Annotated in this window: 37 protein-coding genes and 1 pseudogene (1 of these 38 only partly in view); 22 read left to right on the plus strand and 16 right to left on the minus strand. The window is 60.5% G+C overall.

The features are described 5' to 3' along the window. From AAGW05_RS03905 to AAGW05_RS03955, 11 genes are all read left to right on the plus strand, one after another. Positions 1 to 1,093, plus strand: the 3' portion of a protein-coding gene (locus AAGW05_RS03905) for a Gfo/Idh/MocA family protein (RefSeq protein WP_411803149.1). It extends 17 nt beyond the left edge of the window; only the last 1,093 of its 1,110 coding nucleotides appear in the window; the start codon falls outside the window, past its left edge; its stop codon occupies positions 1,091 to 1,093. Then, positions 1,090 to 2,091, plus strand: coding sequence for an NAD-dependent epimerase/dehydratase family protein (locus AAGW05_RS03910; protein WP_411803150.1), 1,002 nt, complete (start codon positions 1,090 to 1,092; stop codon positions 2,089 to 2,091). The genes AAGW05_RS03905 and AAGW05_RS03910 overlap by 4 nt, the downstream gene beginning before the upstream one ends. Next, entirely contained in the window at positions 2,088 to 3,275 is a 1,188-nt protein-coding gene (locus AAGW05_RS03915; protein WP_411803151.1) for a DegT/DnrJ/EryC1/StrS family aminotransferase, read from the plus strand. The genes AAGW05_RS03910 and AAGW05_RS03915 overlap by 4 nt, the downstream gene beginning before the upstream one ends. A 2-nt stretch (positions 3,276 to 3,277) precedes the next feature. Next, positions 3,278 to 3,955 carry an acetyltransferase gene (locus AAGW05_RS03920; protein WP_411803152.1) on the plus strand — a complete coding sequence of 226 codons (678 nt, stop codon included), beginning with the start codon at positions 3,278 to 3,280 and terminating at the stop codon, positions 3,953 to 3,955. 1 nt (position 3,956) lies between these two features. Next, positions 3,957 to 5,069: a DegT/DnrJ/EryC1/StrS family aminotransferase gene (locus AAGW05_RS03925; RefSeq protein ID WP_411803153.1), complete on the plus strand. Its 1,113-nt coding sequence runs from the start codon at positions 3,957 to 3,959 to the stop codon at positions 5,067 to 5,069. 7 nt (positions 5,070 to 5,076) lie between these two features. After that, complete coding sequence (locus AAGW05_RS03930) at positions 5,077 to 6,540, plus strand: oligosaccharide flippase family protein (protein WP_411803154.1); 1,464 nt, start codon at positions 5,077 to 5,079, stop codon at positions 6,538 to 6,540. Beyond that, a complete protein-coding gene (locus AAGW05_RS03935) occupies positions 6,537 to 7,790 on the plus strand; it encodes a glycosyltransferase family 4 protein (RefSeq protein WP_411803155.1) in 1,254 nt (417 codons plus the stop codon). Before AAGW05_RS03930 ends, AAGW05_RS03935 begins: the two co-directional genes overlap by 4 nt. 182 nt (positions 7,791 to 7,972) lie before the next feature. Next, entirely contained in the window at positions 7,973 to 8,947 is a 975-nt protein-coding gene (locus AAGW05_RS03940; protein ID WP_411803156.1) for a glycosyltransferase, read from the plus strand. Further along, positions 8,937 to 9,806: a glycosyltransferase gene (locus AAGW05_RS03945; RefSeq protein ID WP_411803157.1), complete on the plus strand. Its 870-nt coding sequence runs from the start codon at positions 8,937 to 8,939 to the stop codon at positions 9,804 to 9,806. Before AAGW05_RS03940 ends, AAGW05_RS03945 begins: the two co-directional genes overlap by 11 nt. A 170-nt stretch (positions 9,807 to 9,976) precedes the next feature. Beyond that, complete coding sequence (locus AAGW05_RS03950; RefSeq protein WP_411803158.1) at positions 9,977 to 10,660, plus strand: hypothetical protein; 684 nt, start codon at positions 9,977 to 9,979, stop codon at positions 10,658 to 10,660. Next, positions 10,647 to 12,677 carry an O-antigen ligase family protein gene (locus AAGW05_RS03955; RefSeq protein WP_411803159.1) on the plus strand — a complete coding sequence of 677 codons (2,031 nt, stop codon included), beginning with the start codon at positions 10,647 to 10,649 and terminating at the stop codon, positions 12,675 to 12,677. Before AAGW05_RS03950 ends, AAGW05_RS03955 begins: the two co-directional genes overlap by 14 nt. 70 nt (positions 12,678 to 12,747) lie before the next feature. Here AAGW05_RS03955 and AAGW05_RS03960 read toward each other — a convergent pair whose 3' ends face one another. The 5 genes and pseudogenes from AAGW05_RS03960 to AAGW05_RS03980 form a co-directional block, all read right to left on the minus strand. After that, the gene (locus AAGW05_RS03960) at positions 12,748 to 14,724 is read right to left on the minus strand and encodes a DUF4082 domain-containing protein (RefSeq protein WP_411803160.1); all 1,977 of its coding nucleotides are present in this window, start codon (positions 14,722 to 14,724) and stop codon (positions 12,748 to 12,750) included. A gap of 117 nt (positions 14,725 to 14,841) precedes the next feature. After that, positions 14,842 to 17,373 carry a WecB/TagA/CpsF family glycosyltransferase gene (locus AAGW05_RS03965; RefSeq protein WP_411803161.1) on the minus strand — a complete coding sequence of 844 codons (2,532 nt, stop codon included), beginning with the start codon at positions 17,371 to 17,373 and terminating at the stop codon, positions 14,842 to 14,844. A 452-nt stretch (positions 17,374 to 17,825) separates the two neighbouring features. Continuing rightward, on the minus strand, positions 17,826 to 19,019 hold the full coding sequence (gene lhgO, locus AAGW05_RS03970; RefSeq protein WP_411803162.1) for an L-2-hydroxyglutarate oxidase: 1,194 nt from the start codon (positions 19,017 to 19,019) through the stop codon (positions 17,826 to 17,828). 86 nt (positions 19,020 to 19,105) lie between these two features. Continuing rightward, positions 19,106 to 19,705 (minus strand): annotated as a pseudogene (locus AAGW05_RS03975) (sugar nucleotide-binding protein); the annotation flags it as partial. Positions 19,706 to 19,719: 14 nt separating this feature from the next. Then, on the minus strand, positions 19,720 to 19,851 hold the full coding sequence (locus AAGW05_RS03980) for a hypothetical protein (protein WP_411803163.1): 132 nt from the start codon (positions 19,849 to 19,851) through the stop codon (positions 19,720 to 19,722). Positions 19,852 to 20,601: 750 nt separating this feature from the next. Here AAGW05_RS03980 and AAGW05_RS03985 point away from each other — a divergent pair. Genes AAGW05_RS03985 through AAGW05_RS04005 form a run of 5 tightly spaced genes read left to right on the plus strand, consistent with a single transcriptional unit; the run spans position 20,602 to position 27,634 of the window. Beyond that, a complete protein-coding gene (locus AAGW05_RS03985) occupies positions 20,602 to 21,063 on the plus strand; it encodes an adenylyltransferase/cytidyltransferase family protein (protein WP_411803164.1) in 462 nt (153 codons plus the stop codon). Between the two features lie 17 nt (positions 21,064 to 21,080). Then, positions 21,081 to 22,235 (plus strand): DUF1972 domain-containing protein, encoded by a 1,155-nt coding sequence (locus AAGW05_RS03990; RefSeq protein WP_411803203.1) that lies wholly within the window; start codon positions 21,081 to 21,083, stop codon positions 22,233 to 22,235. Next, a complete protein-coding gene (locus tag AAGW05_RS03995; protein ID WP_411803165.1) occupies positions 22,235 to 23,053 on the plus strand; it encodes a CDP-alcohol phosphatidyltransferase family protein in 819 nt (272 codons plus the stop codon). The genes AAGW05_RS03990 and AAGW05_RS03995 overlap by 1 nt, the downstream gene beginning before the upstream one ends. After that, the gene (locus AAGW05_RS04000) at positions 23,046 to 23,792 is read left to right on the plus strand and encodes a hypothetical protein (RefSeq protein ID WP_411803166.1); all 747 of its coding nucleotides are present in this window, start codon (positions 23,046 to 23,048) and stop codon (positions 23,790 to 23,792) included. Before AAGW05_RS03995 ends, AAGW05_RS04000 begins: the two co-directional genes overlap by 8 nt. Before the next feature lie 2 nt (positions 23,793 to 23,794). Continuing rightward, positions 23,795 to 27,634, plus strand: coding sequence for a PKD domain-containing protein (locus AAGW05_RS04005; protein WP_411803167.1), 3,840 nt, complete (start codon positions 23,795 to 23,797; stop codon positions 27,632 to 27,634). Between the two features lie 8 nt (positions 27,635 to 27,642). Here AAGW05_RS04005 and AAGW05_RS04010 read toward each other — a convergent pair whose 3' ends face one another. Genes AAGW05_RS04010 through AAGW05_RS04025 form a run of 4 tightly spaced genes read right to left on the minus strand, consistent with a single transcriptional unit; the run spans position 27,643 to position 31,291 of the window. Then, a complete protein-coding gene (locus tag AAGW05_RS04010; RefSeq protein ID WP_411803168.1) occupies positions 27,643 to 28,377 on the minus strand; it encodes a polysaccharide deacetylase family protein in 735 nt (244 codons plus the stop codon). Continuing rightward, entirely contained in the window at positions 28,370 to 29,335 is a 966-nt protein-coding gene (locus AAGW05_RS04015) for a glycosyltransferase family 2 protein (protein ID WP_411803169.1), read from the minus strand. Before AAGW05_RS04015 ends, AAGW05_RS04010 begins: the two co-directional genes overlap by 8 nt. Further along, positions 29,332 to 30,360 carry a glycosyl transferase gene (locus tag AAGW05_RS04020; protein ID WP_411803170.1) on the minus strand — a complete coding sequence of 343 codons (1,029 nt, stop codon included), beginning with the start codon at positions 30,358 to 30,360 and terminating at the stop codon, positions 29,332 to 29,334. The genes AAGW05_RS04015 and AAGW05_RS04020 overlap by 4 nt, the downstream gene beginning before the upstream one ends. Positions 30,361 to 30,415: 55 nt before the next feature. Next, positions 30,416 to 31,291 carry a hypothetical protein gene (locus tag AAGW05_RS04025; RefSeq protein WP_411803171.1) on the minus strand — a complete coding sequence of 292 codons (876 nt, stop codon included), beginning with the start codon at positions 31,289 to 31,291 and terminating at the stop codon, positions 30,416 to 30,418. Between the two features lie 164 nt (positions 31,292 to 31,455). Here AAGW05_RS04025 and AAGW05_RS04030 point away from each other — a divergent pair, with 164 nt between their 5' ends. Further along, positions 31,456 to 32,922, plus strand: a complete 1,467-nt coding sequence (locus AAGW05_RS04030; protein WP_411803172.1) for a lipopolysaccharide biosynthesis protein — start codon at positions 31,456 to 31,458, stop codon at positions 32,920 to 32,922. Positions 32,923 to 32,929: 7 nt separating this feature from the next. Here the strand turns inward: AAGW05_RS04030 and AAGW05_RS04035 are convergent, their stop codons facing one another. Continuing rightward, positions 32,930 to 34,078 (minus strand): glycosyltransferase, encoded by a 1,149-nt coding sequence (locus AAGW05_RS04035; RefSeq protein ID WP_411803173.1) that lies wholly within the window; start codon positions 34,076 to 34,078, stop codon positions 32,930 to 32,932. 25 nt (positions 34,079 to 34,103) lie between these two features. Between AAGW05_RS04035 and AAGW05_RS04040 the strand changes: the two genes are divergently transcribed. The 3 genes from AAGW05_RS04040 to AAGW05_RS04050 all read left to right on the plus strand — a co-directional run bounded on the left by AAGW05_RS04040 (position 34,104) and on the right by AAGW05_RS04050 (position 37,872). Next, positions 34,104 to 35,036: a glycosyltransferase gene (locus AAGW05_RS04040; protein WP_411803174.1), complete on the plus strand. Its 933-nt coding sequence runs from the start codon at positions 34,104 to 34,106 to the stop codon at positions 35,034 to 35,036. A 131-nt stretch (positions 35,037 to 35,167) separates the two neighbouring features. Further along, complete coding sequence (locus AAGW05_RS04045) at positions 35,168 to 36,583, plus strand: AAA family ATPase (RefSeq protein ID WP_411803175.1); 1,416 nt, start codon at positions 35,168 to 35,170, stop codon at positions 36,581 to 36,583. Continuing rightward, positions 36,580 to 37,872, plus strand: coding sequence for a hypothetical protein (locus AAGW05_RS04050; RefSeq protein WP_411803176.1), 1,293 nt, complete (start codon positions 36,580 to 36,582; stop codon positions 37,870 to 37,872). The genes AAGW05_RS04045 and AAGW05_RS04050 overlap by 4 nt, the downstream gene beginning before the upstream one ends. Before the next feature lie 20 nt (positions 37,873 to 37,892). Here AAGW05_RS04050 and AAGW05_RS04055 read toward each other — a convergent pair whose 3' ends face one another. Both AAGW05_RS04055 and AAGW05_RS04060 read right to left on the minus strand, forming a co-directional pair. Continuing rightward, entirely contained in the window at positions 37,893 to 38,150 is a 258-nt protein-coding gene (locus tag AAGW05_RS04055) for a DapH/DapD/GlmU-related protein (RefSeq protein WP_411803177.1), read from the minus strand. Between the two features lie 262 nt (positions 38,151 to 38,412). Continuing rightward, the gene (locus AAGW05_RS04060) at positions 38,413 to 40,089 is read right to left on the minus strand and encodes a hypothetical protein (RefSeq protein ID WP_411803178.1); all 1,677 of its coding nucleotides are present in this window, start codon (positions 40,087 to 40,089) and stop codon (positions 38,413 to 38,415) included. 644 nt (positions 40,090 to 40,733) lie between these two features. Between AAGW05_RS04060 and AAGW05_RS04065 the strand changes: the two genes are divergently transcribed. After that, positions 40,734 to 42,047 carry a SufS family cysteine desulfurase gene (locus tag AAGW05_RS04065; RefSeq protein ID WP_411803179.1) on the plus strand — a complete coding sequence of 438 codons (1,314 nt, stop codon included), beginning with the start codon at positions 40,734 to 40,736 and terminating at the stop codon, positions 42,045 to 42,047. Positions 42,048 to 42,052: 5 nt separating this feature from the next. After that, positions 42,053 to 42,514 (plus strand): Fe-S cluster assembly sulfur transfer protein SufU, encoded by a 462-nt coding sequence (gene sufU, locus AAGW05_RS04070; protein WP_411803180.1) that lies wholly within the window; start codon positions 42,053 to 42,055, stop codon positions 42,512 to 42,514. 78 nt (positions 42,515 to 42,592) lie between these two features. Here the strand turns inward: sufU and AAGW05_RS04075 are convergent, their stop codons facing one another. From AAGW05_RS04075 to AAGW05_RS04090, 4 genes are all read right to left on the minus strand, one after another. Beyond that, positions 42,593 to 43,234, minus strand: coding sequence for an LPXTG cell wall anchor domain-containing protein (locus tag AAGW05_RS04075; protein ID WP_411803181.1), 642 nt, complete (start codon positions 43,232 to 43,234; stop codon positions 42,593 to 42,595). A 173-nt stretch (positions 43,235 to 43,407) separates the two neighbouring features. Next, positions 43,408 to 45,159, minus strand: coding sequence for a DUF4012 domain-containing protein (locus AAGW05_RS04080; RefSeq protein WP_411803182.1), 1,752 nt, complete (start codon positions 45,157 to 45,159; stop codon positions 43,408 to 43,410). A 306-nt stretch (positions 45,160 to 45,465) separates the two neighbouring features. Then, the gene (locus AAGW05_RS04085; protein WP_411803204.1) at positions 45,466 to 46,803 is read right to left on the minus strand and encodes a sugar transferase; all 1,338 of its coding nucleotides are present in this window, start codon (positions 46,801 to 46,803) and stop codon (positions 45,466 to 45,468) included. Between the two features lie 224 nt (positions 46,804 to 47,027). Further along, positions 47,028 to 48,515, minus strand: coding sequence for a polysaccharide biosynthesis tyrosine autokinase (locus AAGW05_RS04090; protein ID WP_411803183.1), 1,488 nt, complete (start codon positions 48,513 to 48,515; stop codon positions 47,028 to 47,030). Positions 48,516 to 48,945: the final 430 nt, after the last annotated feature.

Here is a 48,945-nt window from a genome sequence, read left to right on the forward strand (position 1 = left end):
TCCCCTCCATCAGGAATCGTCGGTTGACCCTGGCGCCCTGTTGAAGGTTGCAGTCATAGGTGCGGGCTATTGGGGCCCCAACCTAGCCCGAAATTTCAAGGCAAGCCAGGCCTGGGAGTTGTCCGCCATTGTGGACCAAGACCGAGGTCGGGCACTGAAGGTTGCCGGCCCCTTGGGGGACGTCCCCGTCTTTGAATCGTTGGATGCCCTGTTGTCCTCCATCGAGGTTGACGCAGTAGCCATAGCAACCCCGGCGCGTACTCACCACTTGATCGCTCTGGCGGCACTTGAGGCTGGCAAACACGTCCTGGTGGAAAAGCCTTTGGCTGGTAGTCGTGAGCTGGGGATGGCGATGGTCGACGCCGCGGCAGAGCGTGGCCTGGTCCTGATGGCGGACCACACTTACTGCTACACGCCCGCTGTAATGAAGATCCGGGAACTAATTGAGCAAGGCGAACTCGGAGACATCCTGTTCATCGACTCCGTGAGGATCAATCTGGGCCTGGTCCAGCCGGACGTTGACGTCTTTTGGGACCTTGCACCCCACGACCTTTCAATCATTGACTTCATTATGCCGGGCGGGCTGCGGCCCGATTCCGTCGCCGCCCACGGGGCCGATCCACTGGGCACGGGTAAAGCGTGCGTGGGCCACCTGACGTTTGCGCTGCCAAACAACGCCATGGCACACATCAACGTCAATTGGCTCAGTCCCACAAAAATCCGGCAGATGATCATTGGCGGGACGAAGCGCACCCTGGTGTGGGACGACCTTGTCCCACAGCAGCGAATCAGCGTCTACGACAGGGGCATCAATTTTGAGAAGGCGTCCACCTCGGCCGCCCAGCGCCAGGCCCAAGCCATTTCCTACCGCATGGGCGACACCTGGTCCCCGGCACTTCCGGAAAAGGAACCACTGGGACTGATGGTTGCAGAATTCGCAGCCAGCATCCGGGAAGGTAGGTCAGCGCGCACCAGCGGACTGGCAGGGATGCGGGTCCTGAATGTCCTGGAGGCAGCCAGCCGAAGCCTGGAACAAGGCGGGGAGAGAAGTTTCGTGGCAAGTATCGACGTTCAACTGGAGGGAACACGATGAGCACGCTACAGGGTGCAAATATTCTGGTGACGGGTGGGGCCGGCACCATCGGGTCCACGATTGTCGATCAGCTTTTGAGGGCAGGTGCCGGGCACATTGACGTGCTTGACAACTTGGTGCGCGGACGCAGTTCGAACCTTGCTGATGCGCTGGCCACGGGCAAGGTCGACCTCCACGAGACTGACCTGCGCAACCGCGACGCCGTCCACGACCTGACACGGGGCAAGGACATTGTTTTCCACCAGGCGGCCATCCGCATCACCCAATGTGCCGAGGAACCCCGGCTGGCGCTGGAAGTGCTCGTCGACGGCACCTTCAACGTGATCGAGGCAGCCGCGGAACACAAGGTTGGGAAGCTTGTGGCGGCTTCCAGTGCCTCCGTCTACGGGATGGCGGAAGACTTCCCCACGACCGAACGCCATCATCATCACAATAACGACACGTTCTACGGTGCGGCCAAGTCCTTCAACGAAGGCATGGTCAGAAGTTTCAGGGCCATGTCAGGTTTGAACTACGTGCTCCTGAGATACTTCAACGTCTACGGCCCCCGAATGGACGTCCATGGCCTGTACACGGAGGTGTTGGTGCGCTGGATGGAACGGATTGCCGACGGCCTGCCCCCGTTGATTTTCGGCGACGGTCTCCAGACCATGGATTTCGCCTACACGGTGGACATCGCACGCTCCAACATTTTGGCCGCGGCAAGCGGCATCAACGAGGGCGTCTACAACATTGCCAGCGGGCAGGAGACGTCGCTGTTGGAACTTGCCCAGGCGCTTCTGCGGGCCATGGATTCAACCCTCGAGGTCGAACACGGACCGGAGCGTGCCGTCAACGGCGTTGTGCGGCGGCTTGCAGATGTTTCCGCAGCCCGGCAAGACCTTGGTTTTACCGCTGGCGTGCAGTTGGAAGACGGGCTGCGCGAACTGGTTGCGTGGTGGCGGCCGTTGCGTGAGGAAATCGCTGCCGGCCGCACCGTGGGCGCGGGCATCCGATGACGGCCTCACCTGCACAAGACATGGCCGGGCTGGAAATGGCGGCCCGGCCCCGCATCAATGTTATGAAGCCCTGGCTTGGCGCCGAGGAGGCCGAGGCTGTTGCGGCAGTCATCGCCTCCGGCTGGGTTGCCCAGGGGCCCAAAGTTGCACAGTTTGAAGCAGAATTCGCTGCGGCGCAAAACGCGGGATTTGCCGTTGCCACCTCCAACTGCACGACGGCGCTTCATCTGGCCCTGGTGGTGGCCGGGATCAAGGCCGGGGACGACGTCGTCGTTCCGTCGTTCTCCTTCATCGCCACAGCCAACGCCCCCACGTACGTGGGGGCCAGACCGGTCTTCGCGGACGTCGAACTGCAGACGGGCAACGTCACAGCCGGCACCATTGCGGCTGCGCTGACGCCCAGGACCCGGGCAGTGATCGTTGTTGACCAGGGCGGCATGCCTGTCGACTTGGCGCCGATCCGGGAGTTGTGCGACCCCTTGGGGATTGCTGTGATTGAGGATGCTGCGTGCGGTGCCGGATCCACTTATCGGTCTCTGCCCGTGGGCGCAGGCGCCGAAATCACCGCATGGTCGTTCCACCCGCGCAAAATTCTGACCACGGGGGAGGGCGGCATGCTCACCACCTCCCGCGGCGATTGGGCGCAACGGGCGGCCAAGCTGCGCGAGCACGCCATGAGCGCCTCGGCCGCCAGTAGGCATTCGGCCGTGTTGGCACCGCCGGAGGAATACACGGAAATTGGCTACAACTTCCGTATGACCGACATGCAGGCAGCCGTAGGTATTGTTCAGTTGGGGCGGCTGGCAGAGGCAGTTGCCCAGAGACGCCGGATCGTGGCACGCTATGCTGCAGCGCTGGACGGCACTCCCGGGCTGCGGCTGTCCCATGACCCGGTCTATGGGACGAGCAACTTCCAATCATTTTGGTTGGAGGTGCTGCCCGAATTCGGAACCACCCGCGAAGGGCTTCTGGAACATTTGGCGGCGAGAGGTATTTCCGCCCGCCGCGGCATCATGGCCTCCCACCGCCAACCTGCCTACACAGGGTGGGACACCGGTGTAGCGGACCTTTCCGTGACGGACAGGCTCACCGACAACACGCTCATACTTCCGGTATTCCACCAGCTCACCGGCTCTGAACAGGAGCGCGTCATCGGCGCCGTCATGACTGCAGGGAAGAACTGATCATGCCGGCACTCATACTCGTAGCAGCCAGCGGGCTGGCCCGTGAAGTCATCGTGTCAACGCGTTCTACAGGAACACACGTCGTTGTCGGTTTCCTCGATGACGACCCGGCGCTCAGAGGCACCATCATCAGCGGCGTCCCGGTGCTGGGGCCCATAGCCGACGCAGTGAGGTACCCGGGCGCGCAGTTTGTCCTGTGCGCCGGCAAAGGTTCGGTCCGGGAGCGCATTGCCCTGCAACTGGAAGATCTCGGAGTGCATGACTCTAGCTATGCCACAGTCATTGACCCGACAGCGGTGGTCCCGCCCGGCTCGGCGGTGGGTGAGGGCAGCATCCTGCTGGCCCATGTGGTGCTGACGGCGGACGTTCGCGTGGGTCGGCACGTTGTGGCCATGCCGCATGTGACCCTGACGCACGACGACGTCCTGGCGGACTTTGCAACACTGGCCGCCGGAGTGTCTCTCGGTGGCGGAGTGCGGATCGGCCGGGGCGCCTATCTGGGCATGAACGCCAGCGTGCGCGAACGGTGCACGATTGGCGCCGGCACCACCGTGGGTATGGGGGCCGCCGTCGTCCATAACGTGCCCGACGGCGAAACCTGGGTTGGGGTGCCGGCCCGGAGCTTGGAGCGGCATGAGGAAATTGACGTTGCAAACCTTGAAGTGGGGAGGATGGTCTGAGATGGAACATATTCCATTGGTCGACCTGCAGGCGCAGCAGGCTGAAATTATTGACGATATTCGCGAAGAAATTGACGAGGTGTTGACCACCGCGGCGTTCATTGGCGGACCTGCCGTCGGCCGCTTCGAAAAGGCCTATGCGCAGTTTACGGGGACAGCACACTGTATTGGCGTGGGCAATGGTACGGATGCCCTGGAGTTGGCACTGCGCGCCTGCGGTGTGACCGCGGGTTCGGAAGTGATCCTGCCGGCGAATTCTTTTATTGCCACGGCCGAGGCCGTGGCGCGCATGGGAGCCACACCGGTGCTGGTGGATGTGGAACCTGTGCATTTGCTGATTGATCCGCAGCGGGTGGCTGATGCTGTCACAGCCAAGACACGGGCAGTCCTTCCTGTTCACCTATTTGGGCAGTTGGCTTCCATGGAGGAAATACTTTCCATCGCCGCTTCCTGCAATGCGGTTGTCATTGAGGACGCGGCCCAGTCTCAGGGTGCCAGCCACAACGGCAAGGTCGCAGGTTCATTCGGCCTCGCCGGCGCCACCAGCTTCTACCCCGGAAAAAACCTGGGGGCGGCGGGGGATGCCGGCGCCGTAACCACTGATGACCCCGAGGTGGCCGAGCAAATCCGTATGCTTGGCGCACATGGCAGTCCTAGCAAGTATGTCCACGATGTTGTGGGCATGAACTCCCGGCTCGACACGATCCAGGCAGTGGTGCTGGACGCCAAACTCAATCGCCTGCCGCGCTGGAACGGCATGCGGCGGGACGCAGCCGCCATCTACGGCGGTCTGTTGGCTGATGTGGACGGTGTTAGGATTCCGGTGGGCCGGTCCGGATATCAGGACGCATGGCACCTGTATGTCGTAGAGGTGCAGGACCGGGACGCTGTCCTAGCCCATCTGAATGAGGCAGGCATCGGTGCCGGCATCCACTATCCGACCCCCATCCATCTGACCAAGGCATTTTCCTACCTCGGCAAGGGTGAAGGTGACTTCCCCGTCACTGAAGTGGCGGCCGGTCGGATCCTCTCACTTCCATTGTTCCCGCACATTTCTCCGGAGCAGCAGGAACGGGTTGTTGACACTCTGCGCCAGGTGCTGCGGGTAGGGTGAAATGCTAATGGCGACTCCACTGCAGGAATCAGCGAGGGCAACGCCCACGGCCGCCCGGGCCTTTGCGCTGAGCTTGCTGAACACACTCATTTCCAAGTTCGGCACCATCGGGATTGGTATTGCCCTGGCCCGGCTGTTGGGGCCGGAACAATTTGGCACCTATGCCATTGCCTTTGTCGCTCTCATTGCCATTTTGAGTTTCAACGAACTTGGAGTCAGCCTTGCCATAGTGCGGTGGGTAGGTGATCCCAAGGAAATAGCGGGAACCGTCACAACCATTTCCGTGGTCAGCAGTACCCTCATTTTTATTGGCGCATATCTGGGCGCGCCGTACTTCGCCACGGCCATGGGGGATCCGGATGCCACGGCCGTTGTGAGGGTCATCGCTAGCTGTGTCGTCATCAATGGTGCGGTGGCGACTCCTGCGGCACTCATGCAAAGGGACTTCCTGCAGGGGCGGAGGATGGTCATTGACCAGGTCAATGTCTGGCTCGGGGCCATTGTTTCCGTGGTTTTGGTTGTTATGGGGTTGGGTGCCATGAGTCTAGCCATCGGGCGGGTAGCGGCCAGTCTCGTTGCAGCAATCATGTTCATCAAATATTCGCCGTTGCCAGTCAGATTTGGGTTCAATAGGTACAAAATACGGCCATTGCTCCTTTTTGGCCTGCCTTTGGCGGGTTCTAGCATCGTCGTTTTTGCTGTGGGGTATGCGGATCAGATTATTGCCGGCAAAGTACTTGGCGCAGTGGTGTTGGGCTTTTATGTACTGGCGTTCAACCTTTCAAGCTGGCCCACAAGCATCTTTTCCCAGCCATTGCGAGGCGTGGCGCCGCCGGTATTTGCAAAGCTGCAGCACGACCCCCCTGCCATGCGCTCGGCCATGTTGTCCCTGACAGGGGTCGTCACAGCTGCCGTCCTGCCCGTGGTTGCCGTCATGGCCGGTGTGGCCGTCCCGTTGGTGACGTTTGTATACGGGAATGAATGGGCTGCCGCGGCTGTGCCCTTGGTCTGGTTGGCCGCCTTTGCCGTGTTCCGTATCCTCTTTGAACTTGTGTATGACTACTTGGTTGTTTTGGGCAGTTCCGGAGCAATATTCAAGGTTCAGATCGTTTGGTTGCTCGTTTTGGTCCCTGCCCTCCTGGCTGGTGCCCACTGGGGAGGCCTGGCTGGTCTGGCGGCGGCACCTGTCGCTGTTGCTGCGCTCGTGGTCCTGCCGATTTATCTCAAGATGCTCGCCGCCAGGGGCTTTCGGCTCATGGATTTTCTGGGCAAGATGTGGCTGTCAATCCTTGTGGCCGTTCCCGTGGCGGGTGGAAGTTATGTGCTGGCCTCGGCCATTGACGCGGATTGGTTGGCTGTTCTGGCCGCTGCCGCCTTGGGAACGTTGACCATGTCAGTATTACTCATCGCCCGCCGCACGGACCTGGCTGTTATTCGCAGCTGGGGCAGAGAAAAGGAAACTGTGGCATGAAGATTCTTGTCTATCCGCACGATATGGCCATTGGCGGTAGTCAGCTGAACGCCATTGAGCTGGCTGCGGCTGTGCAGAAGCTTGGCCACGACGTGGTGGTTTATGGTCAGCCGGGTCCACTCGTGGAACGGGTTAAGGATCTGGGCCTGGATTTCATTTCCTCCCCTGCCGTGCACCGCCGGCCAACTCCGGGTGTTGCCACCCACCTGCGCCGCACCGTGAAGGAACTCGGCATCGATGTGGTCCACGCGTACGAATGGCCACCAGCACTGGAAGCCGTCCTGGCTTGTTCGGGCCGGTCTGGTGCCGTCGCGACGGCTACCGTCATGTCCATGGCGGTTGCGCCCTTCATCCCAGCCAATATCCCCATGCTGGTAGGTACTGAGCAGATCCTTGCGGCTGAAAAGGATTTCGGGCGGACCCACGCGGGATTGCTCGAGCCACCTGTAGACACGGCGCTCAATGGCAGGCATGGAGAGTTCCATACTGCAGCGTTCCTTGACACATTTGATGCGCCGGCTGACATCTTCACTGTCTCGATCGTTTCCCGGCTGGCCCATGAAATGAAGTTGGAAGGCATCCTGTGTGCCATCACTGCCATCGAAAGGCTCAACTCCCGCTATCCCGTCCAGCTCATCATTGCCGGTGACGGGCCGGCCATGGCAGAAGTTGCGCAAGCAGCCCAGGGCGCCAACGCGGCATTGGGCGCCACACGGATTTTCCTGACAGGTGAGCTCACGGATCCGCGCCCTGCCTACGCGTGTGCGGATGTCAGCATTGGCATGGGCGGTTCGGCGCTGCGGGCCATGGCGTTTGGGCTGCCCCTGATCGTCCAGGGTGAGAAGGGTTTCTGGGAGCTTCTCGAGGAGGAGTCGCTGGCGACTTTTCTGTGGCAGGGCTGGTACGGTGTGGGTTCTGGCAGCGACGATGCGGTGGAGAGGCTCATGATCATTCTTGAACGGTTGGCGAAGGCACCGGCGCTGCGTGCTGAATTGGGACAATTTGCTAGGACACTTGTGTGCGAGCGCTTTTCCTTGGACGTCGCTGCGCTCAAGCAGCTGGCATTCTATGAGGAGGCACTCGAGGCGGCCCCGGCCCGTCCACTCATTGAACTACGCCATGCCGGTATAGCCGCGGGACGTTTCCTCGACTACAAGGCAAAGCAATTCACGGCGAAGCTTGGTCGGAGGTATTCGCTCGATGACTTCAATGCAACGCCCGTCGCTGCGAACGCGCAGGTAAAGCGATGAGCGGCGACTCCCAAAGGTTGATCGTCGTGATCGCCGGGAGCCGGTGGGAAAACACTCGTGGCACCGACCACCGTTTGGCCGGGGCTCTAGCCAAACGTGCTGCCGTGTTGTGGGTGGATCCGCCGTCGCCGATTTTTGGCCCGGCATCCGAAGGACGGCCACCGTTGTGGCCAGGCTATGCAGTGGACGAGATCAAGCCCGGCATGCTCCGTCTGCGTATTTCTGCTCCGCCCGGGTTTACCCGGCCGGTTTTGCGTGATGTCGTCAAGGCCCTTGTGGGTCGAGCCATCAGGGCGACGGTGCGGGAACTGCCCTTTGAGCACTGCGCCACCATTCTTCTCTCACCCCGGGAAGTGTTTCCTGCTGGCATTGGCGGGCGGAAAATTCTCCATGTTACGGATGACTGGGTGGCGGGTTCGTCCATGATGGGGCTCTCGCAGCAGGCAGTCTCGACCAACCTGCGTAGCAACATCAACGCAGCCGATACCGTCTGCATCGTGTCGCCGTCACTCGGTGGGTTGATCACCGAACGGAATCCTGACTGTGTCCCTGTCGTGCTCCCCAATGGATGCCTTAGTAGCCACCATCTTAATAACGACGGCGTCCGAATGCACCAGCGCCGTGCTGTGGCCGCCCTTGTGGGGCAGCTCAATGAACGTCTAGATTTGGATCTGTTGGACCAGCTGGTGGCCAGCGGTGTGGAAATAGAAGTCATCGGCCCACGGAGGGAACGGGACCTGCAGGTCCGCAGGCGTCTCGACAAATTTCTGGCTTCAGAGGGTGTCTCGTGGTTGGGTGAGATTCCCGAAGGAGACGCCTTTGCGCGGATGCAGACAGCGGCGGTGGGAATCACGCCCTATGCCGACACGGTCTTCAACCGAGCTAGTTTTCCCATCAAGACTCTGGATTACCTCGCAGCTGGCATGCAAGTGGTGAGTACCGATCTGCCATCAGCCAGATGGCTCGACAGCGAATGGGTGAACATTGCGGACTCGACCACGAACTTCGTGTCCATGGTCCGGCACATATTGGGCGGTCAAGAAGCTGAGCAGAATGTCGCTGCCCGACGCTCTTTTGCCAGCCAACATACTTGGGATGCTCGGGCCAGCCAGCTGATGGCAATGATTGATGAGGGGGAACTGCCTGATGCGAATTGACCATGTTCTGCTGACACGATTCAATCTTCCAACTCCAGGGGTTGAGAGCTTGGTGCGCGCCCAGGAAGGATGGCTTATTGACCGTATGGCGCTCTTTGAGCGATACTGCTTTCGCTCCGTCGAGCAGCAATCCGAACAGGGATTCCAATGGATCATCTATCTTGACACGCAAAGTCCGCAATGGTTGCGGGACAGGATCGGCGAGCTCGGCAGCGGTGGCCTCTTCACGGCCATCTACCGCGATGAGGTGCCACAAGATGTTCTGATTGCCGATATCCGACGCGTGAGTGGTGCCGCCGGTGACGTCCTATTGACCACAAACCTGGACAACGACGACGGACTGGCTGTGGACTTTGTGCACCGCGTGCAATCGGCCGTCAAGGACCAAAGGCGGGTTGCCTTGTATCTGGGTAATGGTCTGATTCAGCAAGGCGGGCGACTGTATTTGCGTAGAGACCCGAAGAATGCTTTTTGTTCGGTCTCGGATAGTTGGCAGGATCCCAGCACCTGCTGGGTTGACTGGCACACGAAACTTGGAGAGTTGATGCCAGTCGTTGAAATTCTCGGCTCGCCGGGGTGGCTGCAAATGATCCACACGGGCAATGTCAGCAACCGGGTCAGGGGTTACCGCGTTGCCCCCGGCAGGTACAAGGAGATTTTCAAGGTGGGACTCGATGAGGTGGGGGAGCCTGCCGCCTTGAAATTATTGCTTGACGGCTGTGTGCTTGCTCCGGGGCGGGCGGCCAGGGATGCGCTTCGAAGAGCAGGCAAGGCGCTGATCTTGGGCGTCGCTGGGAAAAGTGGGTTGGATGCCTTCAAGTCCTTCATCGCTGGAGATGCGTCAACACGTGCGCATTGAAAAAACCATTGATACAGATAACGGGTATATGGTTGGCCTCACACGTCAAATCGAGCTAGGGGGCGCTTTCCTTGTTTGTTAGGGACATACTGGTTAGCTGCCTAAGACGCTGGTATTTTGTGGTCGCTGGTCTCCTCATTACTGGTGTCGTAACTTATTTGGCGTTCACCATGGTCTCGCCAAGTTATGAGGCTAAGGCAAGCATTGTTTTGCTTCCACCGTCCGTTGCCGTCACGGTTGGTGACAACCCCTACCTTTATCTGGGTGGATTGGACCAGGCGCTCGGCGTCTTGCAGGTCAAGGCGGCGTCCCCGGAAGTGTCTGGACCGCTGCTTGAAAAATTTCCGGGGTCCACTATTGCCATGTCCAAGGATGGAACCACCTCGGGCCCCATCATGGCCGTGACAGTTGCCGGGCCCAACGCGACAGAAACCATGGCACTCCTGCAGGCTTCGATGGACCTCATCCCAGCCACTTTGGCATCTCTGCAGAAGGAAGCGAAGGTGCCCGCATCGTCGGTGATTACGGCCTTGCCTCTGTCATTGGACACAAAACCTACCAAGATTGCAAAGAAACAGATCCAGATGACTGCCATGGCGGCACTGGGGGGGCTAGCGGGGACACTGCTTGCCACCGGATTCATTGATCGGCTTATGTCCAGGGAAAAGGGTGTACGGGCGAAGAAGAAGCAAGCCTCGGTCCCTCAAAAGCCACTGGGTCCACGGGGTATCGCCGCGGACAAGAGCGAGGAATCGGTCGTGCCTGAGGCAGTCGCCGACCCTCGACGAAAGTACCAACGCAGGACAGGGAAGGGCTTGGCGGAGAGTAACGAGTCAGTAGATGTTGGTACCTGAGGCGCGAGTGTCAGAATCCCATCCGGCTAAGCACGAACGTAGGTGGAAGTTACCGCCGCCACGCAAACTGCACTCCCCCGATGCGGTGACAGTACTCTCAATCTATTTGTTTTTGCTGGTGGCTGTACCATCCGACCGCGGCATTGCGCCACTCGGTGGAGCCGGGTCCCTCTCCACCATCTTTGGTCTTGGAATTCTCCTATGGTGGATATGGCATCAGGTTCGCCATCGTCGACCAGATGAGTTCCGGCGGGTCCAACCGGTGCGAATATCGTTCGTGATATTTGTTCTGAGTATTTTAGCCAGCTACACAGTAGCGTCTCTGACGTCGATGCCGTTGGTTGACCAGAACGCCTCCAATCTAGTCTTGGTGAATGTCGGCTCCTATGCGGGAGTTGTACTGCTGGCCAACGACGGCATCGACAGCCGCGAGCGATTCCTCGTCCTCCTGCGGCGCACCTCCCTAGCGGGAGGCCTATACGCCGCACTGGGCCTCATGCAGTTCTTTACCGGACTGAACATAGTCGATTCCATCCAAATCCCGGGCTTAGCCTCTGGAGGGACAGGCGGCGTGGACACGCGTGGCGACTTCGTCCGTCCGGAGTCAACGGCCCGGCATGCCTTGGAATACGCCGCGGTGCTGTCGATGGTCCTTCCCATAGCTTTGACAATGGCCATAGGGGAATCCCGAAAACGCATGATCATTCGCTGGTTTCCCACGGCTGCGATCTTGATGGCGGCCTTCCTATCAGTCACAAGGTCGGCACTGTTGGGAATTGTCGCTGTGCTCTTGGTTCTCATTCCAACTTGGGAACCTGCAGTCAAGAAGATGGCACTTTGGGCGGCCTGCGGGGGTGCTGTCGTCATGTACGCCCTGGTGCCTGGCCTCAGCGGGACCATTCTTGGCATGTTTTCGGGCAACGACCCCAGTGTTGATTCGCGCACAGATAGCTATTCTGTCATTGGCGGCTACCTGCGTGTTTCACCCTTGTTTGGCCGCGGTTTGGGCACCATGGGACCCCAGTACCGCATCTTTGACAATCAGTACATTGGCTTCCTCATTGAGACCGGTGTCATTGGTACGGCAGCATTCGCCATGCTCGTGCTTACGGCCATGGTTACTACCTTTCTGCGGCGCCGTGCACCCGATCCGCTCATTGGAGCCCTTGGGCCGGCACTCAGCGCAGCTGTCCTGGCCGGGGCGCTGCTGAGCGCATTTTTTGATTCATTCCATTTTCCGCAGGCAGTCGGCATGTTGTTCCTCATGATCGGCCTGAGTGGGGGTCATTGGAACCTTAGGCAAACTGTGCCGGCTGAGTTGGATTCACCAGACGCCCATGGTGCGGATCCCCATGAGAACACCGGAGCCAGACGCCTGAGCGGCTCTCTGCGTCGACGCTGGTATGTGGGACTAGCAGTACTGTTGATGTTTATCCCTATGGCAATGTCGGCGTGGAGTGAGACCGGCGTCTACTATGCAAAGTTCAACATTGAGCTTCAGGCGCCGCCTGGGGCAACGAAGGGCAATCCCTTGCGTACAGAAGCATCTTCGGTAGTGCATTTTGCGGCGATGGTGCAGAGATTGTACGAGGGGGGCCATGCAAACGCTTCTGTGCTTCCGACATCCGCCCCGCTCTATGGGTCGGGGCTGCGAGACGCCGTGGCGGTATACCTACCCAGTGCCGGTGGACAATGGCAGACCAACTTCAACAGTCCTTCGATAGCTGTCGAAATTGTGAAGGCTCACCCTGACGATGTCATCGCGGCGGCCGAGGCAGTCACAGCCGACATTGAGAAACTCACCGTGCAGCCGCAGGAGCAGATGGGAATCTGGGAAAAGTCACGGATCACCGGCGAAAGACAGCCAGCACAGGTCACGGTGGAATATATGGCCGTCCGCCCAAAGTATGCACTTGTGGCCATTGCTGCGCTCGCCGTTGCTTCGGCGATGAGTTCGGCCATCGTGGTGGATCGCGGAATCCGTCAGCTTCGACGGATCAGGAAGACAAAGCACTAACCGGACATGTCTGCGGGGTGCCGCCCGGACGAATGGTTCGGACAGCACCCCGCAGAAAAGGCTATGAAATTTAGCCGATCTTGTAGATGTGGTAACTGTATTCATTGGCAAAATTGTCAGTGAACTTACCGTCAGCGCCAACGGAAATGCTGCGGTTCTCATCGACAACCTCAACGGAACTGGCCTTGATGTCCTTGGGGAGTTGGAAGTCCCGGCTGCCAGGCTTGGAGCTACCGTCGATCATGGCAAAGACGTAGGCGGAGCCGTTTGAGGTTTTCAGCATGGTGTCCAGTCCTGTGCCGAACGAGTACTGGTAGGACTGGGTGTTCAGGACCGAGGCCAGCTTGTGGATCTGGTTGTTAACCTTGGCGGCGGCGTCAATCTGGGGCTGGCCACAGAAATTGCTTGTAACCTGTGACTGGCGCAGCAGACTGCCACCTTGGCAAGGACCAGACAGGCTCTGGTTGAAGTACACCAATCCGCGCGCCTCATTGATGATCGAGCTCATCACTGCCCCCTGCAGCTGGCCGGCGGTGATATTGGCCGTGAACGGGCCCTCACCCGGGCCGCCATTGACCAGTTCGAAGAACTGCCACGGCGCTTGCAGCTTGCCGTCGGCGGCATCCTGCTGGCGAAGGGACTTCATGGTCTTGCCGTAGCTGGAGGCTGTGCGGCAGTTTTCCTGGCCGACGGGAGTGATGTAGTTCTGGCGGTAGGGGGTCCAACTGCAGAACGGAACCGTGTACCAGTACATATCCAAGGAGACCGCGTCGGTGTAGTTATTGACATAGGCCTGAGCGTCAGAGGCCTTCATATCATTGCTCATGACCATCTGGGTGAAATTGGAGTAGTTGAAGCGGCCGTTGCCGGCATTCTCATCCTTTAGCGACTGCAGCCACTTGCGGCCCGCTTCAGGGGTGAAACGGCCGTCGACCTCGTCGTCAAGGAAGTTGCCCACCCAGTTGGTGCTGCTATCTGTGAACGTAGCGTTGAGTTTCCCGCCGATCCAGTAAACATTATTGTCTTTGAAGAGGCTGTAGGGCGTACTGGCGTCCATACCGATGTAGGTGTTGAAACCCATCTTCTTGTCATACTGAGCTTCGGCGTTGCTGCTGATTCCGTTGTACCAAGCAGTGATCGGGAAGAACGAAGGGTCAGACCATCCAGCATCGTTGGCGTGCTTGAATTGCTTCCAGTAGCTTGCCCCGCCTTCCCATGGAATCCGGGGAAGGTTTAAGTCCCCGACAACCGGTGGTGTCGTGGTGGGTGGTGTCGTGGTGGGTGGTGTTGTTGTGGGTGGTGTCGTGGTGGGTGGTGTTGTTGTGGGTGGTGTCGTGGTGGGTGGTGTTGTTGTGGGTGGTGTCGTGGTGGGTGGTGTTGTTGTGGGTGGTGTGGTGGTGGGTGGTGTCGTGGGCCCAGCGGGGGTGAATACGACGTCCACGTAGTAGTTTGAGTTCTTGTAGTTGTTGCTCGGGTAGGTGCCCCCATTGCCGTAGGCGAAGACGCCTCCGCCAGCCAAAATGGTCAGGGGCCCGGTTGTCTTGGCCGTGTCCAGGCCCCCCTCATCGGCTGAATAGCGACCGTGGGGGGCGATGTACGAAGCGACGTACTTCTGGTTCGGGGAAATCTTCACAGCCGAAGGTAACGCGACCGTTTGCCAGCCCGCAGTATTACCAGTTGCCTCTGCCAGCGTCGCCGTGGCGATGACCTGGCCTCCGGGGGACCATAGGTTTACCACATGGGGGCCGGTGTTCTCCGCACTCTGGTAGAAGCGGATGGCTGAAACCGACCCCTCCTCCGATGTGGTGAATTTGGCTCCGAGCTCAACGGAAACAGTGTCCGGGTCCACAGGCGCCGTGGGCGCTGATGGGTCAAGAACGGAAATCGTTGATGCGTAACTTGGTGAATTTCCTGCAGTGGTCCCCACAAAAAGTGGGACAAGTAGGGCTAGCGTCGCAATGCCGGCTAGGGTCGTGTTCCGGCGACTTTTGAAGCCCCAGCGGTTTGAGGTCCGATCAGACTGCGTACGCTCAGTGATGTATTGCATATTTGGGATAGTCCTGAAGGATTGTCGTTTTAGACCTAGGCAAGCTTTCCCCGATATTAAATCGTAACATATGCCCTCCGCGAGTCGACTGGTTCGATGGAAAATCGCAGTCCAGCCTCAGGCTGACCGGCTGCTCTCATCCCGGTCCCAGTCGCCGTTGGCCGTTAGAGACTTTCCTCTACGCAACTTGCCAATAAGAGCCACAGAGGCGTAGATTGCGGCGTCTACAAGTTCCCTTGGGCTGGTGATGCTGGCGACAAGATTGACCAGCCCGGAGCTCATCCCCACAGCGGTCGGTAGGTCCTGGTTTCCACGATATATGCGCCGTAGGGTGCTATGCAGTTCCCTGGTGGACCGCGGTGTCCGGACAACCATAGGTGTAGTGGCCAGAATGGATTTCTCGGTTGGGTCAAACAGCGAGTCAACATAGGCATCGTCCGCTGTGGTGTCGGGGAAGGTAGGAAAGCGGGAATGCCCGGTGGCGCTCACGCCGTAGGCGCCAGCGCCCCAGAGATGCTGGTGCATGGCCGGGATGCGCGCCCTAGCGCGGTAGTAGGCGCGCACCCAGGGATCGGCTCCCGATGCGTCATATCGGAATGCGGGACGGGCAGCCAAGGCGCCGGGCTGGGCCAGGTGCGTGAAGACCTCGGCGAGGGCCGAGGCTGTGATCTCAATGTCGGCATCAAGATACAGCCGCGGCCAGCGCGTGGCGGCGGAATCAGCGGCGTTGAGAGCTGAGGTCTTGCCTGGATCCGGCAGGTCAAGAACCTTTACGCCGGGGAAGGAAGCAGCGATGGCGGCGGTCACATCGGTGCAGCCATTGCACGCCACGATGACCTCGATGTCGCCGGATGCTGCCAAATCAGCCAGTGGACTCAAGGTCCTGGCAATGACGGACGCTTCGTTGTGCGCAGGAATGATGACGGTCCCGGGTGGAAAATCACCGTGGGGGACTTTGTCTGGGCGTTCGTCCACAGAGGCTTGGGGGAGGTCGGACCAGGACCTCAGTCCTAATAGCATGGACGCTGCAAGCCGGTGCCCGGACTGATTGGATCGTGCCACCGCCGCAGCGGCGGTTATGGTTCGTACGGCCAGAGTATATGGGTAGGAATGGTGGGTGGCCGCATAGCGTACACGGTTGACGGCCATGAGCGCCGTTAAGCTGTCAGATGCCCCCGAGCCACCCCGCTCGTGGTGCATGACCGCGAGCGGTTCAAACCAAATGGTTTCCCCCACGCTCCGAATTCTGCGGAAGTAGTCTGTTTCCTCGGAGTACAGGAAGAACCGCTCGTCCCACTGACCCACTTTCTCGGCAAGTTCTCGGCGGATGAGGACCGCTGCGCCCGTTGCCCACGCCACCCGGTGGGCGTAAACGTAGCTTTCCGGGTCTGTTTCTATTTCCGAAAGCCATGACGGGCGGGCTAGGAACCCGCTGCCCACCACAGCGTCACCGATGCCACGAAAGAGTGAGGGTTCTCGGCGCAGCGAATGGTATGTCTTGCCGTCATCGTCGAGCAGTTTGGGCACAACTGCCCCTGCACCTGATTTTGCCATGCAATCCAGCATGGCCTTGATGGCCCCGCGGCCCACTCTCAGGTCGGGATTGAGCACCAGCAGGTGGTGCGCCGTCCCGGCAAAGAGTGCAGCGGTATTGATGCCACCAGAGTAGCCAAGGTTTCCTCCCGTGGAGATGACGGTGACATCAGGATGCTTGGCGAGCTCCTCCAAGGTGTCGTCCGTGGAGGAATTGTCGGCCACCACCACCCGGATGGACTGGTCGGCAGCCTCCTTGCGAAGTGACTGGAGGAGGTGGGGTACGTCCTCGGCATTGTTGTAGGTAACCAAGAGCACGGCGACGTCGACCACTTCATCCGAGACGGCGAAGCGTCCGGACATGGGCAAACTGTTGGAGCCAGCCGTTTGCAGCACGCGGTGGACGCGGCGTTGGTACGTCTCAATCGGTTTCGCATGTGCAGTCCCCGCCCTCAACGCAAGGTACGACGGTGGCCCGTCTACAAGGTAGCGCCGACTAAGCCTGCGCGGCTCACGAGAGAGCCGCCAGGCCCACTCGAGGCCGCTGTTACTTGCCCAACGTGGGGAGCGGGCCACCTTGCCGGCCAGGAAATCCACCGAGGCCCCGAATCCGAGTAACACCTTGGCGCCCGTCAGGTCTGCGTGCTCGGCCATCCACAGTTCCTGTCGAGGCTTGCCCAATCCGACGATCAACACATCGGTTTCTGCTGCGCGAATATCCTCGACGATCGCCCGTGAGCGCTCAATTTCGGCGAGCTCGCTTCGCTCAGGGCACCACCAGCCCGAGATGATGAGGTCTGGTCGTTCCTGTTCAAGGCGTTCCTTAAGAGCCCGCTGAGTTTCGGGTGAACCACCCAGGAACCCGACGCGTGAGCCGTATTCGGCGGCCTTGTCGAGTATGGGTTCGATAAGGTCACTGCCGGCGAGTCTCGGCCAGCGCTGCCCTGTCGAACGCCTTGCCTGGGCCGCAATCGGTGCACCGTCAATCAGGTTGAGGAATTCTGCGGGCCCCGCGAGCTCGAGTGTCCCATACCAGCGTCCAGCCGTCCCGAAGTGGTGGATGTGGTCCAGATTGATTGAGACTACGCAGAGCGGAATTTCGACCGGTTCAGCCATACGCCGGGAAATTATCGACATCGCATCTTCTAAATCAACCAAGTGAATGGGGATGCCGGCTGAAATCATCGATTGGGCAACATCAATGGCCATCGCGCAAGTCTGCCTTCCGGTTAGTGGAGTTGACAGGCGTATCGATCGTGCGGCGCTGATGTACACCGCAAAGTCGAGCATCATGGATCATGCCCTCTGATGCACATGCGTTCATTTGCCCCCGCCATCTCCATATGAGCGCGACGCACTGCGGTCCTGTGCAGTCCGTCGTGACGACTCTCGGATGTCACTGACCTTTTGGCGCTTGGACGCACCGCGAGAGGGTCGTTGATGCCGACTTTAGGGGGCGGCGGAAGCGGCCACCAGCGTAGTCCGGTACTCATAAGTGCCAAGATATTGGCAGGTGATACTTGGTTTGTTTTCAGAAATGAGGATTCGCAAGGCGCAGCAGGGAGGCTTTAGGCGCTCAGCCCCCGTACGATGTGCTCGGCAATGGCCATGGAAGAGGTCGCCCCGGGGGAGGGGGCGTTGCGCACGTGGACCATGCGGGCAGAACCGGTGATGACAAAGTCATCCACCAGACGCCCGTCCCGGTTCATGGCCTGGGCCCGGATGCCGCGGCTTCCCGGGACGACGTCCTCCGCCACCAGATCGGGAACGTAGTCCCTTGCGGCCTCGACGAACGCCTTTTTGCTCAGGACGGTTCGCCCTTCGCGGATTGCTGCTGGGATGTTGCCCGCGGCAAACCGCCAAAATCCGGGAAATCCAATGGTCTCGCCTAGATCCTTGGGGGAGAGCTGCCATGGCCCGTAGGACTCCCTGCCTCCGGAGAGGAACGCGTTCGGGCCCACCATGATTTCGCCGTCGATCCTCTTCGTCAGATGGACACCAAGGAACGGGTAGCGCGCGTCAGGCACCGGATAGATCAGCCCGTTGACCAAGTGTCGGCGGTCGGCCTTGAGCAAGAAATATGCGCCAAAGAACGGGACAATCCGAGGGCTTTCGGCGTCACCGGCTGCCCGGGCCACGCGATCGGACTGCAGCCCAGCACAATTGATCACCAGATCGTGCTCGTGGCTGCCTCTGCGGGTCCCCACAGTCACCCGCGCGCTGCGCTCCTGGAGTGAGATGACTTCATGGCCCATTCTCAATTCGCCGCCAGCCTCAACAAATTCCTCCGCCAGGGCCTGTGTCACACGCTTGTAGTCGGTGATGGCCGTGGTTGGTGAGTGCAGGGCCGCAATGCCCCGGGCGTGGGGTTCAATACTGGCCAATTCGTTGCCATCTATCATGCGCACGCCGGAGACGCCGTTGGCCAGTGCCCGTTCAAGAATGGTCTCCAGCCGTCCACGTTCGCTGCCGTCACGGGCAACGACGACCTTGCCGCACTCCTCATACGGAAGATTTCGCCGGGTGGCCAGGTCCTTCAAGAGGCCTACACCACGCCGGCACAGCTGCGCCTTGAGGCTGCCCGGTTCGTAGTAGAGCCCGGCGTGGACCACTCCGCTGTTGTGCCCCGTCTGGTGGTGCGCCAGGTGGCTTTCCTTTTCGTACAAGACCACCTCCGTAGCCGTGGCGGAGCGCATGAGTTCCCGGGCCACCGCGACACCAATGATCCCGCCACCGACGACGGCGGCCCTCACCGTTCTCATGCAGCAGTCCATTCGTCGAGGTACTCATGCAGTCTTTGCCGCGCCGGTGGCGGCAAATGTCCGGTGGACTGGATCTTGGCAAGGTTCAGGGCCGAGTGGACCGGAGGGGCGGCAAGGAGTGTTTTGAGGAAATTGTTGCCGTCACCAACCACCCAGCTGGTACGCACAATGTAGTGCCTGGGCGTCGTGGCTGCTGCCACGTCACCGGCTGCCTTGGACTGCCCATAGACGCCAAGGGGCGAGACGGGTTCTTCCTCGTCGTGGAGTTCGATCGTGCCGTCAAAGACGTAGCCACTTGAAACATGCACCATGGTGACGTCGATGCCACCCAGAGGCGATGGCCCGGCCAGGTCAAGGTCCGTCCGGGTGGCGAAGTCGACGTCGGCCAACCATGGATGGTTTCTGTCCTTTTGGGACAATTCAGCCTGCTCCAGCGGGATGGGCCAAGGGATCTCCACTGTCGCGTCGGCCAGGGTCTGGAAGGCAGTGCCAACCCCCGCTGGTACGTAGATGACAGTAGAGGGATCCAGCACAGCGGTGAAAACCGCGCCGAAGGCGGGGCCCTCCCGCTGCCAGTTCTCCTTGAACCAGCCCCGGTTGTCGCCGAGGACGGGCAGGTCGAAGAGCACTACTCCGGGGATCGCCGTCGTCCGCGAATCCAAAGACTTGCCAAACACCGGACCCACGGCGGAATGGGCGCTCACGGTATGTCCGCCGACCGGGTGAGCGAGGGTTGTTCACTTGCGGCTGCGTCCGCCCGTGCGTTCTCGAGCGACATCGCATTTCCTGCATACGTCAATTCGTCCACCACGGTCACCAGTATCTGCATCATGACAACAGCGTAGCTCTAGGCATGGCACAAAATGAGGTACAGGAGGGAATTAGATGCGTAGCATCATCCTCGCCGGAGGAACCGGCTCATGACTGCATCCGATTACCGTGGGCATCAGTAAGCAGCTGGCTCGCGTCTATGACAGGCCCATGGTCTACTACCCGCTGTCCCTGAACTCTATTTCTACGACAATGACGTCGCCGAGATCGCCAAGAGCCTGAGGCACTCACCCCGTGGTGAACTCCAAATCACCGACCTCAATGGTGCTTCACCGTTTGGCGGACGTGCCTCTTCCTGCCGAACGGGAAACCAAGTAGACGCTTCAAATAAACCAAGTACCTTGCACGTAACCCTCTGAATTACCCTCTGCTAATCGGGTACCGGAGGCTGGTGCTTTCGTGTCATTTTGCTCCTTTAATGTAGGCAACGGCCCAGATCAAACCTGATCCAAAGCCAAAGTTTAAGAAGGTCTCACATGTCACACCTTGTCTCTCAGAAGGTGCGCTTCGGCTCGTCCATCGTTGGGCGCCGAGGACAGGGGTCCCAGCGAGTTGGAACCCCGGCACCAGGCGGCCGGGGGCCGCAACCACAATCCGCAGCTCAGGCGCGGATTCCCTATTCGGAGCCGACGGCGGTGAAGCCTTCTGAGACCAAGGCTTTCCCCCAGCCGTCGTCGGCTCCCTTCACAGCTGGCCGCATGGTGATCGGCGCCCCTGCGCCCCACGCCATCGCCAGGCACTGGGGGGTGTCATGACAACCAGGATTGGATATGCGGCAGGGGCCTATGACCTGTTCCATATAGGTCACTTGAACCTTCTGCGCCACGCAAGAAGCCAGTGCGATCACCTGATAGCCGGCGTGGTCAGTGACGAACTGTGCCACAAGCGTAAGGGGAACCTCCCTGTGATCCCGTTGAGGGAACGGATCGAGATTGTTCGCAGCATCAAGTACGTTGACGAGGCCGTAGTGGAATCGCGTCCCGACAAGATGGAGATGTGGCAGGACCTAAAATTCGATGTCTTCTTCAAGGGCAATGACTGGCAGGGCACGGCCAAGGGACGCCTGCTTGAACAGCAATTTGCGGCCGTTGGAGTCGAAGTCGTCTACTTCCCCTACACGGTGCACACCTCCAGCACCATGCTCCGAAAGACGCTGGCGCTGATCATCGCCTCACCCAACACCTTCAATTCGGTGGCAGGAGGCCAGCTGTGAGGTCTCTGCGGATTGCCATGATCGGTACTAGGGGCCTGCCGGCACGGTATGGAGGATTCGAAACCTGTATCGAAGAGGTTGGGCGCCGTTTGGCCGACCGCGGCCATGAAGTGGTGGTCTACTGCAGGGGAAATTCCGACATTCCTAAAGAATACCTGGGCATGGAGCTGGTCAGGTTGCCCGCGCTTCACCGGCGCAGCCTGGAAACCCTGAGCCACACGGGTATGTCGGTCATGCACGTGTTGGGGCACAGGGTTGATGCCGCCATCGTCTTCAACGCAGCAAATTCGCCTTGGCTGCCCCTGCTTCGCGCCGCACATATCCCCGTCGCCACACATGTCGACGGGCTGGAATGGCAACGAGCCAAATGGGGCCCACTCGGCCAGAAATATTACCGATTTGCCGAGTCGCTGTCCGTGCGTTGGTCGGATGCCTTGATTGCTGATGCGGCAGGAATCCAGCGCTATTACCAAAAGGCCTTTAATGCCGAATCGCAGCTGATTGCTTACGGGGCCCCCCTGCTTGAAGATGGGCACTCAGACAGGCTGGCCGAGCTTTCCCTGGAACCGGGGCAGTATCACTTGGCTGTTGCCCGTTTTGAGCCGGAAAACCACTTGCAAATGATCGTCGAAGGCTATGCGCGCAGTTCAGCCAGCCATCCCCTAATCGTCGTGGGGTCTGCACCTTACTCGGCTGCCTATTCACGCCTCTTGTATTCCCTGGGCGATGAACGAGTCAGATTCCTTGGTGGTGTTTGGGACCAGGACCTGTTGAATCAGCTCTATGCAAATGCACTCATTTATTGGCATGGCCATTCAGTGGGAGGTACCAACCCTTCCTTATTAAGGGCCATTGGGGCAGGGACGGCAACCAATGCGTTCAATGTGAACTTCAACCGGGAAGTTTTGCGGAATTCCGGAAAGTATTTCCGATCCGCCGACGACGTGCAACAACTCGTCGAGTCAGCTGAGGCTGATCCTGGGGCCGTGCGAGAGCGGGCCGTCCTCGCCCGCGAGGCAGCCCGACGCTATGACTGGGACCTCGTGGCCGACAGCTATGAGGAACTGTGCCAGGGTTTGGTGCAACGCTCACTGGTCAGGACTCCTGCCACCTTTTCTCGCCGGATGTTTGTCTCCCAACAAGTGCTTGACTTCGACAGGGAATCCTTCTAATGACTGCCTCAGATGTTGCAGCCAACTCAGGCGGGGCGGTTGCCGGCAGCTACATGGACACGGTGCGGTTACTGGCTGGGGCCCAGAAAAAGGCTGCACCAGGGGCACCGCCCTATTCCGTTTATGTGAATCGGCGTGTGGGACGTTTTATGGCGGCTTGGGCATTTCGACGCGGACTCAAGCCCAACACCGTTAGCGGTATCAGTGCAGCCTTCACCTTCTCCGGCATCATCTTGTTGGCTGTCCTGGCGCCCCATTGGTGGACAGGGCTGCTGATCTGGGCCGCGCTCGCCGTAGGGTACGTCCTTGATTCCGCCGATGGTCAAGTAGCCCGGCTGGGCGGGCGCGGCTCTGTGGGCGGGGAATGGCTTGACCATGTGCTGGACAGCATCAAGATATCGAGCCTGCACCTTGCCGTGCTGGTCACCGCATACCTGCACTTTGGGCTGGCTCCGCAGGCCTGGCTGCTGGTTCCCATCGGATACACCATTGTGGCGGCGGTTTCATTTTTCGCCATGATCCTCAACGATCAGCTCAAGGCCGTCCACGGTGGCCAGCAACATACCCCGGCTGTGCCGCGGGGGCGTGCGGCCACGGTGGCTAAATCGATCCTCCTGCTGCCCACCGACTACGGCGTGCTCTGCCTTGTTTTCCTGTTCCTCGGTGCCCCACTGGTGTTCTTTGTGCTCTATACGATTTTTCTCGTTGCCAACGCGGGCCACCTGCTCTTAGCCAGCCGCAAATGGTTCCGGGACATGCAAAAGCTTCAGACCAACTTATCCGCACGATCCATATCGCAGGAGCGAAGCAATGGGTGATCTGCCAGTCGCCGGCCCGTCCAAGGGGCAAACGACGAACCGTAGGAAGTTCTCGATGATGGTTGGTGGTGCCACCGTGGCGGCATTGCTTGTGGCCGGTATTTGGGTGGCCACGACCTCCGCTTCGCCCGACCCTGCTGCCAACGGCACCGCCGCGACGTCGGGCACAAGCCCGTCCGGCGCCCCGCCCTCCGGGAGTGCCCCTCCGTTGGCAGTAGCATCGCCCGCGGTGGTTCCGCCCGTGTCCATCCCCACGCCGTCACCTCTCACCCCGGCCGAAGCGACTGCCAAGGCTACGACGGAGAAGGTTCTGGCAGCCATTCCGCAGCCTGTTGCCCCCGCAGTCGCCATCGGTGTCGTTTCTAAGCCCCAGCGCGGTGTCACAGCTACAGTCGGCGGTATCCAGGCGGTGGATGGAAAGGGCCGGGGGCCGGGACAGATTTCCGGTCCGGCGGTGCGTTTTACCGTGACCTTGACCAACGGCGGCACAACGCCCATCGACACCGGAATGGTGGTGGTCAACGTTGACGGTGGCCCCGACCACATACCCGCACTGGTTTTGAGCGGTCCGGGCGTTGTAAATTTCCCGGCAAGCCTTGCCCCCGGGCAAAAGGCATCCGGCACGTTTGTCTTCCTGATTCCCAACAACCAGCGGAACGAAGTCAGGATCTTCTTCAACTACGACGTCTCCTCATCCATTGTCGCCTTTGAAGGCGCCGTACCGAAGGCACAAGGTTAGCCATGACACGAGAAAAGCGCGTCTCGTCCACGTCCGTGGGGTGCCTACCCCGGATTTTCTGGCGTGGCATAGTGGCTCTGCTGATTGCGGTGGCTACCGTGGCTGCCGTGACGGTGATGGTTCCGGCCGCCATGGCAGATTCCGCGCCACCGGATCCGTCCAATCCCGCATCGCCGCCCACTGTGACGGCGGATGGCTTGCCGACGGTCCAAATTGACGGCGTGGTGTGGCAGCAGGTGGTGGTGGGAAACACCGTCTATGTTGCCGGAAACTTCCAGACGGCCCGGCCCGCGGGGGCCGCGCCCGGGACGAACACCGTGCCGCGGCAAAACATCCTGGCCTACGACATCAGGACGGGAAACCTCATTGCAGGATTCGCCGCCAACCTCAATGCCCAGGCCCGGACCATCGCCGCGTCCCCTGACGGTTCCCGCATATACGTTGGCGGTGCGTTCACTCAGGTCAACGGCGTCAACGCTTACCGGATCGCGGCGCTCAATCCCACCACCGGTGCACTGATCACCAGCTTCGCGCCGGCCGTCAACGCCATGGTCAAATCAATCGTCGCCACCAACACCACGGTATATGCCGGCGGCTGGTTCAGCGGCGTTGGCTCGGTGGCCAGGGCTAACCTGGCTGCGTTCAATGCCTCAGACGGATCGCTGCTGCCGTGGAACCCTATCAGCGCCGGGGGCACGGTGGAGGCCATGGTCATTTCGCCGGATCAGAGCAAGATGGTGATCGGCGGGTCCTTCACAACCCTCAACGGGTCATCCAACCCGGGCTACGGCATGGGCGCGGTCAACACCACCACAGGAGCACTGCTGCCCTTCGCCGCAAACACCTTGGTGCGTGACGGCGGAACAGCTGCAGCCATTTTGAGCCTGGCCTCGAATGGCACTCAGGTCTACGGAACCGGATACGTTTTTGGGGCCGGTGGCAACCTCGAAGGAACCTTCTCCGCAAACTGGACCGACGGGGTGATCAAGTGGGTGGAGGACTGCCATGGGGACACCTACAGCGTGTATCCGGGAGCCAGCGCCGTTTACATTGCCGGACACCCACATTTTTGCGGCACCATAGGAGGGTTCCCGCAGACAGACCCGCCCGCGAACTGGACATTCCACCGAGGGCTGGCCTTCAGCACGGCAGCCACCGGGACCATCACCACAAATCCATACAGCGGCTACTACAACTTTGCCGGGAATCCCTCGCCGTCGTTGTTGAACTGGTTCCCCGACATGGATGAGGGCACGTTCACGGGTGAATCTCAGGGTCCCTGGACCGTTCAGGGCAATAGCCAATACGTGGTTTATGGAGGCGAGTTCCTCCACGTCAACGGGGTGGCGCAACAAGGATTGGTCCGCTATGCGGTGCCCTCGATCGCGCCGAACCTGCAAGGGCCCATGATCACAGGTTCGCTCATGAACCCGACCCTGAAATCCCTGTCCACGGGCACTGTTCGCATCTCGTGGACCCAGAATTGGGACAGGGACAATGTCAGCCTCAAGTATGACGTAATCCGGGACGGCGACGTCAACCACCCCGTGTACTCGAGCACGTCCAGCTCAACCTTCTGGACCATGGCCGGCATGACCTTCATGGACACGGGCTTGGCGCCCGGCTCGGTGCACGGCTACCGGATCTTTGTGACCGACCCATTTGGCAATGAGGCCCGCTCCGACACGGTCAATGTCACCGTGGCGGCCACTGGTACCTTGAGCAACTACGCCCTGGGTGTGCTCGCGGACGGAGCGTCGAACTACTGGCGGCTCGGGGAAGCAAGCGGCAGCACGGCTGCGGACCTGGTCGGCGGAACGAACATCAAGCTCGCCGCCGGCGTGACCCGCGGAGTTGCCGGGGCCATTACCGGTGACACCGACAAGGCCACCTCGTTCAACGGCACCAGCACAGGCACGGGGGCAAGCTCCACCGCCATCCCCGGACCTAACCTGTTCACCATGGAGGCGTGGGTCAAGACGACCACCACCAAGGGTGGGAAGATACTCGGCTTCGGGTCCAACGCGACCGGCAGTTCCAGCAGCTATGACAGGCATCTGTACATGGACAACGCCGGGCACATCCTGTTTGGTGTCTACACCGGAACCACGCAAACAGTGGCCACCACGGGCAAGTTCAACGACGGCGCTTGGCACCAGGTTGCCGCCAGCCTTGGTCCGAACGGTATGGTGCTTTACGTTGATGGCGTCCAAGTTGGCCAAAATGCGACCGTCACCTCAGGACAGGCGTACAACGGTTACTGGCGGATTGGCGGCGACAGCTTGGGCGGCTGGCCGGCGGCTCCGAGCAGCAACTATATCAACGCCACGATTGATGAGGCTGCCATCTATCCGTCCGTCCTTACCCCCACAACAGTGGCCAACCACTTCACGCTGGGGAAGGCCGGTACGGTGAACAAGCCGCCGGTAGCTGCCTTTACGGCGACTCCGACGAACCTAGTGGTCGCCCTGAACGGGACGGCGTCGACGGATCCCGACGGCACGGTGGCTGCCTACAGCTGGAACTTTGGTGATGGCACCCCCGACGGGTCGGGTGCGACCACGTCGCATACCTACGCGAAGGCCGGCGCCTACCAGGTGACACTGACTGTGACGGACAACGGCGGCGCGACAAACGCGGTCACCAAGACGGTGACGGTGACGGCCGCCCCGCCTGTGAACAAGCCGCCGGTAGCTGCCTTTACGGCGACTCCGACGAACCTTGTGGTCGCCCTGGACGGCACGGCGTCGACGGATCCCGACGGCACCGTGGCCGCCTACAGCTGGATCTTTGGTGATGGCACCCCCAACGGGTCGGGGGCGACCACATCGCACACCTACGCGAAGGCCGGCACCTACCAGGTGACACTGACGGTGACCGACAACGGGGGAGCGACGAACTCCATTTCCAAGACAGTGACCGCCACTGACGCCCCGCCTGCGAACAAGCCCCCGGTAGCTGCCTTTACGGCGACTGCGGCGAACCTTGTGGTCGCCCTGAACGGGACGGCGTCGACGGATCCCGACGGCACGGTGGCCGCCTACAGCTGGATCTTTGGTGATGGCACCCCCAACGGATCGGGTGCGACCACGTCGCATACCTACGCGAAGGCCGGCGCCTACCAGGTGACACTGACGGTGACCGACAACGGCGGGGCCACGAACGCGCTCACGAAAACGGTGACGGTGACAGCGCCCCCGGCGAACGTGATTGCTTCCGACGCCTTTGCCCGGACAGTCACGAACGGATGGGGGACGGCGGATGTCGGCGGCGCGTGGACCGTGGACTCCGGTAACTTGTCGTCGTATTCGGTTGGTAACGGCAGCGCGAACGTAGTCAACCTGCCCGGACGGCAGCCTGACTCCCTCCTGAACGCTGTCTCATCGACGGCGACGGACACAACGGTGTCGTACTCCCTGAACAACCTGCCAGGCGGTGGCGGGATGTATGTCTCCGTCGTCGGCCGGCAAGTTGACGACGCCAACAACTACCAGGCCAAGATCGCCATGTACCCCTCAGGTGCGATGTCGGTGACGCTGTCCAAGTATGTCGCGGGCACCGAGACCATCCTCACCGGGGCGAACCTCACCGGCCTGACGTATGTGGCAGGTGCCAAGGTCAATGTCCGATTGCTTGTTTCGGGCACCAACCCGACCACGGTCTCGGCCAAGGTGTGGCTTGACGGCACACCCCAGCCGGCGGCGTGGACAGTGACGGCTACCGACAGTTCGGCGGCCCTGCAGGCCCCCGGCGGGGTAGGCATGGTGACGTACCTCTCCGGAAGTGCGGCGGCGAACACCACCGTCTCCTACTCGAATTTCTCGGTGGTGACACCGCAGTAGGGACCCTGTCAGCGCTTGAACCAGGCGGCGCGGAGCGGAGTCCCGGCGAGTAGGGCATTGCCCAGCGAGACTCCCTCCAAGCCCCGGTCCCGGAGCCCGGCCATCAAGTCGCAACCCAAGCGGTAGCGGTCGACGGCGGGCTCCGGGCCGTCGTCTGCCCCGTCGTGGACCGTGGCAAAACCGTCATGGCCCAGCAGAATATCTCCCGCCTGCACACCTGTGAGGGCGTAGCGGAGGCGTTCTGCCGGGGGAAAGTCTTGTGAATCGCCACTGCTTCGGCCCCACAGAACCGGCTCCAGTCCGCTGGCGCGGGTGGCCCGCCAGGTGGCCAGTGTCTGGTGTCCGTATGGTGGGCGCAGCCAGCGGATGGGTACGCCTGCCAGGTCCTCCAGCTCGTGTTTTCCTGCCAGACACCGGCGCCGCACTTCCACTGCCGGCAAGGTGGTCAACATGCTGTGGTCCAGTCCGTGCAGCGCCACCTCGTGACCCGCCGCAATCACATCGGCCAGCACCGAGGGGTGCTTGCGTGCCCGGGTCAGCAGGACAAAGAACGTGGCGGTGGCCCCGTGCTCCGCCAACGCAGCCAAGACCTGGGCCGTGCCGCCTGGGTCCGGGCCGTCGTCGTAGCTTAGGACAACTTCCGGGCGCTGGGTGTCAACGGCCACAACGGAGCCGATGAATGCCGAATGCCGCCGGATGATGGGCCTGACTCGGGAAGCTACCGCGTGGCGCAGGCTAGTCATGGCTGTGGCCGCCCGCATCGGCCGTTTCCACCCGCGCATATTCAACGTAGACGTGCCCCAGGCCCCCTGCCAGCATGCCGGCACCGCGGTAGGCCATGCGCAGACCGCGGGCCTGGTGCCGCAAAGAACGTGACGCCCACCCGGCCATGTTGAGGCCAAGTCCGGCGACGACGCGTGCGGCCCCGCGGACGACGGCGGCAGCCCGGACCAGCACAGCAGCCGGAGCCCCCGCAGCCAGGTGTAATGCCACCAGGGTTGCGGCGTTGCCGTGGCTCCACGACCGCTTCAGCAGCCAGGACCTTTCCAAACGTTCCGCCGGGACAAAGTCAGTGGCCACTGACTCATCACACCAGACAATGGTTGCTCCCCGGCGGACAAGTTCACGGCTGAAAAGGGAATCCTCTCCGCCGGTCAGGCCAAGGCCCGCGTTGAACCTGACGCCGCTACGGCGAACCTGGGCCATATCCAGCAGCAGGTTGCCGGCTGCGGCCACCTCAATGAGGGTTCCCGTTGGCATGCGCGGGCGCCAAAAAAATGTGCCGGCCGCAACCCAGGGGCTGGGAGTGGCCTCGAACTCCGAGACCACCCGGCCCATGACGGCCGTTGCCCCCGTGGCGCGCCAGGTATCCAGCAGCGGCTGCAGCCAGGCTTCCTCCGGCCGTTCGTCGTCATCAATGAAGACGAGCAAATCCGCGGCTGCGGCCTCATCCAGCGCACGGTTCCGCCCCGCCGAAATGCCCGGTTCCGGTTCCAACACATAACGCAGCCCGGGATCCGGCAAGGCAAGGACCGTCTCACGTGCGCTGCCGGCGGGATCGTTGTCCACCACAAGGACCTCCGTGGTGACGCCCGGGTTCTCCCGTGCCAGTGCCTGCGCGTGGACGAGGACCGGAAGCAGCGCCCGGAGCAGCTGGGCGGGCCGCTTGTACGTCAGGATGCCCACCACCAGGTGCGTCATGGCGTGCCCCGTCTGCGCATCGATGCCGCTGCCCGCCGGTAGGCGTGAAGGTGGTCCGCCCCGGCGTTCTCCCAGCCCCTGCGTGTCAGGTCCGGCCGCCCCTGCAGCTTGGCCGTGCGGACATTGTTCAGGGCGTCAACCAACACGTCGGCGGTTGGTGTGCCGTCGAAGAACTGGAGCCAGCCAGGCCCCACCTCCTGCGCCAGGGCCCGATTGACCTCGTTGTCCGGAACCAGTGCCGGGCGGTCAAGCGACAGGGCCGCCAGGACGCCGCCTGAATTGTGCATGAAAATGTAGGGGAAAACCACCAGCTCGGATGCGCAAATGGCAGTCACGAAGTCCTCATCCGGCAAGAACCTGAAGTCAAGTTCGATCCTCCCGTCGGAACCGCGAAGTTCCCGAAGCCCCTCAGCAAGGGAGTCCGAGGACGGGTTCCCGGCGACGAGCAAGCTCAGCCCCGCCTCCTTGTCCATGGTTTCCCTGAAGGCATCAATCAGCCCCTCCACGCCCTTATAGCGGCGGATCAGACCCGTGTAACCAAACCGTCCGGGGACGGCGTCCGGGTGTGAAGGCCTGCTGTACCAGTCCCGATAGTGGCCGTGCACGATGGTGGCAAGCAACACTGAATCCGGCGCGGGTGTGCGGGCGTTCAATCGGATCACCAGAGTGGTGCGGCTGACGAAAAGACGCAGCAGGAACCCCTCAAAACGGCTGAGCCCCTCTGGCAACTCGATGTTGTGCAGGGTGCGGACTATGGGGGTTCGGGTGAGCCGCAGGCGGGCAAGCAAGAGCAGGAACAGCAGCTGGCGCACAGCTCTTTTCGGCCAGGTGCCGCCCGTGACCATGATCTCGGGCCAGTGGACATGGAACACGTCGTAGCGTCCCAGCAGTGCGCTCTTCCATGAGAAGTTCAGGACCACAAGATCCGGGCAGGCGCGCAAGTGCTCGGCAAGCATCACCAGGTACGGGTTGGTGGTGGGGCGGGGGACCGGGAACGATTGGAGCACAGTCAATTCCGTTTTCATGTGTTTCCCCCATCCACAGGTGCACTGTTCATCGGCTTCGCTGGTGCGGCCCAGCCTACGGCACGGACCGGCTCCCCGTGCCAACCTTGTGCACCAGGTCCTTGATTTCGGGTTCATTGTCGGTTTCGGCGACTGTCACAAACCGTCCGCCGTCGCGCCGATACAGGCCACAGCGCGGCGGCATGCCCGCAATCCGTGAATTGTCCACAATAGCCAGGTGGCCGCCCTCGGGCAGGTTGCCCAACAGCACCTCGAGGGCCGTGAGGATGTCCTCGTCGGTGAAGTACAGCCGGCGCAGGAGATTGGCAACCTTGATCACATCGGGTGCCGGGCCAGCCCAGGGAGCGAAGATGTCATGCACCTGGGCGGTGACCCGGGGGTCCTTGGCCATGAGCTGGCGGACCGAGGGATTCAGCAGCAGGACTGACTGGGCCGGGGAGGGTTGTTGGGCGGCGGCACGGGCCGATTTCCCCCACAGTGACCGAACCAGTTTCGACGGCGCGGGCCAGGCGAGGAACCTGGTTCCCACCACCAGTATCCAGTTGCCATCCTGGTCATAGAGATGTGTCAGCTTCCCCTGCACCCGGGCCTGAATCTGCAGGTACAGGTCGGCAATGACGTAGGACTTGAAGCCGTTGAGCTTGGAGATCAGCTCAAGCGAGGTAGACCCGTCAGAGGCCCCGATGTCCACAATGACGGCGTCGGTCAGGTCCACATGCTCCAGGATCAGCGCATCGGCGTTCGGGTGCCGTTTAGCGCCGGTGATCTTGTAGGTGCCGCCAACTTCGATGGCGGACATGGCCGTTCTGAATTCTTCGGGACCGGCGTCGTCGTTCAAAATAGTGCGTGGATCGGACCAAAAGAAGCGACCCAGGTGGTTTTCCAGGACTCGTGGCCAGCGGTTGCGCAGTGGACGAATGGGAAGTCTCATGTGTTGACCATAGGTCCCGGGCCCGTTTGTGTCCATGAAGTGGCTCCGGCGGGTAGCGCTCGGGCCGGACGGCACAGGGGAGTGGCGGAACCGTGGCGTGCCACTGGACCAAACGTGGGGGTCCCCGTGTAAGTTGGGCCTAAAAGCCTTACACGGGAGCACATATGACTGAGGAAGGCCTAGGCACCAGGGCAGCCCGCGGGGCTGCCCAAACCATTGGCGGACAGATGGCCAAGGTGCTCATCCAGCTGGCCTCCGTGGTCATTTTGGCCCGAATCCTGTCTCCTACGGACTATGGGCTCCTGGCCATGGTGGCGGCCATCATGGGTGTGGCCGATCTATTCCGCGATTTCGGCCTGTCCAACGCCGCCATCCAGGCGAAGATGCTCAACAACCGCCAGCGCGATAACTTGTTCTGGCTCAACACGGCACTGGGTCTGGTCCTGACCGTCGGCATCTTTTTCGCGGCCCCCCTGGTTGCCAACATTTACCACCAACCCGCACTGATCCCGATTACACATGCGTTGTCTTTGTCCTTCCTGATCAACGGCATCTCCACCCAGTACCGGGCAGACCTGAACCGTTCGCTGAGGTTCAGCCGGTTGGCGGTGGTGGACATCATTGCCGCAGCAACGGCACTCGCGCTTGCGATCGTGGTTGCCTCCATGGGCGCCGGCTACTGGGCCCTTGTGGTGCAGCAGTTGGTCCAGGCAACAGTCATGATGGCTTTGGTCATGGTCGCTGCCGCTTGGCTGCCGCGCCGGCCACGCAGGGTCCCCATGAATGGCATGGTTCGCTTTGGCTGGCACCTGGTGGCCATCCAGATGGTCTCTTACGTCAGTTACAACACCGACGCATTTGTCATCGGTGTCCGGTTTGGTGCAGGCCCGCTCGGCTTGTACAACAGGGCCTTTCAAGTGTTGACAATGCCGCTGACCCAGGCCAGATCCGCCGCCTCCGTGGTGGCCATGCCCGTCCTGGCACGGCTCCAGGATGAGAAGGAACGATTCATCCAGTTCGTGCTGCAAGGGCAGCTGGCCCTGGGGTACTCGTTGGTCACCGTTATGGGCGGGGTTGCCGGTGCGGCCCTGCCGATTACCGCGCTGTTCCTTGGCCAGAAGTGGCTGGCGCTGGAACCTGTGATGGTCCTGCTGGCCATTGCCGGGGCATTTCAGACACTCGCCTTCGTGGGCTATTGGGTGTACATCTCCCTGGGCCTCACGGGTCCGTTGCTGCGGTATTCCATGGCCGAATCGGTGGTGACAATCGTGTGCATCGTGGTGGGCAGTCAGGGCGGAATTGCCGGTGTCGCAGCGGGTATTGCCGTCGCCCAGGCCGCCAACTGGCCTTTGTCCCTGTGGTGGCTTTCGCATTGCAGCGGACTGCCCCTGGGAAAGCTCTACGGAAGCGCGGCCCGAATCATGGCGGTGGCAGTGGTGGTGGGCGCAGCCACCCGTCTGGTGTCTGTGGGGTTGGCCCACGCCCACCCGGTTCTGACCGTGGGTGCCGCCGGGGCGGCCGGTCTGGGCGCCGTGGCGCTCATGGGGTTGCTGGTTCCCGCCATTCGGCGCGACCTGGCCAGCTTGCTTGACATCTCGCGCCGTGCCCTGAAACGCCCGGCGAACCGCTGAGGGATGCTCAGGGCAGGCGCCCCACAGCGCCCCAAATTTCTTGTGCATAGTTTTGCGTTGAATACCGTTGCGCAGCGAGTCTGGCATCGGCAAGGGCCGCGTCGCGAAACGTCGGCCAGTCGGCATGGATGCGCAGGAGCGCGGCTGCCGCGGCACCGGCGTCGCCCGCTTCCACGAACTGGACCGAGGCAAAACCGCCCGCAGCCTCCGAAAGCCCCGGCGTGCGGCTGACAATGGTGGGCCGCGCGGCGAGCACGGCTTCCACCGCTGTGTCTCCGAAAGGCTCATCCACGCAGGACGGCACGATTGCGACGTCCGCGTCGGCATAATATTTCCAGACATTGCGCTGGAATCCGTGAAAGGTCACGAACGCGCCCAGATTCAATGCCGCCACCTGCGCCTGGAGTTGCTCCGCGTACCATTCGTAGCCGGGAAAGACGGCCCCCACCACGTCAAGGTGCACCTCAAGGCCCAACGTGCGGGCCTGCGCCACGGCGGCAATGGCGGTGTGCACGCCCTTCCTGCCGGACAGCCGGCCCACGTACAAGAGCCGCAGCGGTGCCGTAACGCACTCCCTGGGCGGAACGAGCTGGGCCGGACCGGCCACCCCGTTATAAATGACGGTAGTCCGCGATTCCAACAGGGGCAGTGCCTGGGCCAGGGTTTCGGCACTGTACCTGCTGTTGGCAACGATCGAGGTGGAACACACCAACGGCAGTGCCAGGGCAGTGCGCAAGAGCTTCGGCGCGGTCCTTTCCGCCTCATGGACGTGCACCAGGACGGGTATGCGTGTCAGCTTGCCCAGCAACGGCCACAACGGGATGGTCACGGTGTTCACATAGATCGCGTCCGGGCGCACGGAGCGGATGAGCCGCAGGCCGCGGACGCCTCCGGCCACAAAACCCCCGGCCAATTTCAGCAAGCCAACGGGGTTCAGGGAACTCTTGCGCAACACCGGGACCCGGCAGGGGATAACTGTTGCGCCGACGCGCTCTAGTTCGGACACCAGGGCCCCGACCCCGGGGACGGTGACGCTCACTGCGGCGCCTTCGCGCACCAGCCCGGCAACGGATTCAAGGAGCACCCGGTCAGCCCCGTAAAGTTCCGCCCCGGAGTGGGCCACCAAAACCTGCAGGCGGGCGTGTGGACTGTTCATGGAGTCAACTATGTAGGCTACAGCTATGAGCTGCAACACGTTTCGCCCCCTGGCTGTTGTGGTTGTCAACTACGCCTCACACGAGCTGCTTGAGAAAAACCTGGTGGCCGTGGCCGCCGCAACACCCGACGCCCAGGTGGTTGTCGTGGACAGCCACTCCAGCTCCGCCGAGGAATCCGCCGTGTCAGCACTGGCCACCCGGCACGGCTGGAGCGTGGTCCGCACTGAAAGTAACGTCGGGTTTGGTGTGGGCATGAACCTTGGCGTTGCTGCCGCGAAGGCGCAGGGGGCGGAGGCGTTCCTGCTGCTGAATCCGGACGCGGCCATCCTGGGACCCAGCGTCGCGTTGCTGCGGGAAACGTTGGAACAGGCCCCGCTGACCCTTTTGGCGCCAACAATTTTCGACGCCGGAGGGAACGTTTGGTTTGCCGGTGCGGACCTGCACCTTGACAGTGGGGAGACCCGCGCGAGCAGCCGGCGTCGTGCGGGGGAGCGGGTCCACCCCTGGCTGACGGGCGCCTGCCTCATGGTGGGCGCCGAGCTGTGGGAGAAGGTCAACGGCTTCGACGAGCGGTACTTCCTGTACTGGGAGGATGTAGACCTCTCGTTCAGGGTGTGCCGTGCCGGAGGATCCCTGGTTGTGGTGGACGGTGCCACCGCCGTCCACGACGAGGGAGGTACCCAGCACTCCGCATCGGAGGGGCCGCGGCTGACCGGGCGTGCCAAATCGAACCTCTACTACCGCTACAACATTCGTAACAGGCTGCTCTTCGCCGCTCTGAACCTGGCACCTGCGGACCGGCGGAGGTGGAAACGCGGGGCAGTGCCGGCCGCGTACCAAGTGCTGTTGCGCGGCGGTCGCAAGCAATTCCTGCATTCCGCTGGTCCGTTATGGGCAGGCATTCACGGAACGGCGGAGGGACTGGCGCTGATGCGAAGAGTAGGGCGGGGACGGTGAGAGTGCCTGCCAGGTAATTGAAATTCTCTGTTCTATGAAATCTTTGTCGGTTGTAGCAGTAGTCTGGGTTCAACAGGGGTCGACACGCATAGTATCGCTGAAGGATCCGGGTTAATTGAAAGGGAGCAAACATGGAGCTGTCTGAATATTTGGCCACCCTTCGACGGTGGTGGATCGCGATTGTTGTCATCATGCTGGTTGGCGCGGGGGCCGGTTTTGCCGTAGCCCGCAGTTCCACGCCCCTGTACAAGGCCACGAGCAGCGTCTTTGTCTCCGCCACCAGCGGTGATAACGTTTCTGACCTGGTCCAAGGGTCCACCTATACGCAGAACCTTATGCAGTCCTTTGCCGCCCTCGCGCAAATGCCATCAGTGCTGAATCCGGTGATCGATCAGCTGGGGCTCGATGAGACGCCTGCTACCTTGGCCAAATCCATCTCGGCCGATAACCCCCTGAATACAGTCCTTATTGAGATCACGGTAGTTGATGCGTCGCCGCAAACGGCGGCGAAGGTTGCCAATGCAGTCGCCGGTTCGCTGGCTACTGTGGCGCAGTCCCTTTCAGCGAAGAAATCCGACAACTCCCCGGCCATCACCATGAAATCCGTGGCAACGGCAAGTGTTCCCACCGCGGCATTTTCACCCAATACCAAGCTCCTTGTCATCCTTTGGGCCGCAGGGGCATTGATCCTGGCCGTCGTGATCTGTCTGGGGCACCGGATGCTGGATCGTCGGATCCAGTCGGAGCGTGAACTGGCATCCAGCGGTGGCCTGCCCCTGCTGGGGTCAATTCCCGTAACCAAGGGGCTCGACGCCACCCGTCCCGCCGCCCTCCTGGCCGTCTCGGGCCTCAATGGTGATGCTTTTCGCCGGCTGGCGGACCATGTGCTCAATTCCCGTCCGGGTGGCCATGTCAGCTCGGCCGTCATCACGTCCTTGCATTTGGGCCAGGGAAAGACCACTGTGGCGCTCGGCCTTGCGGCTGCGCTTTCGGAACGCGGCATCCGGGTGTTGATAATTGACGGGGACCTGCGGCGCTCCGGAGCCAGCGAAGGGTGCGGATTCGGTGGGCACCTGGGCTTGGCCGATGTGCTGTCCGGCTCCTGCACCGTCCGCGAAGCCATAGTGCCCTGGCAGGGCTTTGACGTGCTGCCGGCAGGCTCTCCCTGCACCGAACCGGGGCCAATATTCACTTCCGGGACCATGGAGGAACTCTTTGAGCAAGTGCTCTCCGACTACGATTTTGTGCTCAGCGACTCCGCCGCCATCGAACCGGTGGCGGACACTTTTCCCTTGACGAGGCTCACTGACGGGGCCATTGTGGTGGTGCCGCCAAACGCCGTCACCGCGGAGGAGGTGTTGGCAGCAGTGGCATCCGTAGACGCCGTCAACGGCAAGGTCCTCGGTTTTGTCTTCAACAAGGCCAAGCCCTCCAACGGCAGGACAGGCAGCTACGGCAGCGTTCATCCGGCACGGCACACCAGGGCCGGCAGAAAGGAAACGGCTGCTGTCCCTGTGCATGCTCCCACGACGGACGTCCTTTCATGACGGTTCTTGAATCCGCAAAGGAGATGGTCTCCCGCCGCACACCGTGGCAAATAGCCACCATGGCTTTGGCCTTCGGTACCTTGGTGCTGTTGGGATGGCGGCAGCAGGTCTACCACGGCATCACTATTGGTTACGTGGTGGCCCTGGTGCTCCTGCCCGTATGGGTGTCCGCTGTTCGGCGCTTCAAGGGACAAAGGGTATTTCTACTCCTGTGCCTTGCCAGCTTGGTCTCGGGGTTCGTGTTGTATTCCTTCAATAAGGTCAACCACCAGGTGGACGGCAGCAAGCTCATCATCAATCCGGCGCTGTTGCTTGGCCTGTTGCTCAGTGTTGGGGTGGTTTTGTGGGCGCGGCGTCTCTTGCCGGACTGGCTCACTGGCCTGGGCTACGGTTTGGGGTTGTTCCTTGGGGTGAGTGACAATGCCGATGTGGCAGTCAATGCCTGGAAGTTCGGGTACTCACTGCCAGTTATTGTCATTGCCTTGTCCCTGGCCGGCTACGTGGACGCCAGGCTGCGTTCCGGACGCCGGATTGTCTCCCTTGTGGTGCTGCTGGCCCTGGCTGGCTATTCGGCACTGCATGATTCTCGTTCGCTCTTTGCCATGCTTGCCCTGGTGGTGGTCCTGGTTATCTGGCAAATGTTGCCTCGGGGAAGAAGCCGCCGTGTAGCCATTGCCCGCACCCTGCTGACGGCAACGGCGGTTGTTCTTGTTGTTTACTCGGTAGCTTCGAGCCTGTTGGTGGATGGCTACCTGGGGGCTGCGGCGCAGCAACGCTCCCTTGCCCAGATCCATGCCTCGGGATCACTGATCCTCGGTGGTCGCCCCGAAATGGCAGCAACGGCGGCTTTGTTCGTGTTTCAGCCGCTGGGATTTGGTGTCGGAATTGTGCCATCGCTGGGTGATATTGCGGTGGCAAAGTCGGGAATGTTGGCCATCCACTACGGGCCCAATAATGGATATGTTGAAAAATACATGTTCGGCTCGCAATTTGAACTGCATTCCACTGCCGGGGACCTGTGGGTTTACTTTGGCCTGCCAGGTGCCGTGCTGGCCCTTTTCCTCCTGTGGCTCATGGTGCGGTGGTGCCTGCTGGCCATCGTTTCCAGAACTGGACTTGCCGTGACGCTTTTCCTGGCAGTCGATGCCCTGTGGAATATTTTGTTTAGTCCCTTTTACTCTTCCGTCACCATCATGGCCCTTGCGGTGGGCATGGCCGCGTTGCCTGTGGCAGCCACCTCGTTGCGGCGAGGAACCCCACGGCAGGGGAAAATACTGTCAAGTACCTGAACGGCCCCGCCCATGTGTGCCTAGGGCAGCATGTTTCCGGCGTCGTCCAGCCCGTGCTTGCGCCGGGTCGGCACCCCCGCGTACACGCCGTCGGCCTCACAGCCGGCGGCCACTGCTGCACCCGCGGCTATTACACACCCGGACCCTATTGTGACTCCCGGAAGTATGATCGCCAGGGCACCGATCCAGCACCCGTCACCAATCACCACGGGGGAGGCGTAGTTCCGGCCGGCGCGCTCAGCAGGCCCGGCAATGGTGTGCGATCCGGTGATGACCATGACCTCGGGCCCGCACTGGACGCGGGGAAATATTCAGGCCGGCAGCGCGCAGGGCCCTCCAGCGCTGCGACTCGGGCAGAAGCGGTGAGGAGACCAGACCGTTGACCAGCAGATCCCGGGCAGTGGTTGACAGCATGCGCTTGAGCCTCATGGGCCGATCATAGCGTGCGCAATAGGCATTAAACAGCTGTGGGACCTCCTTGACGGAGATCCCACAGCCTGCTGCCGATGCGGCTACGCCCGCATCAGTTGACGGTTCTTACTAGTGTGCCCAGAGGTAGTTGACGGGAGTTTTGCCGTCTGCTTGGAATACCCTGGGTGCAGTCTTGATGGAGTTCGTGTTCGGCCCAGCGTAGTTTGTGGGCGTCAGGATCAACATGTTCACGCCAACACCGATCGGACCTGAATGGCTCGGATCGATCCAGGTGTCGGTCATGGCACCAATGATGGTCAGGTTGCCGTCGCCCTGATCCGACATGAACTGGATGTGGCTGCGATCCTTCGAGCCGTACATCACCGGGTTGTGGTGGATGATGTTGAAGCTGCGCTCATGGTTGATGCCAATGACGTTGCGAATGGACTGCAGGTTCCAGGTTTCGGCGTTGTTGGACTGCCAGAACGTGGGCATGCCGACGTTGGAATCGTGGGTGTAGGCGTTGTATAGTTTCGCGCCGTCGTGGCTGTTGTAGCCGATGGGGGATGCGCCAACGACGGCACCGGATACTCGGCTGGCATAGGTGTTTCCGGTGACCCGGTGTCCATCAACCTCAATGTCGCGGGTGATGGAGTTGCTGCCGCGCCACCAGTTCAGGCCAAAAGTTTCGCCCGGGGGGAAGCCCGCATCGCCGGGGACGCCGGTGATCAGGATATTTTGCACTGTCGTGTTGGGCTTGGATTCGCCCACCATGAGGCCGTTGTACAGGTGGCCCTGCTCGGTACCCTGCAGCCAGAAATCGGACAGGATCTGCGGTGCGGTTCCGTTGTTCATCCGCATGATGTACAACTGGTTCGTTTCGCCTGAGCCCTGGGCCGGAACGGTGTTGGCGTAGGTTGAGGTGTTTGCCTTGATACGAATGATGGTATCGCGGCCCTCGCCAACGATTCCCTTGACGTTGGCAGGCACTTCAATGGCCTTGGAGACATCCTTGAAGTTGGGCACTTCAAAGACACCCGCGGGAAGTTTGAGGATCTTGCCGGCCAGGGCCGGGTTGGCCAGGACGGTGTTGATGTTGTCGCCCGGCTTGGCAATGGAAGACCACTGCACCCAATCGGGGTTCGCTGCCGGCGGGGTCGTCGGCGGCGCAGTTGCCGGCGGCGCGGTGGTGGGAGGCGTGGTGGGCGACGGCGCTGTGGTGGGAGGCGTGGTGGGCGACGGCGCGGCATCTGCGGAGGCGACGGCCCAGAACTGGGGGCCTTCTGCGGTCCAACCAGCGTCTTTCAATGCGGCCTGGTCGGCAGCAGTGGTGACCATACGGTGCATGGCGTCCTTTTGGAACCGGTACACGGGGATTGAGCAGCTCAATGCGGTGGGCGAGGCGTAGAAATCAATCTGCTGACTCGTGTACCCATACTTGCTCTGGGCGTTTGCGTATTCGTTGGAGTTCGCGGTCTGCGGGATCCACAGGAAGTCGCCATTCTTGTACAGTCGGTAGACCGGAACCAGGCCGTCGGCGCTTTTGCTTGAGGCCTTGAAGGAAACCCCGCCACCATCGGTGAACCCGTATTTGGTCTTACCATTTTGGATTTCGTTTTGGTAAGGGCTCATCAGTGAAGCCGCCGTCTGCGGGTTGACCGAGGTGAAGATGTCGGTGTTCATGGCAGCACAAGTAGTCGCCGGAGTTGCCGTCGGCACTGTTGCTGCGTTGGCGGCCAGGCCCATCAGGGGCACGGAAGCTACAGCAAGTAATGCTCCGAGGAGGCGTATGGATTTCTTTTTCAACAAAATATTCCTATGTGTTTGCGCGTGCCTCCCCAGGCATACGTAATAAGCACAGGTCTGTCATGAAACAGCTGCCTGTGATAACCGGATTCGTCATGATGAGCTTCGCGTCCAGAGCAGAGGCGGGCAACACCCTGAGCCGGTGTTCCTGCTTGCATCCCGGGCTGACACAGAGTCTGCGTCCGGTCTGGACGTACCGCCCATTGATCGTATTTGAATCATCTTGAGCGATGCTGTGAACAAAGTTATCACGGTCGGGTAACGGCGCAAACTTAGAGAGAGGGTTTTTGGGCGAAAATACGCTGATTTTCGCGGGGCGGGGCAGGGATAGTGACCGTGCCAATGTAGCTTGGGATGTCATGCGTAAGCTCCGGAAAGGTTTCGTCAGATGCGCATTTTGATGCACAAAACCAGTGTTGTTCCAGTGTGTTGGCTAGGGAAATCCGAATTCACACATGACGTTACTCACACGAAGTGTTACGTAGAGGGCTCTTGGGAGAAGGGGAGGGTGCGACGCTTGATGCCGCGACCCACGCAAATACGGAATCAATGCGATAATTAGGCATGTTGGATGTGACGTATTTGAGCCACCTCCCGCGCCAGCCCAAACCGGCAGGTGTGACCGAGCTAAGGAGCCACGAGTCTTGACCTTGAAATCCGCTGACCACTTTCACGACGGTCCGTTGAACGACGTCGAGGTCCTGCGCATCCGCAATGACTTCCCCATCCTGGACACGGAAGTCAACGGCTTCCCGCTGATCTACCTTGACTCCGGTGCCACCTCGCAAAACCCGCTCAGCGTCATGGAGGCGGAGCAGGAATACTACGAGCAACGCAACTCTGCCGTTCACCGCGGTGCGCATACGCTGGCTGTGGAGGCCACCGACGTGTTTGAGGATGCCAGAGAGACCGTGGCTTCCTTCATTGGTGCCGAAAGCAACGAGCTCGTGTGGATTCAAAACGCCACGGCAGGGCTGAACCTGATCGCCTACTCCTTTGGCAATGCCAGCGTGGGCACTGCCACCCCCGAAGCCCGGAAATTTGCGCTCGGGCCAGGCGATGAGGTCCTGGTGACCGAGATGGAACACCACGCGAACCTCATCCCCTGGCAGGAGCTGTGCCGCCGCACGGGTGCGGCCCTGAAGTTCATTCCCATCCACGACGACGGCACCCTGGACATGCAGGCCGCTGCCGTTCTCATCGGGGAGCGCACCAAGGTGGTGGCCTTCACCCACGTTTCAAACGTCACCGGCGTCATCAACCCTGCCGCCGAGCTGACCGCCATGGCCCATAAGGTTGGTGCGCTCGTTGTGCTGGATGCCTGCCAGTCCGCCCCGCATCTTCCCCTTGATGTGAAGGCCCTGGATGTCGATTTCGCCGTGTTCTCCGGCCATAAGATGTTGGGCCCCACCGGTATTGGTGGTCTTTACGGCCGCGCCGAACTGCTCGATGCCATGCCGCCATTCCTCACTGGTGGGTCCATGATCACTACTGTCACGATGACCGAGGCCGCCTACCTGCCAGCACCGCAGCGCTTTGAGGCCGGTACTCAGCCCATCTCCCAGGCAGTCGCCATGGCCGCTGCCGCTAATTATTTGTGCGAAACGGGCATGGCTCGGATCCACGAGTGGGAAGCGTCGCTGGGCCAGCGCCTGGTGAGAGGGCTCGAAGGCATCGAGGGTATCCGCGTCCTGGGCCCGGCGTCGGGCGTTCCCCGGGCCGGCCTGGCCTCCTTTGAAGTGGCGGGCGTTCACGCGCACGACGTCGGACAGTACCTTGACGCCGCTGGCATTGCCGTCCGCGTGGGCCACCACTGCGCGCAGCCCCTGCACCGGCGCCTTGGATTGACGGCCTCAACCAGGGCCAGCACCTACCTATACAACACAACTGCCGAAGTTGACGCGTTCCTGGCCGCCGTGGCCGGGGTGCGCGGCTACTTTGGCGCAACCGGAGCCTAAGCCACATGAGTTCACTTGATTCCCTGTACCAACAGATCATCCTTGAGCAGGCCAAGGCCCGCCACGGTGCCGACCTGCCCAACGAGCACCTGCAGGGCCTGCACCTGCCCGCTAACGTGGGGCAGTGCCACCAGCTCAATCCCGTGTGCGGCGATGAGATCACGCTGCGCATTGACACGGCCAGCGGCGTGGTGGCCGGGATTCATTGGGCGGGGGATGGGTGCGCAATCTCCATGGCGTCCGCGTCGATCTTCAGCGAAATGATGGTTGGCCTTGAGAGCGGTGAGGTTCACTCGCTGATAGCGAACTTTCGTGAGGTGATGCGCTCCCGCGGGAAATTGCAGGCGGATGAAGAAGTCCTCGGTGATGCCGCGGCACTATCGGGTGTCTCGAAGTTCCCCGCCCGCGTCAAGTGCGCCATGCTGGCGTGGGTTGCCGGTGAGGATGCGCTGAACCAGACCATGTAGGGTACGCAGAAGGCCCGGAACCATTGGTTCCGGGCCTTCTGCGTACCTAACGGGAAGTCCCGTCAGGATGGTGGTGTCTTATGCGTTTGCGGACTGGCGGTTGCGGCGGCGGGAAACCACCACGGTGCCCACGCCTGCGCCCAGTGCGCCCACGCCAACGAGCGACCACACCAGGACACTGGCGTCAAGGCCTGTGGAGGCCAAGCCGTCGTTGCTTCCGGCGGCATTGTTGCCGTTGTTGGAACCGGCGTTGGAGCCGTTGCCGCCAGCGCCTGCACCATTGCTGGTGACCACCTTGACAACCTGACTGACGGTGACGCCTGAGGTGCGGCCGGTCGCTGCGAGCGTGTAGGTGCCTGTCTGATCCATCGAGATGGAGGTGGCGAACGCGCCATTAGCATCTGCTGTAACGGTATGGTTGTGCGTTGAGGCAGGCTTGATGATGATGGGCACGGAGGCGGAAATGCCGCCGCCCATTGATCCCAGGGCGCCGCCTGCAACCGTGCTGGTCTGCACGATGGTGATGTCAATGGACTCTCCGGGGATGAAGCCGGAGCCGTTGAAATCAAGTGCCTCGCCGGGAGTCAAAGTTCCGGTGGAAACGGTGGAAGCCGGCGCTCCGGCCGGGTAAGGGTCGGAGGGGGCTGCCTGAGCAGCCATCGTTCCGGCGGACATGGTCAGGATGCCAGCAAGCGCAATGCCTGCAAGTGTTTTCTTCAAGGAATTTCCCCAGATTCTAATGTATTTGATCACTGATTCCCCCAAATGAGACCGTGATTAAATGGAACGTTATCAGTCCAGCCTGTCAGGGCCAAACGCATGGATGAAAGTCTCACCCTTTGGCTAGGCCAAATTTTTTGTGTTACTGGAATTCATGCCGCATTCATGATTGATTATTTTTCAGTACATCCTGCGGCTTTTTGCTCTGGCAGGATGACGTCCGCTTTTTCTTGGATGGTGGGTGTGACGTCCAGTTGTGCCGGGCTGGTCTGGACCACCTTGGAAAAATCAATTTCCACGGTTTGCGTCTGTCCGGGTGCCAGCTGCACATGCACTACGCCAACAGGGCGTTCATCATGGGCATATGCGCTGATGCCCACAGCCTTGCCGTCCACCTTTGCCTGCTGTGCCCGAGCCTGCGACGGGCCGTATGCAACCACGTTGGTTGCGACACTGCCAATGGGAACTCCGAATACAGCGTTGCCTGTCACATAGGCCGGAAGGGAGGCAGCCGCATCGGCAGGTGCCGTGTTGGTCATAACGATTTTTGCTGTGTACTGGGCGTAGCCACCAGAGCTGCAGCGCTGCACCAGTTGCACTGTTCGTTTGACGTAGTAGTCCATCTTGGCACCGGTGCCGTCGTTGAAATAGACGCCAAAGCCGGCCGCGGGTACGCTTGGACCGGAAATGGCACCACCCAATCCTTGGGTTCCCAAAATAGCCTGTTCGCCTCCCCGAGTGGACCACATGAGAATTCGGTGGTCGCTGACACCTGTGGCCAGAGACTCGACCAGTTTGTCTCCTGGAGTCTTGCCGGAGCCAACAACGTCAAACACGTTTTTCGCAACCGCGGCAAAGTAGGCATCCTGCAAAGCAGGTTCCCGAATGTCTGAGTAGACCTGCGAGAGCAGAACAGAGACCAAATTGGCGCTCGTGAGCTGGGTCGGCAGGCCGCCAAGGCTCACCCCCTCGGGCAGTGCCGCCGCAACACTGACGGGCCCAGTCGCTTTCAGGACCAGGGCAAGGGCCACCGGATCGATGGAAATGACACCATCAATCGCTTGCTCGGGGTGGCGTTGCAGCCACATTGTCCGGGCTGTGGATGCAGCGGTGGGGAAGTCGGGGGTCATGTTGACGTCTTGCATGTAACGGCCCATGCGGGTGGAGTAGATGGTCTCCTGTGCGGTGTCCACCTTGACCGGCGGTGTGAAAGCTCCCATAGCGCTGGCGGAGTCTTGGGCGGTGAGGGTGATCTTGCCGTCCTCGGCATGGAGTACGGCAAGCGCGCCGGGGATACCCCCGCTGGCACGGATCTCCGCGTTATTTTGAATAAGCAGCAAGTAGTTACGGGGGCCGTCCGCGCCCATCATGGGCGGCACCAGCTGGGCGGCATCGGCAGCTGTGGAGAGCACTCCCCGCAGCTCGTCCAACTGGGTTATGGCGCTGTGCAGGGGAGTGGCAATTTGGGGCAGCAGCGGCTTCGGATCAATCCCGGCAAGTCGATGGTAGGAGAGTTCCACTGAATTCGCAGCGGAAACTACGCTTGGTGCAGCCTTCTGCAGGGGAGCCAGCGGGACGGCACCGTCAACCGGTGTCAGGGCTTTCCAGTCCAATGACTGGAAGGCACCCACCAAGGGCTTGGCTGCCAGATTCACCACGTCGTCGGCCGTTGTGGATACCTCCGAAGCAGCCGCAAGATTGGGTCCAATCCAAGGCAGGCCGCTGGCCAGTTTCCAGAGGGGATCCGTGCCAGCACGTTTTGCAGCTGCAGTGTGGTTTGCGAGCGACGCAACGGTGGAGGAGGCGGCCGCCACATCGTTGGCCAAGAGTTCTTTCTTTAGCTCCGGCAACAGCTGGGTGGTGGCGTCAAGGTGTTCCTTGATGTGTGTCGCCTGGAAGCCCAGCCATACTGTGGCACTTCCCACCAAAACTAGCAGTGCGAGGGTACCTATAGTCCACCGGAGCAGTCGTTTCCTCCGCTTTTGCTGTCCAGCGGTTGGCTGGGCGCTCCTGCGGCGACGTTCAGTATTGTTACTTTCGGTTCGTCCGGCAAGGGATCCGGACAGCTTGTCATCCCCAGTAGTCTCTGCCATGTTTATCGTCTTCCCATGCCGCGGTAGCACACAGCGAGCCTCAAGCCGGTTACTGGGATTCTCACTATATGAGCCCTCACTGCTGGATGATAATAACGGATACGCTGGAATGACACGGCAACTTCTTGCGCCACGCTATTACACAGCGCCTGTGCTGAAAAAAACAGCCTTAAACGTTCTGAAGAGGATGACGAAGTCGGCGGCCATCGACCAATTCTCAACGTAATAGAGGTCCAGCTTGATGCTTTCCTCCCATGTTAGGTTCGATCTGCCGCTCACTTGCCACAGGCCGCTCATTCCGGGCTGGACATACAGTCTTCGCTGTGCGGCGTCGTCGTAGAGAGCAACTTCGCCTTCGCGTTGCGGCCGTGGCCCCACCAGGCTCATGCTGCCCAAAAATACATTGAATAACTGCGGCAGTTCGTCCAAGGAGTATTTTCGTAGAATACGCCCGATCTGTGTCACACGTGGATCGTTTTCTACTTTGAAAAGTGGAGTGTTTTCCGATCCTTGGGCAAGCAGAAGCTGACCGAGTTCGAGATCAGCATCGGGTATCATCGACCGAAATTTCGTCATCTTGAAAGTGGAGCCTCGTAGACCTACTCGATCTTGAAAGTACAAGATGGGCCCAGGGCTTGAAATCCTGACTGATAAAGCGATTGCTGCCAAGATAGGTGAGAGAGCTATAATCAGCAAACTCGAGCCTATGACGTCGAAGGCTCTTTTGGCTACGCGTTTGCCGCCCGTAAGTTTTGGTGTTGAAACATGTATTAGTGGTAGACCTGCCACGGGCTGAGTGTGGATTCGTGGGCCTGCGATGTCCGTCAATGCCGGTGCCAGAATTAAACCTATGTTGGCTGCCGCCAATTCCCAACCAAGCTGGCGCATAGTTTGAGGAGTCAGGTGGACACCGGTGGTGATGGCAACAGCATCCGCTCCCACGGCACAAGCTGCATTTTGGATACTAGACGCAGTCGGGTTTCCAAAAAGTAACGGCAGTTCAGGTGCGGCGTCAATCCGTTGCTCTTGGTTTCTTGTGAAATATCCAGCGACGGGAGAATACCCGGCACTTGGTGAGCTGAGCAGTGCTCCCACGAGGTGCCCCATTGCCGCTGACCCTCCTACTAGGAGGAGTTTTGAAGTACTTCTTCCGCGGCTGCGTTCCAGACTTAGGTGCTGGCGAAGAACCCACCTACCAGATATTAGTCCCAAGGTTCCAATGGGAAACGCAGTACCCACATACCCGCGTGCCAGGTCTATTTGAAGCGCATATGCAACAATCGCCATTGATCCAAAAAGCCAAAGACTTGCCGCAATCACGCGTTTGTATTCTTCAGAGCCAGTTCCAAGCGTTCGTGATTCGCGGCTGCCCCAGGCCCCGAGCATTGCCCACCAAATAAAAGGCAAGACTATGGTTACCACTGTATATGAGGCAACTGGTGCGCCAGCAATTGCATCTGCGTCGGCAGGATGCATCCCGAATCGGAGCAGGTGCGCCCCTACGACGGACCAAACTACAACTAGAGCATCAACGATGCCGATTCTTCGAGCATAACGAGATCGCCAGTTTGCTGAATTCAATTGTTTCCCCAGAGATGCGTGCGAGTGTAAGTGTAAGAGTTCGACTGTTTCAGGATTCTGAATGTGTCAAGGGTTCTGTCTCGAGGGCTGTATGGCATCCCCCAAGGGTCGGCAAGTCGTTATCCTCTTCGGGACGCCCTTGTCTCGGCTCCTCGAATGAGTTTATCGAAGTCGTCCTCCAACGGAGTGTCCATTGTCCCACTCGCTATACGTCCATTCGAGAATCGTTCCCGTTCATCAGCCTCAGCTGTCGAATTAGAGGTGTATCCGGAGTAGCTGTACGAATAGGAATCTGGTCCTTTGACAGAAACTCGGTTCAGCACTACACCAAGAACATCGACATCGACCAGTTTGAGGCTTTCCAGCGCTTTTTCAACTTCCTGATGTTTGACTGTGTGGCAGCCTACGACAACTATTACGTTTCCTACTTTTTGGGCGAGTACAGCGGCGTCAGTAACGGGCAAAAGGGGCGGGGCATCGATTACTACAGCATCGAAGTGTTCTTCTAGACGACCGATGAGTGTTGACATGGCCTCTGAGCCAAGCAATTCACTGGGATTCGGCGGGATCCGACCGGAAGTTAGGACGTGAAGATCGCGCGATCCCCAAGGCTGAAGGAGGTCCTTAATGTTGGCCTCGCCCACCAAAGCGGTGGTCAGCCCGGCTGCTCCTTCTAGGCCCAAGTACTTGGCGACCATAGGCCGGCGAAGATCTGCGTCTACCAATACCACGGACTGTCCGGCTTCAGCCATCGCGAGTGCCAAGTTTGTAGCTGTTGTACTTTTGCCTTCACCGGGCAATGACGATGTAATAAGTAAGGTTTTGCTTCGGCTATTGACTTGGGCGAACTGAAGATTGGTTCGAAGCTGCCGAAATGATTCGGAACGTCGATTTTGTGGGGATTTCTGACTCATAAGTGGATTTTTAAGGGCATCCTGCTCAAAGGCGATGCTACCCAATATTGGGGTCGAGATTATGCGCTGGAGGTCATTTGCACTACGCACTCGTGTGTCCATAGAGGTCCTCAGAAGTGCCGCGGCCATGCCAAGTCCCATACCAACGATAAGACCCAGCAGCAAGTTTACCTTTAGATTGGGCGACACAGGCGCTGCCGGTGCAGTTGCCGGTGTGACCACTGACAACTTGACTGTGGACGGACCGCCGCTCTCGGGCTTTTCCAAGGTGTCAACCGCAGTGATGAGGCTGCTGGCCACAGCGTGGGCAATCGCGGCAGCTTGAACTGGAGACTGATCACTTACTGAGATTGAAATAAGTACCGTCTTTAAATCTGACGTGGCCTTGATGCTCTTGGCAAGCTGCTGTGGCGACACGGTCAGACCCAGAGTGTCGATGGCAGGTTGGAGCACAGTGGGGGTGGTAGCTGTCACTACATACGATGACACTCGGGCCTGGATGAATGAGCTGCCCGTTTGCAATTCCTGGACAGATCCCGAATTTTGGGTTGCCACAAAGAGCTGTGTTTGTGCTGTGTAGACAGGTTTCGTTAGCACAGAGAAAGCTCCCGCTGCGAGCAACCCAATCAGGCTCAGCGCTAAAATAATGATCCAGTTGCGGCGCACGATGCGTAAGTAGTGCCGTAATTCCAAGAGTAGTTTCCCATGATCGAAGTCGGAGCCAGGACTGCGCCAAGCGATTCCTTAGCTGCTTTTCACTCCCTAGCTCTGAATAATTGTAACGGAAATAGGACTGAGCCAAATGTAGGGACGCGGGCCAGCAAGTCCTCGATCCCCACGTCAAACTCATCACGCACGGGATCCAGATGGCCGCCTACAAAACCATGATGCCCATGGCCAGCGAAATCCGAACGAACACCAGCGGCGACATTGACACCACCACACTAGGCTTCCAGACTATTCGCCTGAACCCGCTCCCGACAGCCAGAGCCAGCAAAGCCATGAACGAACTCTGCCATCACCTCACCGCCACCCAAACTCGCTTCCCAGGAACCGATTTGATCTTGCGCTACACCATTAGAAACAAAGAACCAACCAACAAAAACTAAATTGCTAAGAAAGG

Source organism: Arthrobacter sp. LAPM80, from assembly GCF_046736435.1.
GTDB lineage: Bacteria > Actinomycetota > Actinomycetes > Actinomycetales > Micrococcaceae > Specibacter.

Excerpts from the sequence above, each read along its gene's own strand:
- AAGW05_RS03945 (WP_411803157.1), top strand. The coding sequence starts at position 8,937 with ATGCGAATTGACCATGTTCTGCTGACACGATTCAATCTTCCAACTCCA.
- AAGW05_RS03960 (WP_411803160.1), bottom strand. The coding sequence starts at position 14,724 with ATGCAATACATCACTGAGCGTACGCAGTCTGATCGGACCTCAAACCGC.
- AAGW05_RS04005 (WP_411803167.1), top strand. The coding sequence starts at position 23,795 with ATGACACGAGAAAAGCGCGTCTCGTCCACGTCCGTGGGGTGCCTACCC.
- AAGW05_RS04030 (WP_411803172.1), top strand. The coding sequence starts at position 31,456 with ATGACTGAGGAAGGCCTAGGCACCAGGGCAGCCCGCGGGGCTGCCCAA.
- AAGW05_RS03950 (WP_411803158.1), top strand. The coding sequence starts at position 9,977 with ATGGTCTCGCCAAGTTATGAGGCTAAGGCAAGCATTGTTTTGCTTCCA.
- AAGW05_RS04050 (WP_411803176.1), top strand. The coding sequence starts at position 36,580 with ATGACGGTTCTTGAATCCGCAAAGGAGATGGTCTCCCGCCGCACACCG.
- AAGW05_RS03925 (WP_411803153.1), top strand. The coding sequence starts at position 3,957 with ATGGAACATATTCCATTGGTCGACCTGCAGGCGCAGCAGGCTGAAATT.
- AAGW05_RS04055 (WP_411803177.1), bottom strand. The coding sequence starts at position 38,150 with ATGGTCATCACCGGATCGCACACCATTGCCGGGCCTGCTGAGCGCGCC.
- AAGW05_RS04010 (WP_411803168.1), bottom strand. The coding sequence starts at position 28,377 with ATGACTAGCCTGCGCCACGCGGTAGCTTCCCGAGTCAGGCCCATCATC.
- AAGW05_RS04045 (WP_411803175.1), top strand. The coding sequence starts at position 35,168 with ATGGAGCTGTCTGAATATTTGGCCACCCTTCGACGGTGGTGGATCGCG.
- sufU (WP_411803180.1), top strand. The coding sequence starts at position 42,053 with ATGAGTTCACTTGATTCCCTGTACCAACAGATCATCCTTGAGCAGGCC.
- AAGW05_RS03915 (WP_411803151.1), top strand. The coding sequence starts at position 2,088 with ATGACGGCCTCACCTGCACAAGACATGGCCGGGCTGGAAATGGCGGCC.
- AAGW05_RS03985 (WP_411803164.1), top strand. The coding sequence starts at position 20,602 with ATGACAACCAGGATTGGATATGCGGCAGGGGCCTATGACCTGTTCCAT.
- AAGW05_RS04015 (WP_411803169.1), bottom strand. The coding sequence starts at position 29,335 with ATGACGCACCTGGTGGTGGGCATCCTGACGTACAAGCGGCCCGCCCAG.
- AAGW05_RS03955 (WP_411803159.1), top strand. The coding sequence starts at position 10,647 with ATGTTGGTACCTGAGGCGCGAGTGTCAGAATCCCATCCGGCTAAGCAC.
- AAGW05_RS04035 (WP_411803173.1), bottom strand. The coding sequence starts at position 34,078 with ATGAACAGTCCACACGCCCGCCTGCAGGTTTTGGTGGCCCACTCCGGG.
- AAGW05_RS03965 (WP_411803161.1), bottom strand. The coding sequence starts at position 17,373 with ATGGCTGAACCGGTCGAAATTCCGCTCTGCGTAGTCTCAATCAATCTG.
- AAGW05_RS04020 (WP_411803170.1), bottom strand. The coding sequence starts at position 30,360 with ATGAAAACGGAATTGACTGTGCTCCAATCGTTCCCGGTCCCCCGCCCC.
- AAGW05_RS04040 (WP_411803174.1), top strand. The coding sequence starts at position 34,104 with ATGAGCTGCAACACGTTTCGCCCCCTGGCTGTTGTGGTTGTCAACTAC.
- AAGW05_RS03990 (WP_411803203.1), top strand. The coding sequence starts at position 21,081 with ATGATCGGTACTAGGGGCCTGCCGGCACGGTATGGAGGATTCGAAACC.
- AAGW05_RS03935 (WP_411803155.1), top strand. The coding sequence starts at position 6,537 with ATGAAGATTCTTGTCTATCCGCACGATATGGCCATTGGCGGTAGTCAG.
- AAGW05_RS03930 (WP_411803154.1), top strand. The coding sequence starts at position 5,077 with ATGGCGACTCCACTGCAGGAATCAGCGAGGGCAACGCCCACGGCCGCC.
- AAGW05_RS03995 (WP_411803165.1), top strand. The coding sequence starts at position 22,235 with ATGACTGCCTCAGATGTTGCAGCCAACTCAGGCGGGGCGGTTGCCGGC.
- AAGW05_RS04085 (WP_411803204.1), bottom strand. The coding sequence starts at position 46,803 with ATGCATCCTGCCGACGCAGATGCAATTGCTGGCGCACCAGTTGCCTCA.
- AAGW05_RS04025 (WP_411803171.1), bottom strand. The coding sequence starts at position 31,291 with ATGAGACTTCCCATTCGTCCACTGCGCAACCGCTGGCCACGAGTCCTG.
- lhgO (WP_411803162.1), bottom strand. The coding sequence starts at position 19,019 with ATGAGAACGGTGAGGGCCGCCGTCGTCGGTGGCGGGATCATTGGTGTC.
- AAGW05_RS03980 (WP_411803163.1), bottom strand. The coding sequence starts at position 19,851 with ATGATGCAGATACTGGTGACCGTGGTGGACGAATTGACGTATGCAGGA.
- AAGW05_RS03920 (WP_411803152.1), top strand. The coding sequence starts at position 3,278 with ATGCCGGCACTCATACTCGTAGCAGCCAGCGGGCTGGCCCGTGAAGTC.
- AAGW05_RS03910 (WP_411803150.1), top strand. The coding sequence starts at position 1,090 with ATGAGCACGCTACAGGGTGCAAATATTCTGGTGACGGGTGGGGCCGGC.
- AAGW05_RS04000 (WP_411803166.1), top strand. The coding sequence starts at position 23,046 with ATGGGTGATCTGCCAGTCGCCGGCCCGTCCAAGGGGCAAACGACGAAC.